Annotated in this window: 45 protein-coding genes and 1 tRNA gene; 20 read left to right on the top strand and 26 right to left on the bottom strand. The window is 72.6% G+C overall.

Annotated features, from left to right (window positions below):
• The 15 genes from F9B16_RS50710 to F9B16_RS07045 form a co-directional block, all read left to right on the top strand.
• Positions 1-239: hypothetical protein (locus tag F9B16_RS50710; protein WP_192808650.1), on the top strand; the 239-nt coding region annotated here is incomplete at its 5' end.
• An 88-nt stretch (positions 240-327) separates the two neighbouring features.
• A complete protein-coding gene (locus tag F9B16_RS07110) occupies positions 328-600 on the top strand; it encodes a hypothetical protein (protein ID WP_151539167.1) in 273 nt (90 codons plus the stop codon).
• On the top strand, positions 597-1,037 hold the full coding sequence (locus F9B16_RS07105) for an RRQRL motif-containing zinc-binding protein (protein ID WP_151539166.1): 441 nt from the start codon (positions 597-599) through the stop codon (positions 1,035-1,037). The genes F9B16_RS07110 and F9B16_RS07105 overlap by 4 nt, the downstream gene beginning before the upstream one ends.
• Positions 1,034-1,915 carry a helix-turn-helix domain-containing protein gene (locus tag F9B16_RS07100; RefSeq protein WP_151539165.1) on the top strand — a complete coding sequence of 294 codons (882 nt, stop codon included), beginning with the start codon at positions 1,034-1,036 and terminating at the stop codon, positions 1,913-1,915. The genes F9B16_RS07105 and F9B16_RS07100 overlap by 4 nt, the downstream gene beginning before the upstream one ends.
• A 1-nt stretch (position 1,916) precedes the next feature.
• Positions 1,917-2,147 (top strand): hypothetical protein, encoded by a 231-nt coding sequence (locus F9B16_RS07095; RefSeq protein ID WP_151539164.1) that lies wholly within the window; start codon positions 1,917-1,919, stop codon positions 2,145-2,147.
• Positions 2,144-3,283 carry a hypothetical protein gene (locus F9B16_RS07090; RefSeq protein WP_151539163.1) on the top strand — a complete coding sequence of 380 codons (1,140 nt, stop codon included), beginning with the start codon at positions 2,144-2,146 and terminating at the stop codon, positions 3,281-3,283. The genes F9B16_RS07095 and F9B16_RS07090 overlap by 4 nt, the downstream gene beginning before the upstream one ends.
• Complete coding sequence (locus F9B16_RS07085) at positions 3,280-5,505, top strand: cell division protein FtsK (RefSeq protein ID WP_151539162.1); 2,226 nt, start codon at positions 3,280-3,282, stop codon at positions 5,503-5,505. Before F9B16_RS07090 ends, F9B16_RS07085 begins: the two co-directional genes overlap by 4 nt.
• Positions 5,506-5,653: 148 nt before the next feature.
• On the top strand, positions 5,654-6,265 hold the full coding sequence (locus F9B16_RS07080; RefSeq protein WP_151539161.1) for a hypothetical protein: 612 nt from the start codon (positions 5,654-5,656) through the stop codon (positions 6,263-6,265).
• 11 nt (positions 6,266-6,276) lie between these two features.
• The gene (locus F9B16_RS50705; RefSeq protein ID WP_192808649.1) at positions 6,277-6,579 is read left to right on the top strand and encodes a hypothetical protein; all 303 of its coding nucleotides are present in this window, start codon (positions 6,277-6,279) and stop codon (positions 6,577-6,579) included.
• Positions 6,576-6,869, top strand: coding sequence for a hypothetical protein (locus F9B16_RS07070; protein WP_151539160.1), 294 nt, complete (start codon positions 6,576-6,578; stop codon positions 6,867-6,869). The genes F9B16_RS50705 and F9B16_RS07070 overlap by 4 nt, the downstream gene beginning before the upstream one ends.
• Positions 6,870-7,015: 146 nt before the next feature.
• Positions 7,016-7,369 (top strand): hypothetical protein, encoded by a 354-nt coding sequence (locus F9B16_RS07065; RefSeq protein WP_151539159.1) that lies wholly within the window; start codon positions 7,016-7,018, stop codon positions 7,367-7,369.
• Positions 7,366-8,301, top strand: coding sequence for a bifunctional DNA primase/polymerase (locus F9B16_RS07060; RefSeq protein ID WP_225991428.1), 936 nt, complete (start codon positions 7,366-7,368; stop codon positions 8,299-8,301). The genes F9B16_RS07065 and F9B16_RS07060 overlap by 4 nt, the downstream gene beginning before the upstream one ends.
• Positions 8,298-9,926 carry a hypothetical protein gene (locus F9B16_RS07055; protein ID WP_225991427.1) on the top strand — a complete coding sequence of 543 codons (1,629 nt, stop codon included), beginning with the start codon at positions 8,298-8,300 and terminating at the stop codon, positions 9,924-9,926. Before F9B16_RS07060 ends, F9B16_RS07055 begins: the two co-directional genes overlap by 4 nt.
• A gap of 336 nt (positions 9,927-10,262) precedes the next feature.
• Positions 10,263-10,484 carry a helix-turn-helix domain-containing protein gene (locus tag F9B16_RS07050; protein ID WP_151539158.1) on the top strand — a complete coding sequence of 74 codons (222 nt, stop codon included), beginning with the start codon at positions 10,263-10,265 and terminating at the stop codon, positions 10,482-10,484.
• Positions 10,481-11,668, top strand: coding sequence for a tyrosine-type recombinase/integrase (locus F9B16_RS07045; RefSeq protein WP_151539157.1), 1,188 nt, complete (start codon positions 10,481-10,483; stop codon positions 11,666-11,668). Before F9B16_RS07050 ends, F9B16_RS07045 begins: the two co-directional genes overlap by 4 nt.
• A gap of 96 nt (positions 11,669-11,764) precedes the next feature.
• Here F9B16_RS07045 and F9B16_RS07040 read toward each other — a convergent pair.
• Positions 11,765-11,837, bottom strand: a tRNA-Asn gene (locus F9B16_RS07040).
• 140 nt (positions 11,838-11,977) lie between these two features.
• Between F9B16_RS07040 and F9B16_RS07035 the strand changes: the two genes are divergently transcribed.
• Positions 11,978-12,262, top strand: coding sequence for a YtxH domain-containing protein (locus F9B16_RS07035; RefSeq protein ID WP_151539156.1), 285 nt, complete (start codon positions 11,978-11,980; stop codon positions 12,260-12,262).
• On the opposite strand, the gene F9B16_RS07030 is transcribed toward F9B16_RS07035, so the two are convergent.
• The 10 genes from F9B16_RS07030 to F9B16_RS06990 form a co-directional block, all read right to left on the bottom strand.
• Positions 12,259-12,753 (bottom strand): hypothetical protein, encoded by a 495-nt coding sequence (locus F9B16_RS07030; RefSeq protein ID WP_151539155.1) that lies wholly within the window; start codon positions 12,751-12,753, stop codon positions 12,259-12,261. The genes F9B16_RS07035 and F9B16_RS07030 overlap by 4 nt on opposite strands.
• 17 nt (positions 12,754-12,770) lie before the next feature.
• Complete coding sequence (locus F9B16_RS07025; protein WP_151539154.1) at positions 12,771-14,090, bottom strand: MGH1-like glycoside hydrolase domain-containing protein; 1,320 nt, start codon at positions 14,088-14,090, stop codon at positions 12,771-12,773.
• A 113-nt stretch (positions 14,091-14,203) separates the two neighbouring features.
• Positions 14,204-15,013, bottom strand: a complete 810-nt coding sequence (locus F9B16_RS07020; protein WP_151539153.1) for an HAD family hydrolase — start codon at positions 15,011-15,013, stop codon at positions 14,204-14,206.
• Complete coding sequence (locus tag F9B16_RS50700) at positions 15,010-16,122, bottom strand: cysteine protease StiP family protein (RefSeq protein ID WP_192808648.1); 1,113 nt, start codon at positions 16,120-16,122, stop codon at positions 15,010-15,012. The genes F9B16_RS07020 and F9B16_RS50700 overlap by 4 nt, the downstream gene beginning before the upstream one ends.
• Positions 16,119-17,504, bottom strand: coding sequence for a phosphoribosyltransferase family protein (locus tag F9B16_RS50695; RefSeq protein ID WP_192808647.1), 1,386 nt, complete (start codon positions 17,502-17,504; stop codon positions 16,119-16,121). The genes F9B16_RS50700 and F9B16_RS50695 overlap by 4 nt, the downstream gene beginning before the upstream one ends.
• On the bottom strand, positions 17,501-18,715 hold the full coding sequence (locus tag F9B16_RS07010) for an HpcH/HpaI aldolase/citrate lyase family protein (protein ID WP_151539152.1): 1,215 nt from the start codon (positions 18,713-18,715) through the stop codon (positions 17,501-17,503). The genes F9B16_RS50695 and F9B16_RS07010 overlap by 4 nt, the downstream gene beginning before the upstream one ends.
• 90 nt (positions 18,716-18,805) lie before the next feature.
• Positions 18,806-19,384 carry a TerD family protein gene (locus F9B16_RS07005; protein ID WP_151539151.1) on the bottom strand — a complete coding sequence of 193 codons (579 nt, stop codon included), beginning with the start codon at positions 19,382-19,384 and terminating at the stop codon, positions 18,806-18,808.
• A 166-nt stretch (positions 19,385-19,550) separates the two neighbouring features.
• A complete protein-coding gene (locus F9B16_RS07000; RefSeq protein ID WP_151539150.1) occupies positions 19,551-20,675 on the bottom strand; it encodes a DUF475 domain-containing protein in 1,125 nt (374 codons plus the stop codon).
• A gap of 63 nt (positions 20,676-20,738) precedes the next feature.
• Complete coding sequence (locus F9B16_RS06995) at positions 20,739-21,317, bottom strand: TerD family protein (protein ID WP_151539149.1); 579 nt, start codon at positions 21,315-21,317, stop codon at positions 20,739-20,741.
• Positions 21,318-21,351: 34 nt separating this feature from the next.
• Positions 21,352-21,927 (bottom strand): TerD family protein, encoded by a 576-nt coding sequence (locus tag F9B16_RS06990; RefSeq protein ID WP_151539148.1) that lies wholly within the window; start codon positions 21,925-21,927, stop codon positions 21,352-21,354.
• 157 nt (positions 21,928-22,084) lie between these two features.
• On the opposite strand from F9B16_RS06990, the gene F9B16_RS06985 reads away from it, so the two are divergent.
• Positions 22,085-23,335, top strand: coding sequence for a coiled-coil domain-containing protein (locus F9B16_RS06985; RefSeq protein ID WP_151539147.1), 1,251 nt, complete (start codon positions 22,085-22,087; stop codon positions 23,333-23,335).
• Between the two features lie 75 nt (positions 23,336-23,410).
• Here the strand turns inward: F9B16_RS06985 and efeB are convergent, their stop codons facing one another.
• The 5 genes from efeB to dnaG form a co-directional block, all read right to left on the bottom strand.
• A complete protein-coding gene (gene efeB / locus F9B16_RS06980) occupies positions 23,411-24,685 on the bottom strand; it encodes an iron uptake transporter deferrochelatase/peroxidase subunit (RefSeq protein WP_151539146.1) in 1,275 nt (424 codons plus the stop codon).
• Positions 24,682-25,809: an iron uptake system protein EfeO gene (gene efeO, locus F9B16_RS06975; RefSeq protein ID WP_151539145.1), complete on the bottom strand. Its 1,128-nt coding sequence runs from the start codon at positions 25,807-25,809 to the stop codon at positions 24,682-24,684. Before efeO ends, efeB begins: the two co-directional genes overlap by 4 nt.
• Positions 25,810-25,916: 107 nt before the next feature.
• Positions 25,917-26,378 carry a YbjQ family protein gene (locus tag F9B16_RS06970; protein ID WP_151539144.1) on the bottom strand — a complete coding sequence of 154 codons (462 nt, stop codon included), beginning with the start codon at positions 26,376-26,378 and terminating at the stop codon, positions 25,917-25,919.
• A gap of 184 nt (positions 26,379-26,562) precedes the next feature.
• Positions 26,563-27,708: an RNA polymerase sigma factor RpoD gene (gene rpoD, locus F9B16_RS06965; protein ID WP_225991430.1), complete on the bottom strand. Its 1,146-nt coding sequence runs from the start codon at positions 27,706-27,708 to the stop codon at positions 26,563-26,565.
• A gap of 71 nt (positions 27,709-27,779) precedes the next feature.
• Positions 27,780-29,735: a DNA primase gene (dnaG, locus tag F9B16_RS06960; protein WP_151539142.1), complete on the bottom strand. Its 1,956-nt coding sequence runs from the start codon at positions 29,733-29,735 to the stop codon at positions 27,780-27,782.
• Between the two features lie 240 nt (positions 29,736-29,975).
• On the opposite strand from dnaG, the gene F9B16_RS06955 reads away from it, so the two are divergent.
• Positions 29,976-31,250 carry an ABC transporter ATP-binding protein gene (locus tag F9B16_RS06955; protein WP_151539141.1) on the top strand — a complete coding sequence of 425 codons (1,275 nt, stop codon included), beginning with the start codon at positions 29,976-29,978 and terminating at the stop codon, positions 31,248-31,250.
• A gap of 33 nt (positions 31,251-31,283) precedes the next feature.
• Here F9B16_RS06955 and F9B16_RS06950 read toward each other — a convergent pair whose 3' ends face one another.
• From F9B16_RS06950 to pdxR, 7 genes are all read right to left on the bottom strand, one after another.
• Entirely contained in the window at positions 31,284-32,804 is a 1,521-nt protein-coding gene (locus F9B16_RS06950; protein ID WP_225991426.1) for a sulfatase-like hydrolase/transferase, read from the bottom strand.
• Positions 32,801-33,796: an aliphatic sulfonate ABC transporter substrate-binding protein gene (locus tag F9B16_RS06945; protein ID WP_151539173.1), complete on the bottom strand. Its 996-nt coding sequence runs from the start codon at positions 33,794-33,796 to the stop codon at positions 32,801-32,803. The genes F9B16_RS06950 and F9B16_RS06945 overlap by 4 nt, the downstream gene beginning before the upstream one ends.
• Before the next feature lie 2 nt (positions 33,797-33,798).
• Positions 33,799-34,626, bottom strand: a complete 828-nt coding sequence (locus F9B16_RS06940; RefSeq protein WP_192808646.1) for an ABC transporter ATP-binding protein — start codon at positions 34,624-34,626, stop codon at positions 33,799-33,801.
• Positions 34,623-35,432, bottom strand: coding sequence for an ABC transporter permease (locus F9B16_RS06935; RefSeq protein WP_151539140.1), 810 nt, complete (start codon positions 35,430-35,432; stop codon positions 34,623-34,625). The genes F9B16_RS06940 and F9B16_RS06935 overlap by 4 nt, the downstream gene beginning before the upstream one ends.
• Positions 35,420-36,391: a glycoside hydrolase family protein gene (locus F9B16_RS06930; protein ID WP_151539139.1), complete on the bottom strand. Its 972-nt coding sequence runs from the start codon at positions 36,389-36,391 to the stop codon at positions 35,420-35,422. Before F9B16_RS06930 ends, F9B16_RS06935 begins: the two co-directional genes overlap by 13 nt.
• On the bottom strand, positions 36,388-37,560 hold the full coding sequence (locus tag F9B16_RS06925; RefSeq protein WP_151539138.1) for an ROK family transcriptional regulator: 1,173 nt from the start codon (positions 37,558-37,560) through the stop codon (positions 36,388-36,390). Before F9B16_RS06925 ends, F9B16_RS06930 begins: the two co-directional genes overlap by 4 nt.
• Positions 37,561-37,699: 139 nt before the next feature.
• Positions 37,700-39,109 carry a MocR-like pyridoxine biosynthesis transcription factor PdxR gene (pdxR, locus tag F9B16_RS06920; RefSeq protein ID WP_151539137.1) on the bottom strand — a complete coding sequence of 470 codons (1,410 nt, stop codon included), beginning with the start codon at positions 39,107-39,109 and terminating at the stop codon, positions 37,700-37,702.
• 82 nt (positions 39,110-39,191) lie between these two features.
• Here pdxR and F9B16_RS06915 point away from each other — a divergent pair, with 82 nt between their 5' ends.
• Positions 39,192-39,806, top strand: coding sequence for a TIGR03086 family metal-binding protein (locus tag F9B16_RS06915; RefSeq protein ID WP_151539136.1), 615 nt, complete (start codon positions 39,192-39,194; stop codon positions 39,804-39,806).
• Positions 39,794-40,204 (top strand): hypothetical protein, encoded by a 411-nt coding sequence (locus F9B16_RS06910; RefSeq protein ID WP_151539135.1) that lies wholly within the window; start codon positions 39,794-39,796, stop codon positions 40,202-40,204. Before F9B16_RS06915 ends, F9B16_RS06910 begins: the two co-directional genes overlap by 13 nt.
• Here the strand turns inward: F9B16_RS06910 and F9B16_RS06905 are convergent.
• The 3 genes from F9B16_RS06905 to F9B16_RS06890 all read right to left on the bottom strand — a co-directional run bounded on the left by F9B16_RS06905 (position 40,168) and on the right by F9B16_RS06890 (position 43,448).
• Positions 40,168-40,545 (bottom strand): MerR family transcriptional regulator, encoded by a 378-nt coding sequence (locus F9B16_RS06905; protein WP_151539134.1) that lies wholly within the window; start codon positions 40,543-40,545, stop codon positions 40,168-40,170. The genes F9B16_RS06910 and F9B16_RS06905 overlap by 37 nt on opposite strands.
• A gap of 34 nt (positions 40,546-40,579) precedes the next feature.
• On the bottom strand, positions 40,580-41,452 hold the full coding sequence (locus F9B16_RS06900; RefSeq protein WP_151539133.1) for an alpha/beta hydrolase: 873 nt from the start codon (positions 41,450-41,452) through the stop codon (positions 40,580-40,582).
• 733 nt (positions 41,453-42,185) lie between these two features.
• Positions 42,186-43,448 carry an HNH endonuclease signature motif containing protein gene (locus tag F9B16_RS06890; protein WP_192808645.1) on the bottom strand — a complete coding sequence of 421 codons (1,263 nt, stop codon included), beginning with the start codon at positions 43,446-43,448 and terminating at the stop codon, positions 42,186-42,188.
• Between the last annotated feature and the right edge of the window lie 227 nt (positions 43,449-43,675).

The raw sequence follows: 43,675 nt of genomic DNA, 5'->3' as shown, positions 1-43,675 counted from the left end.
TCATCGCCGCGACGCGCGAGATCACCGTCTCGCACGGCCCGTTCCCCACCGACCCGGCCGCCGCGGTGGCCAGGGCGGTGGAGGCCCTGCAGTGGTGCAACCGCGCCGCCTCGATGTTCGCGGCCGCGCTCGCCGACGCGCACAACGCGCTGTCCCCCCTCGGCGTCCGCATCCCCGCCGACCCCGACGACGCCCCCGGCACCGCCGACGACTCCGACTCCGGGGAGGGGTGGGCATGAGCGCGCGCGAGTGGATCCGGTTCGCCGCGTGGTGGCTGCTGATCGGCAACTTCCTGGCCGTCGCGCTGACCGAACTGGGGGCCATCCGATGACCGCCCTGCTGTTGGTCCTGGCCGTGCTCGCCGCCCTGGCCGGGCTGGGGTGGCTGTGCCTGTCCCCGGTCCGCCTGGGTGCCGCCGGCGCGGTGCTGGTGGCCGCCCACCCGGCGGCGACGATCGCGGTCACCGCCGCGGTGACCGCCGTGCTGACGGTGGCCGCTGCCCGGATGGCCTACCGGTCGCTGCGCGAGGGCGGCTGGTGCCTGGTCACCGTCCAGCGCGCCGCGTTCGCGGTCAGCCGCGCGGGAGGTGTGACGCCATGAGCCGCCGCCGCAGCTCGGCCCGGTTCTTCGACCCGACCGGCGCCCGGTTCGGCATCCCGACCTGGCCGTGGCGGATGGCGCCGCCGCACCTGCGCACCCGCCGCCAACTCGCCGCCGAGAACCTCCGCCCCGGCGGTCAGGACGTCGCCGGACAAGTGCTGTGGAACTCGCGCCGCGGCGGTGGCGGGGTCCGCGCCGCCTACCTGTACGACGTCCGCCTGGCGCTGCCCAAGCGGCCCCCGACCGAGCGTCAGCGCGCCGCGCTCGGCAAGGCGCTGGCCGCCCGCCGACGCTGCCCCGAGTGCGGACGCGACGCCGGATACGTCCTGCCCCGCCACCTCGGCACCTGCGTGGACTGCGCCGACGCCCCCACCACCGACTTCCCCAGCGACATCCCCACCGACCTGCCGACCGGCACGGAGGTGACCGCAGCATGACCACCCTCGCCCCGCCCCCGATCCCCGCCCAGACCTCGACCACGGACCTCGGCGCACCGGCCACCAACCCGCACGCCGCCCAGGGCCGTCCCACCCAACCGATCACGGGCCCCAACGGCACCCAGCACCCCGACGCCCCGCACCGGCCGGTGGCCGACGTTCACACGTTGCGGCACGGCTACAACCTGGCCGACCTGGACCGGCTCGCCAAGTTCGCCACCCGGCGGGTGTTCGGCGTGACGATCGACCCGCGGGACCGCTTCGAGGTGGCATGGTCGGCGATCGCCGAGCACCTGTACACCGCCGCCGACCGGCCCGACCCGTCCGACCTGATCACCACCGGGCAGAAGGCCATCGCCCGGCACCACCGCACCGAACTGCACCACCACGGCGTCCAGCAGCGCACCTACGCGCCGGCGCCCCGGCACGCCATCTACTGGGACACGGTGATCCGGCCGACCCCCAGCCCCGAGCACACCGCGGTGGACCGGATAGCGCTGTGGCAGATCTGGCCGCATCTGGCGCCCGGCGAGCGCGCCGCCGTCCAGGCCCTGGCCGTACACGGCACCCATCAGGCCGCCGCGGACGCGCTGGGGATCAGCTACCAGGGGTTCGCCGCGCGGCTGTCGTGCGCCCGCCGCCGGTTCCTGGCCCTGTGGCACGAGGGCGAGAGCCCGTCGCGGCTGTGGCGCACCGAACTGCGCGCCAGCAAAGGCACCGCCCGTACCCCGGCCGGTGTCACCCGCGCACGGCTCGCCGCGTTCGCCGAACTGGCCGACGCCGGACTGACCCACCGGCAGATCGCGGCCCGCATGGGACTCAGCCTCCGGACCATCGCCCGCCTCGCCGCCCAGCACCGCGCCGAAAGGGGGCTCTGACATGCCCGCCCCCGCCCCGGCCGGTGCTCGGCCACGCATCGGTGCGGGCAAGCGCTGCCCGTCCTGCACGGCGCCGCTGGACGGCGGCCCGGTCCGGTTCCGCTGCGAGCCGTGCGGCCGGTCGGTGATGGCCGCCGACCTCGACACCGAATACCACCCCCACCCCGTGCCCGGCCCGGTGCCCAACCCGGCCCGCGCCGCCGACGACCACGAAGGGAGGGACCGGCGATGACCCCCACCTACGACCCGCTGCGCGCCTACGAGCGGCAGCACACCGTCAACGGCCACCACGCCACCGCCGACAGCCCCGACGCCGACGCGACCGGCGGACAGGACCGGTACGGGCGGCCGGTGCAGGTGTTCAACCTGCGGTACCTGCCGGGCTTCCTGGCCCGCCGCCGCGCCAACGGCGCCGAGCGCGACCCCCGCGCCGAGCACACCGACCGCGCCGGCGGCTGGCTGCTGGCCGTGGCCAGCGTCCTGCTGCTCATCCTCGCCGCCGCGCAGGGCTATGTGTCCTACCGGGCGCAGTACTCCTTCGTCCACGCGCAGAAGCACGAGCACGCCGCCTCGATGCTGGAGGCGCTCGGGCTGGACGCCGCCGCGGTCATCTTCGCGCTGCTGGCCCTGGCACAGGCCCGGCTCGGCCGCCCGGCGGTCGCCGAACGTGCGCTCAACCTGGCGTGCGTCCTGGGATCGCTGTTCATGAACGCGCTGTCCGCCGACCCCGGCTCGGCCAAGTCGGTGGCCGCGTGGGTGCTGCCCGCCGCGCTGTACGCCGCTGCGTCCGACCGGCTCATTGCCGTGGTCCGACAGCGCGCGCTCGCTGGCCGCGACGGCGCCGAGGACGGCTCCCCGCTGGCCGCCGCTCGCGGGCTGGCGCTGTGGGCGCTGCGGTTCGGCATGGCGCCCTGGAGCACCGTGCGCGAGTTCCGCACCTGGGTCCTGGACGAAGCCCCCGTGGCGCCCGGCCGCCGCGCCCTCTCGCCCCGCCCGGAGTTGCCCGCCCTGCCCGCGCCGCGCGACACCGGACGCGACAGCACGGGCGACGCCGGACGCGACGGCGAGGGCGACGCCACCGGCGACAGCAACAACGACCGAACGGGCGACAGCACCCCCGACGCTGACCCCGACGCCGACCGCGACACCGCGGGCGACGCTGTGCGCGACAGGACGCCGCGACGCGCGCGGCCCCGACGTCGCACCGGCGGCGCGACGACCGCCGACAAGGCCCGCGCACTGCTGGCCGCCGACCCGACCATGAGCGGCGCCGAACTCGGCCGCCGTCTCAAGGTCACCCCGCGCACCGGCCAGCGTCTCTACGCCCAGATCACCGCCGACCCCGCGAAGGGAGATGACGCGCGATGAGCAACCCGACCACCAACCCCACCGGCGCCACGGACGCCGCGGACGCCGAGGTGATCCCGCTTCGCCCGGCGCCGTTCGGTTCGCCGGACGACGACATCACCGCCCACCCGACCGCCACTCCGAGCACCGACCCGGCCGACGCGCCCGTACTCACCGGCGGCGAGGGGGCCGACGTTGACACCTCGTTCGAGGTGCAGTTCGACCCCGAGCCGGACGCCGAGCCCGAGCCGGTGGACGACGGGATCGGGTACCTGCTGGACGACCCCGAGGGCGACGCCTACCCGGTCATCCCGGAGAACCTGCGCAGCCTCGGCGGAGTCGGCGAGGCGATCGGCCGGCACGCCCGCCGCCTGGCTCACCGCGCCGCGTTCCACGGCGTCCGCGCGCCCCGCTACGCCCTGCTCGCCGCGGTATGGGGGACGGTCGGGCTGTGCCGTCTGATCAACCGCCAGCTCAAATGGTGGTGGGTCTCCGAACAGGACTACCTGCGGTCGCTTGCCATCGCCCAGGGCGACCGGCGCGACTGGCTGACCCTGCACCGCGAGGTCAAGGAGACCCGGCGCGTCCGCGGGATCATCCTCGCCGGGCAGGCCGCTGGCGTGCTCCTCGGCGTGCTTCTGCTGGTCAAGCTGGCGCCGTGGTGGGGCTGGGTCGCGGTCGCCGCCGTGGTCGTGCCCTGGCTGGCGCACTTCGGCCGGCCGGAGGATCACCCGATCATCGTTCCGGCGATGACGGTGCCGCGGTTCCGGCTGCTGAACCACGACGTGGTGCTGCGCGGCTACTACTCCGCCGGGCTCGGCCACCCCGACAAGCCCGGCCAGCAGGTCACCTTCGAGACCACCATGTCCCGCACGAAGGAAGGGCAGGGGTCGCAGGTCAAGGTCGTGCTGCCGCACGGCACCGGGTTCGACGCCGTGGTCAAGGCCAAAGACGACCTGGCCTCTGGCCTGGACGTCGCGCCCTCGCAGGTGTACCTCACCCACGACCCGACCAGCCACCGCCGCCACACCCTGACCGTGATGGACCGCGACCCCCTGGCCGTCCCGGCGGGCAAGACGCCGCTGCTGGACTGCAAGCCCCGCAACATCTGGAAGCCGGCGCCGTTCGGGCTGGACGAGCACGGCCGCAAGGTCACCCTGGCGCTGCTGTGGAACTCGATCCTGATCGGTGCCCAGCCCCGCAAGGGCAAGACCTTCGCCGCCCGGCTGCTGGCCCTGTACGGCGTCCTGGACCCGTCGGTGCGCCTGAGCGTGGTGGACGGCAAGAACTCGCCGGACTGGAACAAGTTCGCCATGGTCGCCTACCACTTCATCCGCGGCACCACGCCCGACCGCAACGGCGACCCCGTGACCCAGCTCATCGACGCCCTCGCCGAGATCAAGCGGCACATCATCGCCACCAACGACTTCCTGTCGACCCTGTCGGCGGAGGAGTGCCCCGAGGGCAAGCTGACCGAGGAGCTGTGCCGCAAGTACCCCAAGCGGCTGTTCATCTGGATGCTGGTCATGGAGGAGTTCCAGAACTACTTCGAGCTGCAGAGCCAGGATGACAACAAGGAGATCGCCGGGCTGCTGTCGTTCATCATCGCGGTCGGTCCGTCCTCCGGCGTGATCCTGCTGTCCAGTTCGCAGAAGCCGTCCGGGATCGGTGCCGGGGACGTGCAGCGGCTGTTCAACCGGTACCGCGACCTGCACGCCGTGCGGTTCGCGCTGCGGTGCGGCAACCGCAACGTCTCCGACGCCATCCTGGGCGGCGACGCCTACTCCGAAGGTTTCGACGCCTCCACGCTGCCGGTCGGCAAACCGTATCTCGGCGTGGGCTACCTGTACGGCGCCGCCGACGAAACCCCGACCGTGCGCACCCACCTGGCCGACCACGGCGACGCCGAGAAGATCCTGACCGCTGGCCGCGCGCTGCGCGAACGCGCCGGGACCCTCGCCGGGTACGCCGCCGGGCAGGACACCGGCACCCCCGACCGCGACGTCCTCGCCGACGTCCTCGCCGTGTTCGGCGGCGACCCGGCGCTGCACTGGACCGAGCTGGCCGAGCGGCTCGCCGACCAGATCGGCGACCGGTGGGCCGACACCACCGCCGACGCCATCTCCGCCCAGTGCCGCGATCTCGGCGTGCCGAGCGTGGACGTCAAGCGCAACGGCGTCAACCGCAAGGGCTGCCGCAAGAACGCCGTGCAGGCCGCCGCCGACACCGGCGCGGCCGGTTGACCGAGCCCGCTACCCGGTAGCGGCGCCGCTACCTGCCCGACCTGCACAAACCCGACAGGCCGCTACCCGCCGCTACCCGCACACCCCTGCTGACCTGCGCGGTAGCGGGTAGCGGCACCCGGCCTCACCCCGGCGATGTGGAGACCCCATGGCCATCAAGATCCAGGTACTCAAGTGCGGACGGTGCGGCAAGCCCCGCGGGCTGACGCACACCTGCATCACCCGCATGGACAGCCGCCGCAAGCCCGGCAAGACCCGGCTCAAGCCGCGCGTGAGCGTCAGCACGACGTGCCGCACGTGCGGCAAGCCCCGCGGGATCAACCACACCTGCCGGATCACCACCGACTTCAAGAAGCGCAAGGCCGCCGCCGCCCGACGCGAGGCCGCCGAGCGCAAGCGCCGCCAGGCCGCCCGGCGCAAGGCCGCCGCCGCGGCCCGCCGTCAGGCCACCGGCGGCAAGCCCGCCGCTAGCACCGGCAAGCCCGCCGCGAAGGCCGCGGGAGGCAAGGCCGCGGCGGGCAAGGCGCGGCCGGCCAAGCCGAGTCACGACTACCGGACGTGCCAGGACGGCGAGTGCCGCCGGTACGCCTGCATCGCCTGGAAGGAGGCCTACGCCGAGGGCCGCGCCACCGGCCTGGAAGAGGGCTACCAGCAGGGCTACGAGAACGGCTACCGACAGGGCCACTCCGATGGCCACGCCCAGGGCTACGCCGCCGGATTCCCCGCCGGACAAGCCGCCTGCCCGCTCCCGCACCAGTAGGGAACCGAGTCGTGATCAACATGATTCTGCTGGCCATGGCCGCCTTCGTGATCTGGGCGGTCAGCGTCTACACCTACCCGTTTAGGCCCTGCCGCCGCTGCGGCGGCACCGGCCGCAAGCCCGGCAGCACCCGCCGCCGGTTCGGCCCCTGCAACCGCTGCGGCGGCACCGGCCGCACCCAACGCCTCGGCTCGCGCACCGCGCACCGCACCGTGCTGTCGGTCCGGTCGGAGATGGCCAAGGAACGCCAGCGCAAACGCGACCGCAAGGCCGCCGACAACGCCACCGACCCCCGCCGCCTGGAAGACCGATGACCACCCACCCAAAGCCGCCGCGCGTCCGCGTGGTCAAGGTCCGCCTGTCCGGCCAGGACGACGACGCCGCCGCGATCGCCGAGCTGCTCGCCCGACTCCTGCCCACGCTGTCCGAAGGCCGCTGCCAGGTCGGGGAGATCTCCGGCGCCTACCCCAACCGCCGCGGCGCCGGCGCCCGCCGCTACCTCGACCTGTACCTACTCGACCCCACCACCGACCACCACGACCCGGGCCGCGACGGCGACCCCCCGTCCGGCTCGCAGCGCAACGCGCCGGGACAGCTCACCTGACCGGCCGCCGCGCTCGGCTCCTGATCGGGTTCGGGACGCAAAGCGGCCCTCGGCGCACAGCCACCAAAGCACGCCGCCGAGGGCCACCCCTCCCAACCGATCACGGCCCCCAACGGAGACCGCCACACAAGGAAGGCACCACCATCATGCCCCACGACGCGCCGATCCTTCCGCCCGCCGAGCACTGGCCCGTGCTGGCTGGCCCCGACTGCCCCGGCTGCGGCGGCACCGACTGGGTGAACTACTCCGGGTCCGTCACCAGCCTCGAAGACGGCCTGGTCCTGCTGTTCGAGTGCGGCGAGTGCTGCACCGAATGGGCGATCCCCGCCCACCACTGGCCGGTGTTGTGCGGCCCCGACTGCCCCACCTGCGGATCGCTGAACACCTGCTGGGCCACCTACGCCCCCGAGCACCCCGGCGACCTGTGGACCTGCGACAACGGCCACGAATTCGTGCTCGACCCCGAGGGGATCATCATCCTGCCCGAGGACGCCGAATGAACGCCGGTGTCCCCATGACCAACCCCGCGCCGCCGCACCCCCATGTGCTGGCCCGGTATGCGCTGGCCGCTGCCGCGCATGGTTGGCACGTGTTCCCCGTCGCGATCGGCGACAAGGAGCCGCCCCGCGGGACCCGATGGAAGCAGACCGCCACCACCGACCCCGCCGCCATCCGCCAGATGTGGGCGCGGCGCCCCTACAACATCGGGATCGCCTGCGGACCGTCCCGGCTGGTGGTGATCGACCTGGACGTGCCCAAGCCCGGCGAGCACCCGCCGCCCCGGTGGGCACTGCCCGGCGTCAACGACGGCGCCGACGTGTTCGCCCAGGTGTGCGCCGACGCCGGTCAACCGATGCCGCTGGAGACCTTCCAGGTCCGCACCCGCCGCGGCGGGTTCCACCTGTACTTCACCGCCCCGGACGGGTACCGGCTCGGCAACACCTCTGACGATCGCGGGAACGGGCTGGGCTGGAAGGTCGACACCCGCAGCGACGGCGGATACGTCGTCGGCCCCGGCTCCTTTGTCGACCTGCCCGACGGCACCGGCACCTATCAGCCGATCCACACCGTCGCGCCGGCGCCGCTGCCGGGCTGGCTGGCCGAACGGCTCCGCCCGGCGCCGCTGCCGCCGCAAGAACCGGTGACCGTGCGGCTGGCCACCGGCAACCGCGGCGCCTACCTGGACAAGGCCGTCAACGCCAGCCTGGAAGCCCTCGCCGCCGCCGAGCACGGGCGCCGCAACGCCACCCTGTACGGCGCCGCCGTCGCCCTCGGCCAGCTCGTGGCCGGCGGCGCCCTGGACCCCGACGAGACCGAGCAACTGCTGACCGCTGCCGCCGTGCGCGCCGGGCTGGGCGAGATGCCCGCCCGCCGGACCATCCGGTCCGGGTTCCGCGCCGGCACCCAACGCCCACGGAGGGTGCCCGCATGACCCACAATTCCAGCCCCGCCGCCCCCGACTCCGCCGACCCCGAGCCACGCGCCCGCAAGACCCGCACGCCGCGCCTGCACATCGGGTCCGGCCCCGAAAGCATCCGCGTCCTCAAAGCCGCCCTCGCCGACAACCAACTCCCCGACACCTACGTCTCCGCCGGGTCCCTGGTGCACATGGAGACCGTGTCGGGCGGGCAGACGTCCCCGGCCGCCGACGAAGACTCGCCCCTGCCGGTCACCGCCAGCCCGATCACCCCCGCCACCCTGGCCGGGCTGCTGGCCCACCACGCCTACGTGTACCGGCTGCGGTCCCGCAAGAACAGCGACGGCGAGGATGAGACCTACGAGGAAGAAGTCACCCCGCCCCAATACATCCTCGCCGCCGTGCTGGCCGCCAAGACCTGGCCCGGTCTGGTCCCGCTGCGCGGGGTGATCGGCGCGCCGGTGCTGCGCCGCGACGGCACCCTGTTGCAGCGCCCCGGCTACGACCCCGCCACCGGCCTGTACCTGGCCGCCAAAGTCGACCTGCCGCCCGTCCCGGACGAGCCCACCGCCGAACAGGTCGCCGAAGCCCGCGACTTCCTGCTGAACCGGTTCCTGCGCGACTTCCCGTGGAAGAGCCCCGCCGACCGCGCCAACTACGTGGCGCTGCTGGTCACCCCGATCTTGCGGCACTTCACCCGGTCCCTGACGCCGTTCGCGTTGATCGACGCGACCATGCCCGCCTCCGGCAAGTCCATCCTGACCGGCGGCCCCGGCATGCTCTATGGGCAGCGCGTCATCCCGTGGGCCTACACCGAAGAGGAACTGCGCAAGTCCATCACCGCGGTGCTGGCCGAACAGGTCGGGGTGGTGGTGTGGGACAACCTCGCCGAGGGCACCGTCATCGACTCGGCTACCCTCGCGCTGCTGGTCACCGCCGGGGTGTGGTCCGACCGCCAGTTGGGCGCCTCGCGGAACATCGCCACCGTCAACGACCGGCTGTGGATGGCCACCGGCAACAACCTGCAAGTCGGCGGCGACATGGCCTCGCGCACCGTCCGCGTTCACCTGGACCCGAACATGCCGCGGCCCGAGGAACGCGACCAAAGCCGGTTCGGCATCCCGCACCTGGACCAATGGATCACCTCCCCGGCCAACCAACTGACCGTGCTGTGGCACCTGCTGGTGCTGGTCCTGGACTGGACCCGCAACGGCGCCCCGCGCGCCGACACGATCTCCATGCGGCAGTTCACCCCGTGGGCGCAAGCCCTCGGCGGGTTCCTGGCCCACCACGGCATCGACGGGTTCCTGGCCAACGCCGCCGAGGTCCGCAGCATCGATGAGGACGAAACCCGCTGGCGCGCGTTCATGGCCTGCTGGCACAGCCTGCACGGCTCCGAGCCCATGACCGCCGCCGAGCTGCGCCGCTCCGGCGAACCCGACCACATCGGCATGGACGAACACGACCGGTGGGACGGGCAGTTCATCACCACCCACACCGGCCGCCTGCCCAACGCGCTCGCCCTCGGCCGCCTGCTCACCGGACAGGCCGGCCGGTGGCGCGGCGAATACGTCATCCGGACCGGCAAGCACGACCGCGGCGACCGCAACGTCTTCTGGGTGGAACACCATGAGCAGTGACCCGACCCGAAACCCGCTGAAACATCTCCGCAACTCCGCAACTCCGCAAACTGCGCCCCGACCTGCGGACATACGTGCGGAGATCACCACCACCGGTCATCGCCCATCTCCGCAACTCCGCAACCACTGCGGAGATAGACCCCCCATTGCGGAGATGGCCCGAGCACCACCACACCCATCTCCGCGCACAACACCGCAGGTCACGCACCCAACTGCGGAGTTGCGGAGTTGCGGAGATGTTTCAGCCCCTCCCAACACAGCGACGGCGCACAGCCACCACGCACACCGCCGACGCCGCATCCAACCGGTCACCAGCACCACCGAAGGGCAACCGACATGGCCGCGAAAACGCCCAGCCCGGCCGAGGGCTGGCCACTTAAGCCGCTGTACAAGATCTCCGACCTGCCCGGCATCCTGCCGTTCAGCCGGAGCCGCATCTACGAGCTGGTGCGCGCCGGCCGCATCAGGACCGTCAAGGAGCACAGCGTTCGCCTCGTGCCCGCGAGCGCGATCGTCGAGTACATCGAACTGCTGGAAAAGGAGGCGAACGCCGCGTGAGCGGCAAGAAGCGGCGTGCCCACGGCGAGGGCGGTCTGAGCTGGAATGCCGCCCGCAAACGATGGATAGCGTCCAAGACCGTTGGCTACCAGCCGAACGGGCGCCGCATCATCGTCCGCGGCAGCGGCAAGACGCAGACAGATGCGCTGAAAAGGCTCAAGAAGAACCTCGAGAAGCGGAAGGCGAGGAACGCGCCGAAGGCGGCGGCTGACGTGACGATCGCGGAAGCGGTCGCCGGGTTCCTCCGGTACGGGCTCATGGGCCGCGACGAATCGACGGTCACGAACGCGCACAGCCTCGCCAAGCACCACATCGTTCCCCAGCTTGGGCATCTGACCGTTCGGGAACTGACGGCCGACGACTGCGAACAATGGTTGGAGGGCCGCGCCGAGGTGCTCGCCACGAAGTCGCTTCGTGAGGTCCGGTCGGTGCTCAGGCGCTCCATTGCTCGCGTGATGCGGCGGGATGAGCGTGTGACCCGCAACGTGGTGGACCTCTGCCAGGTGCCGAGCGGGAAGCGCTCCGGCCGGCCATCCAAAGCGCTCAACTTTGCCCAGGCCATGCAGGTGCTCGCCGCCGCCGAGCGCGCGCGGTCGGACATGCGGCAGTACGTCGTCCTGGCGCTGCTGACCGGCGCCCGCACAGAGGAGTTGCGGAAGCTGACGTGGTCGCACGTGGTGGCCTACGACGGCGCCCGCGGGCAGTGGCGGCCGGTGCACGAGACCGGATGGGAGCACGGCGAGTTCGCCGTCTACGTGTGGCGCTCTGTGCGCGCACGGGGCGACACGAAGACCAAGAAGTCCCGGCGCACGCTCAAGCTCCCTCAGCGGTGCGTGGTGGCACTCAGGGACCTCTGGGAGGGCTTCCCCAAGCCGCCCGACCCGGAAGCCCTGATCTTCCCCGGGGAGGGCGGTCAGGTGCGCGGCGCCATGACCGTGCTCCGAGCGTTCCGCCGCGAGGTCATCGCGCCGGCCGGTCTGGACCCCGACGCCTGGACGCCGCGCGAGCTACGGCACAGCTTCGTGTCCCTGCTGTCGGACAACGGGATGCCGCTGGACAAGATCGCGCTGTTGGTCGGGCACAGCGGGACGCAGGTCACGGAGAAGGTCTACCGCCAGCAGATCAGGCCCGTGATCCAGGACGGCGCGCAGGCGATGGATCTGATCTTCCCGAACCCGAACTAGGCCGCTTGGTACTCAGTTAGGTACTCACAGCAGTAGTCAGGCCCGTCCCCAGCACGGGAAACGGGCCTGACCTGCGACTTTAGGCGTGTTGATCTGCTCCCGCGATTGGACTCGAACCAATAACCTGCCGGTTAACAGCCGGCTGCTCTGCCGATTGAGCTACGCGGGATCGTGCGTCCGGCGGGGCCTCGGCCCCTGCCAGCGCGTCTAGGTTAGCGCATATGCGGGGCTGTTCGCGCACGCGTTGAGGGTGGCGGCGGCGTTCGCGGGTATAGGGGGTGGATCGAACGGCCCCACAGGGAGTTGATCATGAAAGCGCGCGTGATGTTCATGGCAGGCGCCGCGATCGGCTACGTCCTCGGGACGAAGGCCGGGCGGGAGCGCTACGAGCAGATCAAGAAGCTCTCGCGGCAGGTGTCGGAGAACCCGAACGTGCAGGAGGCCGCGGGCATGCTGCGCGCCAAGGGCGGCGAGTTCGCCGGGGCGGCGCGCGGGAAGGCCGGCGAGATGGCGTCCACCGCGAAGGAGAAGGTGCCGCAGCAGGTGCCGGGGCGGCACAAGGCCGACGACGAACCGACGGTCCACCCCGGCTAGAGGCCCGTCTGGCGCCTCAGGTCCTCGAGGACCTGTTCGGCCTGGGCGCGCAGGCCCGGGTCCTCGGGGTCGAGGCCCGCGTCGAAGACGAACGTCCAGCGCACGTCGCCGCCGGTGGCGGGGCGCCGTCCCGCTATGCGCACCTTGCCGCCGCCGGGGAGCCGCGCGTGGTGGGTGACGGCGATGGTGGCGGTGACGCGTTCCCGGACGGTCTCCGGGACGGAGCCGGGCTCGGTGAGGCGAACGTGGTGCTCCGCGCCGCCGGAGGTCTCGGTGACGTGCAGCCAGCCGTCCTTCCAGGTGGCCTGGTCGACGCGCTCCCACGGGACGCGCAGGAAGCCGCCCGACGGCGTCGGGAGGTGCAGGGCGGTGGTGGTGGCGACCACGTGGGAGCCGCCGCGGGTGGGCGCGGACGCGAGGACGCGTTCGCCGCGCTCGATCGTGAGCGCGTCGCGGACCGCGGAGGGCAGGTGGCCCCGTAGTAGGCGCATGCCCCAACGGTAGGCGATCAGGCGGCCTGGGGGGCGCGGCGGGCCCCGAGCAGGTCGAGGACGAGGGCGGCGGACCAGGAGTAGTCGTGGCTGCCGCGTCCGGTCCCGTCGAAGGGGTCGAAGAACTCGCGGAACCCGGACTGGCGGACGAGCCGCATCGTGGAGCCGTACAGCAGGTCGGCGACGACGGGGAGGCCGTGCGCGAGGGCGCCGTACCAGATCAGCCAGTTCGTGCTGACCCAGGTGGGGCCGCGCCAGTAGCCGCCGCGGTCGAAGGCGGGCGCCTGGATGTCGCAGGTGGGGACGGGGTATCCGGCGGCGCCGGCGAACCGGGCGGACAGCAGCAGGTCGACGAGGTTGCGGACGTGCGCGGCGGGCAGCTCGGGGTCGAGGAGCGGGCCGAAGGACCCGGCGGTGATCACCGGCAGGAGCCGGTCGTCGCGCAGGTCGCGGGCGCGGAAGCAGCCGGTGTCGGCGTCCCAGAGGCGGTCGAGGAGGGCGGCGTGGACGCGCTGCGCGGCCTCCAGGTGCGGGGCGGGGTCGGCGCCGACGATGCGGGCGACCTCGGCGAGGGCGTGCGCGGAGGCGAGGAAGGTGGCGTTGACGAGCGGGTCCTCGACCGCGAACGGGTGGGAGTCGCGCAGGTAGCCGGGCCGGTAGCCGGCGTCGCGCATGAGGGCGACGAGCCGGACGTAGCGGTCGTAGTCCTCGCCGGTGGGCAGGGTGCGGGACCGCTGCGCGGGGGCGTAGGCGGTGGGCGGGAGCTGGAGGGCGCCGAGGGGGCGGTCCCAGGCGGGGCTGTTGTCGAGGCCGGACTCCCAGGGGTGGCAGATGGCGATGAGGCCGCTGGAGCCGAGGTCGCGGGCGGTGGCGAGGTAGCGGTGCTGGGCGGCGAGCAGCGGGTAGAGGCGGGCGAGGAAGCCGCGGCTGCTCTCCCCGTCGGGGGCGCACTCGTGCAGGCGGAGGGCGACGAGGGCGTGGACGGGCGGCTGGGTGAGGCCGGAGGTCTGGACGCCGCGCGGCGCGGCGGGCTGCTCGGTGCTGCGCCACAGGTCCGGGCCGGGGAAGAAGGCGTGGCGGGCGAGGCTGGTGTTGAACACGATGTGCGGGAGCATGCCGTCGGCCCATTGGCCGCGGAAGAGCGACAGCAGTTCGGTCTCGGCGCGGTCGGGGCGGTGCCGGGCCAGGCCGAGGCTGATGAAGGCGGAGTCCCAGCTCCACTGGTGGGGGTAGAGGCCGGGCGACGCGGCGGTCGCGGTCCCGGTCCAGTTCGCGTCCAGGACGCGGGCCGCGGCCTTCCACAGGGCGGTCTCGTCGCCGGTGAGACGGGAGCTCATGCGCGCAGGGGTACCTCCTCGCGGCCGGAGCCGGGGTCCTAGTGTGATTGTGACCCGCGACGGCGGCCCCGGCGAGTCCCCGGGCGGCGTCGTTTGTCGACGGCCGGGTCCGGTCAGCGGTGATTTTCCACCCGGTGCAGCAGCCAGTTCGTGATCTCCTGGCCGGCGGCGATGCCGCGGGACGCGGTGACGGCGGTGGCCGGAGAGGTCCAGCCGGCGTCGTGGAGTTCGCCGTGCGCGGGGCGGATCGCCAGGCGGGCGGCTTCGAGGAGTTCGGCGTCGAGCAGCGAGTCGCCGGCGGCGAGCATCGCGGACGCGCCGGTGCGGCGGGCGACCTCGGCGGCGGCGTCGGCCTTGGTGAGGCAGGCGGGCAGGCAGTAGACCTTGCGGCCCTGCAGGGACGTCCGCCAGCCGCGTTCGGCGCACCAGCCGGCGAGGTCGTCGACCCAGCCGGGCGGGAGGGCGGCGCGGTCGACGACCGTGTAGGCGAACAGGTCGGACGCTGTGCGCCTTTTCAGGATGAACTCCCCGCCGGTCCGGACGAGGCGGTCCTGGATCTCGGCGAGCGGCGCGCATCCGTCCGCGATGCGCGCGCGCACGGACGCCGACCAGGACGGGTCGTCCTCGCCGTCCACGAGGAGGTGGCCGCCGTTCGCGCAGATCGCGTAGGCGGGCGGTTTCTCCAGCAGGTGGACGCGCCGGTACTGCTCCGGTGTCCGTGTCGTCGTGGGGACGAACACGGCGGACGCGGCGAGGGTGTCCAGTGTGCGCGCGGCGGTCTCCGTCATGTAGGAGAGTGGGGCGCCTTGGTAGAACTCGACGCAGACGAGGCGCGGCATGGCCTCGTCCGGGCCGTCCAACGCGAACGCGGCCTGCGAGTAGATGAGCGTACGGTCCAGGTCCGAGCACACCAGCACGGTCACTGGACGGCCCCCTTGCCGAAGCGCGGGTGGATGAGCCCCATGCACGCGTAGGGGAACCGGTCCGGGTCGACGTCCTCGACGGGCACGCCGCGTTCGCTTGCCAGAAGCCTGATGTGCGTCAGTTCGGGGCCCGCGTCCGCGCGCGCGAGGACCTTCCACGGGACGCGGCGCAGCAACACTCGCGTCGTCTCCCCGATGCCCGGCTTGACCAGGTTGAGGTCGTCGATGCCGTGCTCCTCCGCGACGCCCCGGACCGCCTCCCACCCCGACCAGTCGGGCGCGCGGTCGGACGCCCGCAAGTCCGGGACGTCCTTCGCGACCCGCTCCGCCACGTCCGCGAAGCGCGCGCAGACGGTGTCGAGGAACAGCGCGGACACGTCGTCGTCGGCCAGGTCGGCGTAGAACTTCGCGCCGTGGAAGTCGCCGGGGCCGATCAGCTCGGCGTTCAGGACGGTGCGGCTGATCAGGCCGGACACGGTCGAGTTCAGGCACGCGGACGGGATCAGGAAGTCGTCGCGGGTGCCGTACAGCGGGGCGCAGCGCCCGGGGTCGGCGAGGACGGCCAGGTCGGCGGGGAACCCGGTCCCGTCGAGCGCCGCGGTCAGCTCGCGGGTGATGGCGCCCTTGCCCGTCCAGCCGTCCACGAACATCACCGCGGACGGGTCGTGCCGGGCGGCCAGGTAGTCCAGCGCGACCGTGTCGATGCCCCGCCCACGGACGATGCTGATCGCGTAGTGCGGCAGGTCCAGCCCGTGCGCGAAGCGGGCCCAGCGCCGCACCAGGATCCCGACTGGTGTGCCCGCGCGCGCGAGCGACACCACGACGGCGTCCGGGCCGCGCTCTCCGAGGATCAACTCGGCGACCAGCCCGGTCGCGTAGGCGAGCCGTTCGGCGGACGCCTCCAGCGCCTCCTGGAACAGCCGCCGGTACTCGGGCCCCGGCTGGTACTCCACGGGCAGCGATTCGGCGTAGTGGGCACGGCCCGCCTGGATCGCGGCCTCGCGCTCCTCGGTGGGCGCCTCCAGCCGCGCGTCCGAAAGGTCTTTCAGCAGCCACGCGACGTCCTCCGCCGCGTAGCTGCCGAAATCGGGGCCGTACAGCGGCCTCACCGGTCACCCCCATGGGACGGGACGGTCACGACCACCACGGGCGCGAGCGCGCGCAGGCGCGCCAGCAGCCCGTCGGTGAGCCCCTGCGTGTCCCCGACGTCGTCCACCACGAACACGATGCGATCGAACGGCGGGCGGCCTGCGGCGGGCGCGACGTTGTAGGCGTACCGCTCCCCCGGGCCGTCCGCCGGGTCGTCGTGCGCGGGGAACGCGAGCCGGGTGCGGATCGCGTAGCCCGGGTCGTCCACGGCCAGGACGGGCGAGCGGGTGGTCGTCGAGTACCGGACGGCCAGGCCCGGGGACGCGTCGGCGAGCGCCTCCGCCAGCCGCAGCGGCGCGTACATCAGCTCCTCGAACCCGAGCACGAGCACGCGGGACGCGCCGTCCCCGAGTTCCGCGGCGACGGCGTCCGCCATGCGCGGCAGGTCCTTCTCCAGGGCGGTGCGGTGCTCGGGCAGGAACCCGTGGCGCCCGCCGTCGGGCACGCCGCGCGGCCAGTCGAGCCGGACGCGCGCGACGCCGAACGCCCCGTCCTCGACGGCGGGTGCGGAGGCCGCGGAAAGGTCGGAGACGATCCGCGTGCCCTTCTCCAGGACGCCCGTAGGCAGCTCCACACGTCCGCCGGCGAGGGAGACGGCGTCGATGCGCGTGCCGAGCCGCGCGGCCAGTTCGTCCACGCGCGCGCGGTCGGACTCCCCCCGCAGGTCGACCAGCGCCGCCAGAACGTAATGCCTACGCGGACGCAGCGCGTGCAGCGCTTCGATCGTGTTCAGGACCGTCTGCCCTGTGGAGAGCTCGTCGTCCACCAGCACGACCGGGACGTCCCGGTCGAGCGCCGCAGGGTCGGACGGCAGCAGCAGGTGGCTCGTCGCGTGGCTGTGCTCCTCCTCGAACCCGCCGTACGTGGCGAATCCCCGCACCGGACGGCGCGTCGAGTGCAGGTAGTAAGCGCCGCCCAGAGCGTCCGCCACCGAGTGCCCTAGAGCGGTAGCGGTCTCCGCATACCCGAGGACGATGGCGTCCACGGCGGGGCGCGGTTCCCGCAGCGCGTCGCGCAACGCGGCCGCAGCGCCTGGCACGCCCGCCAAGGCGTCCTTGAACGGACCCGACGGCACGGACGTCACCTCGTCGCGCAGGCGCGCGCGCACGAGCTCGCCCAGCAGCAGCCCCGACCCGTACACGAGCCGGGGATCGGTCGGGACGTGCTTGCCCAGCACCGCCGAGACGAGCAGATGGGCACGACGCGGATTGCGACGGACGGCGAGCCCCACCATCGACGCCAGCCCGGCCCCCACCGGACGTTCGCCGTCGACCAGCCGCACGCCGAGCCGGGACGTCACCCACTCCCCCGGCCACACCGCCTCCACGGACCGCACCGTCATCGGCTGTCCGCCGCTTCCAGAAGCTCGACGAACGTCACGTCCCGCGCCGCGACCCCGAACACGCGCGCGCGCAGCATCAGCCGTTCCGCCCAGGCGCGATGCGGCTTCGCCTCGTTCATCTTGTTCGCGTACGAGCTGGCCATCGCGCCGCCGCCCGCGTACCCGAGGATGTCGGCGGCGTCGCAGTACTCCTCATGCGTGACGACCGACAGGGCATGCACGGCCGCCACATGGGTCGGGTGGATCACGGTCTTGCCGGTCAGGCCGTTGGCCTTGTCCAGGTGCACCTCGCGGATCAGCCCGTCCAGGTCGGAGGTGATGAGCCGCTGCCGCAGCGGCGCGGCCCGCTGCGCCTCGAACGGCGACTGCCGCAACTGCGGCTTGAACATCCGCTCGCCCGCCGAGAAGTACTCCCAGACCGGGCCCGTCACGACGAAGCCGCTGCCGTCCGCGCGGCCGAGCACGTTGACGATGTCGGTGATCGCCGCGGCGACCGGCCGGATGTCGTAGATGGTCAGGTCGGGCGGGCGGCGCAGCCCGTACGCCGCCGACATGTCGGTCGCGCCGATCCGCACCGCGAGGACCCGGTCGCGGTGCTTGGCGAGCAGCCGCGCCACCTCGTGCAGCATCTCGGTCCGGCTCTCGCTGTGCACCGTCTCCGGGCTCTCCAGCACCGGCATCGCCAGCAGCGGCAGCCCGGTGCGGGCCGCCGCGTCCTCCAGCGCGTCGAGGAACGCTCCACCGGACGCCGCCGTGAACTTCGGCAGCACGAACCCGCTGACCAGCCCGGCCGCGGGCCCCAGCCGGGCGGCGATGGCGCCGATCTGCCGGGGCTCGCGGACCCGGACGAACAGCAGCGGCACGCCGCCGATGGACCGCTCCCCCGCGGCGCGCCGGCCGCCGTCCGGTTCGCCCGGCTCGTCCGCGCCGCGGGCGTGCAGGTCGCGCAGCTGGGCGACCAGGTTGTCCTCCGCCTCCGGCACCTCGTCGTCGCCGATCGCGTCCTCCAGGCACACGACCATGCTCATGACGCCGCGCCGCGCCGCCTTCTCGATGTCGGCCGCGAGCGCGGGACGCGTCGCCGGGCAGTACAGGGTCGCGCCGAGCGCCACCGCCAGCACCGCCGGGTCGTCGTGCCGGCGGAACGGGCGGGGGTGCCGGTAGAACAGGTGCTTCCGGTAGGCGGTGTCAATATGGTCGAAGTGCCGCATACGCGTCCCACATCGCGCCGAGCATCGCCTTGCCGATCACAGCCGCCTCGCCGACCACAGCCGCCTCGCAGACCACAGCCGCCCGCCGGGTCACAGATGAGCCGACACGGCCGGCAGCAGGTGCTGGAAGGTGCGGCCCGACGCCGTCGCGCCGATCGCGGTCATCGACCAGCCGTCGCCGTCCCGCGACACCTTCGCCATGATCTGCGCGTTGTGCTGCCCGGCGCCGCTGAGGTCGTAGCGGGCGATCTCCTGCCCGGTGGCCTCGTCCACCAGCCGGCAGAACGCGTTCTCGATCTGCGAGAAGTCCTGCCCGGTGAAGGAGTTCACGGTGAACACCAGCTGGACGACGTTGGCCGGGACGCTCTGCAGGTCGACGTTGATGACCTCGTCGTCGCCCTCGCCCGCGCCGGTCAGGTTGTCGCCGGTGTGCTGGACGGACCCGTCCTTGCTGCGCAGCTGCCGGAACCACACCGAGTCGGCGAGGTTGCCGCCGGCGTCGAACAGCAGGCAGGACGCGTCCAGGTCGATCGACTGGGCCTTGCCCTTGCCGAACAGCCCCTTCTTCGCGACGGCGTCCCAGCCGAGGCCCATCCTGACCCGGGTGAGGGTGCCGCCGCCGGGCTTGGCCAGCGAGACCTTCTGCCCCTTCTGCAGCGAAATCGTCATCGTCGGCTCCTTCGGTGCTGATGATCGGTCGTCGCGGGGTGCGGACGGTGCGGATACGGAAGGTACGAAGCGGGGTGGGGTGTCGGGTGCGGACGGTACGCGGGGCGGACGGCGCACCGCGCGAAGGTGCACCGCCCCATCGGGACCCGGCCGGGGTACGGCCGGGTCAGACCTTGCTGGAGTGCAGGGGCTTGTCGTCGCCCGCCGCGGCGGGCGGGCCGCCGTCGGCCCGGTTCCGCACCACGGAGCTGATGAACGCGGCGATGATCAGGCCCGCGCCGACCCCGCCGGTGAGCCACTCGGGGACGTGCCGGCCGATGCTGACCAGCATGCAGACGGCGAGCGCGCCGATCGCCCAGTGGGCGCCGTGCTCCAGGTAGACGTACTCGTGCAGGGTGCCCTTGCGGACGAGGAACACCGTCAGCGACCGGATGTACATGGCGCCGATGCCGAGGCCCAGCGCGATGATGATCGGGTCGGTGCTGATCGCGAACGCGCCGATCACGCCGTCGAAGCTGAACGAGGCGTCCAGCACCTCCAGGTAGAGGAACAGGAAGAACCCGGCCTTGCCGGTGGCGAGGGCCAGCGAGCTCGGCCCGGACCTCGCCGGGGCCCGCTCCGCGGCGGGCTCGGCGGCGCCGTCGCCGTCCTCGTCGTCCTCGTCCTCGGTCGCCTCGGAGAACAGCTCGCCGAGCCCGTTCACCAGGATGTAGGTGACCATGCCCAGCACGCCGGCGATCATGACCTGGCCGGGGTCGTCGGCGAACAGCCCGGCGGTGAACGCCAGCGCGCCGCCCGCGACGACGACCGACAGCTGGTCGAGCTTGCCGATCCGCGCCAGCGGCGCCTCCAGCCACGGCAGCCACTTGTCGGCCCGCTCCTCGAACACGAAGTCCAGGAACAGCATCAGCAGGAACATCCCGCCGAACGCCGCGATCATCGGATACGCGTCGTTCATCAGGTGGTGGTACTTGTGCGGGTCGTTCAGCGCCAGGTCGAACGCCTCGAAGGGGTTCAGCTTGGCGGTGATGCCGACGATCAGCAGCGGGAAGACCAGCCGCATGCCGAACACCGCGATGGCGATGCCGACGGTCAGGAAGATCTTCTGCCAGAACGGGCTCATCCGGTCCAGCACCTTGGCGTTGACCACGGCGTTGTCGAACGACAGCGAGATTTCCAGCACGGCGAGGACCGCGACCAGGGCGAGCCCGGTCCCCCCGTCGTACAGGGCGGCGACCAGAAGGCCGAGGACGGTGATGCCGAAGGCCCAACCGAAGGTGCGAAGAATCATGCGCGTATTTCTCTGAGAGGGACGGCCGGACCGGCCGGCCGTCCTGCGGGGCGGCGGCGGCCGTCAGCCGACGTTGACGCCGAAGTCCATGGCGATGCCGGCGAGGCCCGAGGCGTAGCCCTGGCCGACCGCCCGGAACTTCCACTCGGCGCCGTGCCGGTACAGCTCACCGAAGACCATGGCGGTCTCGGTGGAGGCGTCCTCGGTCAGGTCGAAGCGGGCGAGCTCGCTGCCGTCGGTCCGGTTGACGATCCGGATGAAGGCGTTGCGGACCTGCCCGAAGTTCTGCTGCCGGTTGTCGGCGTCGTAGATCGACACCGGGAAGACGATCCGGTCGCAGTCCTGCGGCACGCCGGTCAGGTCGACGTTGATCGACTCGTCGTCGCCCTCCCCCTCGCCGGTCAGGTTGTCGCCGGTGTGCTCGACGGAGCCGTCCGGGCTCTTCAGGTTGTTGAAGAACACGAAGTGCTGGTCGGAGATCACCTTGCCGGACGGGCCGAGCATCAGCGCGGAGGCGTCCAGGTCGAAGTCGGCGCCGGTGGTGGCGCGCACGTCCCAGCCGAGGCCCACGGTGACGGCGGACAGATTGGGCGCGGCCTTCGTCAGCGAGACGTTGCCGCCCTTGGCGAGTGAGACTCCCATGTTCGGGCCACTCCCTTCCCGGGGTAGAGGTCGTTCAGATGTTGACGCCGAAGTCCATCGCGATGCCCGCCAGCCCGGAGGCGTAGCCCTGGCCGACCGCGCGGAACTTCCAGTCGGACCCGTTGCGGTACAGCTCGCCGAAGACCATCGCGGTCTCCATGGACGCGTCCTCGGTGAGGTCGTAGCGGGCCATCTCGGACCGGTCGCCCTGGTTGAGCACCCGGATGTAGGCGTTGCGGACCTGCCCGAAGTTCTGGCCGCGGCTGTCGGCGTCGTAGATCGACACGGCGAACGCGACCCGCTCGGCCTCCGCGGGCATCGCGCCGAAGTTCACGTTGATCTGCTCGTCGTCGCCCTCGCCCGCGCCGGTGGTGTTGTCGCCGGTGTGCTCGACGCCGCCGTCGGGGGTCCGCAGGTTGTTGAAGAAGACGAAGTGCTGGTCGGTGAGGATCTTGCCGGAGGCGTCCAGCACCAGCGCGGAGGCGTCGAGGTCGAAGTCGGTGCCCGTCGTGGTGCGCAGGTCCCAGCCGAGCCCCACCGTCACCGCCGACAGGCCGGGGGCCTGCTTGGTGAGCGAGACGTTGCCGCCCTTGCTGAGGCTGACTCCCACGGCGTTCCTCCAAGATCGCATGACGTACCGGACGCCGGGCAGGCGTCTCGCTATATCGACGCAGCAGCGATGCTATCCGTTCCATCCGTTGTGGACGCATTACGCGAGAAGCCCGGGACTGCGCGAGACTGGGCGTTGAGGACGAAGGGAGGCGGCGTTGCGGGGACCGGGCGACCAGCGGCGGCGCGGCAGGGGCGGTCAGGCCGCCGACGCGGCGATCCAGGCGCGCGAGGCGGCCGCCACCGCCTTCTACGACATGGACCAGGCGCAGAAGTTCCTCGACGGGCGCGTCACCGTCTTCGAGGATCTGGACGCGGCCGCCGCCGCGCCGGTCCGGCGGGAGTTCGCGGGGCTCTCGGAGGCCGCGGACGCGGCCTCCGTGGCCTACATCTCCGTGCTGGACGCGCACGACCTCGACGACCGGGACCGGTCGCCCGCCGAGTTCGACGCGGCGCGCCGCGCGTTCCTGGCGTCCACGGAGCGGCTGCAGCAGATCACCCGGAACCTGAACGGGTTCGCCGAGCGGCTCGCGCCGCGGATGGCGCAGCTGGAGGCGGCCCTTGACCAGCTCCCGCCGCGGCTCACCGCCGCCCGGGAGGCCGTCGCGGCCGCCGATTCCGCCGTGCGGGCGGCGCGGGCGGCCGGGATGGACGCCGCCGACCCGGAGGCGGAGCTGGCGCGCGCGAAGGAGGCCCTGGCGCTGCTGAGCTCGCAGGGGCTCGGCGGGCTCGGGCTGGACGGGGCGATGCGCAAGGCCGACGAGGTGCGCGTGATCGCCGAGAGCGCCCGGCTGGCCGCCGAGGAACTGCCGAAGATGGCGGAGAAGGTGCGCAACGCGCTCGCCTCGGTCCGGACCCGCGTGGACGTCGTGGCGAACCGCGCCGGGCCCGTCCGGGAGGCGATGAAGGTGCTGCTGCGGGCCTACTCGCAGGCCTGCTGGCAGGATCTGCGGGGCGCGCCGGAGGCCGTCGAGGCGGGCGTTGAGCGCGCGCGCGAGCGGCTGAACGAGGCCGCGGCGTTCGCCGGCCGCGCCGAGTGGAAGCAGGCGCAGCAGGCGCTGACGGCGGCGCGCACCGAGCTGAACGGCGCCGACCGGCGCGCCGGGCAGGTCACCGGGCGGGTGACGGAGCTGGAGGCGGTCGCCGCCGACCCCGAGAAGCCCGTCGAGAGCGCCCGGTTCGCGGTGCGGGACGCGCAGCGGCTCGCCATGGCGCAGCCTGGTGGCGCCGCCCCGCACCATGCGCGCGCGCTGGACGCCTTGGTGGAACGGCTGGAGCACGCGCCGAAGCGGCTCACCGGCGCGCACCCGGACTACTGGGCCTACCTCCAGGAACTGGAGTCCATCAAGACCGCCGCGGGCGACGTGGTCACCCGCATCCGCTCCGAACGCGCCGGAGGCGGCTCCTGAGAGCCGCCCACGGCGACCCCTAGGGCACACCAAGGCGCACCCTAGGGCGAAGCCCTCGACGCACTGGGTGAGCCCCTACGCGAACAGGGTCTCGCCCCAGTAGCCGCCCTCCTTCACGCCGGGCGGGCACGCGAAGATCCCCGATCCGACGTGCTGGACGTACTCGTTCATCGCGTCCGACGCCAGCGACTCCTGGATCTTGATGAAGCCGGTGCGCGGGTCGCGCTGGAACGCGATGAAGAACAGGCCCGCCTCCAGCCGCCCCAGCCCGTCCGAGCCGTCGGTGAAGGAGTAGCCGCGCCGCAGGATCCGCGCGCCGCCGTTGGAGTCGGGATGCGCCAGCCGGACGTGCGCGTCCGGCTTCATCCGCGCCAGGACGGGCTTGTCGCGCTCCTTCTTCTCCCCGACCGGCGCGCCCTCGGACTTGCTCCGCCCGAAGACGTCCTCCTGCTCGCGCAGGGAGGTCCGGTCCCAGATCTCGATGTGCATCCGGATCCGGCGCGCCACCAGGTAGGAGCCGCCCGCCATCCAGTCCGAGCCGTCGGCCCCGGCCGCCCAGACGTGCTTGTCGAGCAGCGCCGTGTCGTTCGCGCCGATGTTGTCCGTGCCGTCCTTGAACCCGAACAGGTTCCGCGGCGTCTGCGCGTCCGGCGTCGTCGAGGACGTCTTGCCGAACCCGAGCTGCGACCAGCGGACGCCGACGACGCCCATCCCGATCCGCGCGAGGTTGCGGATGGCGTGCACCGCCACCTGCGGGTCGTCCGCGCAGGCCTGCACGCAGATGTCGCCGCCGCTGCGGTCCGGGTCGAGGTTCTCGCCGGAGAAGTGCGGCAGGTCCACCAGCGCCGCCGGGCGCCTCGCCTTGATCCCGAACCGGTCCTTGCCGTCCTTCTCGAACAGCGTCGGGCCGAACCCGATCGTCAGCGTCAGCCGGGACGCGGGCAGGCCGAGGGCCTCGCCGGTGTCGTCCGGCGGCGCGACGGCGACCTCCGGGATCGCGCCGTCGCCGATCGCCCGCCCGGCGGTCATGTCGGCCGCGGCCTTCGTCCAGTCCTTGAGCATCTGGACGAGCTTGCCGCGGTCGTCGGTGGTGACGTCGAACGCGGCGAAGTGCAGCCGGTCCTGGACGGGGGTCGCGATGCCCGCCTGGTGGGGGCCGTGGAACGGGACCGGGGCGGCCGTGTCGGTGCCGCCGGTGTCGGCGGACGCGACCCGGTCCAGGCCGGCCCCGGCCGCGGCGCCTACCAGCAGGCTGGCGCCGGAGAACCCGAGCATCCGGCGGCGGGACATCCCGGCGCGCGGCGCGTCCGGGGAGCGGGAACCGGTGTCCGACGGGCGGGACTGCGTCATTTCGCCACGACCTCCGCGAGCTTGGACAGCGGCTCGCCCAGCGCGTTCACCGCGTCGGCGAGCTTCTTGCGGTCGTCCTTGCCGACCTTGTCGTAGGAGACGTAGCCGTCGCCCTCCTCGTGCTTCTTCAGCAGCGCGTAGACGGCGGCGAAGTTCTCGTCCAGGTCCTTGGCGAGCTGCGCGTCCTTCTCCTGGACGACCGGCTTGAGCAGGTCGTACGCCTTCTTCGCGCCGTCCACGTTGGCCTTGAAGTCGACGAGGTCGGTGTGGCTGAACGTCTCCTCCTCACCGGTGACCTTGCCGGTGGCGACCTCGTCCAGCAGGCCCTTCGCGCCCGCGGCCATGTCGTTGACGGGGTCGAGGGTGAGGCCCGGCAGGCGGCCCTTCAGCGTCTCGAGGTCGGCGAGGAGCTGGTCGCCGTACTTCTCCTTGCCCTTGACGGAGCCGTCCTTGAACAGCGCCTTCTCCAGCAGGTGCCAGCCGGACCAGTCGTTCTTCTCGTCCGGCTTGAGGTCGGCCTCGCGGGTGTCGACCTTGCCGTCGATGTCGCTGAACTTCTCCGCGACGGACTCGATCGACTCCCAGCCGACGCGGGACGGCGCGTACAGCTTCTTCGCCTTCTCGACGTCGCCGGCCTTGACCGCCGCCACGAACGGCTTGGTCTGGGCGATCGTGTCGTCGAGCTGGGCGATCACGTAGGCCTTGTAGTCGGTGGCGGCCCTGGTGAGGCGCGGGTCGGCGCCGCCGCTCCGGCCGGTGACCGTGACCTCCTGCGACGGGCCCTTGCCGGTCTGCCCGGCGCTGCACAGCAGCTTGTACTTGCCCTCCGGCAGGTTCACCACGAAGTTCACGCTGGTGCCGGGGCCGATGTTCTCGCGCTCGGCGAGGATGCTGCCGTCCGGCCTGAGCACCTCGAACTCGTTGACCTCCGAGCCCTTGTTGGACACCTTGAACGAGTTCTTCCCGGCGGGCAGCTCGGTCTTGCCGACCTCGCACTTGTCCTTGGACGCCGTCACGGGGACGGCGCCGGCCGCGTCCGCCTTCCCGTCACCGCCGCACGCCGAGAGGAGGGACATCGACACGGCGGCCACGCCGCTGAGGGCGAGCACGGAGGCAGGACGCATGGGGGACTCCAGGATGCAATGGTTAGGCTCACCTAAATTAGCCAAGGCTGCCCTCACCCCGTCAAGTCGCCCCCGCGACAGTGAGGCATCCCACGCGTCCCGCGGGTTCAGCGCGGGCGGTCGTTGATCCCCATCGTCAGGTTCCGCGCGACCATCGGCGGGCCCGACTGCGGCTCACCGTACGGCGGCAGATGCCCCTGCTGGGAGTGCTGCAGATGCTGCGACGCCTGCGGATGCGGCGCCTGCTGCGCCGGCTCGGCCCACACGGCCGTCCCGTAGGCGCACACCTCGTGGCCCCCGCCGGGCAGCGCCGCGGTGTCGAACCGCATCCCGACCACCGTGTTCGCGCCCTTGCGGCGCGCCTCCTCGCCGAGCCGGTCCACCGCCTCGCGGCGCGCGGCGGCGAGCCCGAGGGCCGGCCGGTCGCCCGTCACGCGGAACGTCGCGCTGCTCCCCGAATGCCCGGGCTGCACCCCGGCCTGATCGGTCTGGACGGCCGTCCCCAGGACCTCGCCGAGCACGCTGCGGATCTCGTACCCGGCAACGCCATCAGTCGTCACGATCAGCATGGGCATTACGGTAATCCACCGTCCGCCCGAAATGCGACGTCAAGCGCCGGATCCGCGGAACCCGGCGACCACGGCGGGCGATCGGCGCGTACGGCGAGCGACCGCCCTCCGGGCCGCTCGGGCCCGGAGGGCGGTCGCCCCCTGTCGTTCTCCCCCGCCCGGTCCCGGTCCGGGCGGGCCGCTCCTACTCGAGGTACTCGCGCAGCATCTGCGCGCGGGACGGGTGCCGCAGCTTGGCCAGGGTCTTGGACTCGATCTGCCGGATCCGCTCCCTGGTCACGCCGAACTCCCGGCCGACCTCCTCCAGCGTGCGCGGATGCCCGTCGGTCAGGCCGAAGCGCAGCTGGATGATGCGCTGCTCCCGCTCCGACAGCGTGCCGAGGATGTCCTCGAGCTGGTCCTGCAGCAGGATGAACGCGGCGGCCTCGATCGGCACCACCGCGTCCGCGTCCTCGATGAAGTCGCCGAGGTCGGAGTCCTCCTCACCGATCGGCGACTGCAGCGAGACCGGCTCCTGCGCGATCCGCTGGATCTCCACGACCCGGACGGGCGGCAGCCCCATCTCCAGGCCGATCTCCTCGGGGGTGGGTTCGCGGCCGAGGTCCTGGTGCATCTGCCGCTGCACGCGGACCAGTTTGTTGATCGTCTCCACCATGTGCACCGGGATCCGGATGGTCCTCGCCTGGTCGGCGATCGCGCGAGTGATCGCCTGCCGGATCCACCAGGTGGCGTACGTGGAGAACTTGAACCCCTTCGTGTAGTCGAACTTCTCGACCGCACGGATGAGTCCGAGATTCCCTTCCTGGATCAGGTCGAGGAACAGCATTCCCCGGCCCACGTACCGTTTCGCGATCGAGACCACCAGCCGCAGGTTGGCCTCGATCAGCCGTTGCTTCGCCCGGACTCCGTCGCGGGAGAGCAGTTCGAGGTCGATCCGCTCGGCGCGGGAGAGGACGGCCGTGTGCGCCATCTTCTCCTCCGCGAACAGCCCCGCCTCGATCGATTTCGCCAGTTCTACTTCATCTTCTGCCGTGAGAAGCGGTACGCGACCGATCTCTCTCAGATAGATCCGGACCAGGTCGCTCGTCGGCGCCCGCTTGCCGAGGTCTCCCTCATCCGCTCGCGCGACGTCCTCGGTCTCCTGCTGAGATTCGAGGACCTCTACCCCCTGCTCTGCGAGCATCCGGACGACCCGTTCGAGGGAGTCGTCCGGCAAGTCCGAGCGATCGAGCGCGGCAGCGACGTCTTCGACGGTCACACCGCCGCGCTCTCTGCCGCGTGCGACGAGGTCCGCCACCTGATCAACCGATGGCGCCTCGCTTGGCAGCACCGAAGGGCCCACGGGGACAGTCTGCGACAGATGCGGCCTAGATCACAGGACCCATTTCGCGGTAATACCGGCTACTGGGATCCAAGCCCTCGCTCCCGCAACACCCGTCTCTGCTGCTCAAGCGCGACAAGATCGCCGAAGAGCCGGTTGTACTGCTCGGGGTCCTCGACCGGATTCAGCCGCTGGAGTTTAGATTTCACGTCCGCGATCATGCGGGTGAGCTGGCGTTCCTGTATTCGGGCCAGCAGTTCCACGGCATAGCGGTCGTCCGATTCCTGTGCGGACCGTACCGGCTCGACTCCGAGCATGGTGATCAGATCCCTGACCTGCTCGTTCGGCGCCCTCTCCAGCAGCGTCATCGCCCACTCCGAGGCGTTGCCCGCCGCGGTAACGCCGCCCGCCTGCGCGATCACCGCGCGCACCGCGGCGTGCGGCGGCGCGATGAACGCACCCTCCGGGACCTCGTCGAACACCGGCCCGAGCATCGCCGGACGCTGCACCGCCAGCTTCAGCAGCTCGCGCTCCCGCTGCACCTCCGGGTCGTTCGGGTCGTAGGCCGGCCGCTGCGGCACCGCCCCGTTCCCGCCGTTCCCGCCGTTGCCGTTCGCGCCGTTCCCGGGGGCGCCGTTGCCGTTGCCGTTCGGCATCGCGCCGTTGCGGCCGTTGCCGCGCCCGTTGCGCGCCTGCGCGTGCCGCCGGTTCGCCAGCTCCCGGACGCGGCGCAGCACGAACTGCTCGTCCATGATCCCGAGCCAGCGGTCGAGGCTCACCGCGTACATCTGCCGCAGCGCCCGGTCCTTGATGGCCGCGACGACGGGCGCCGCCGCGTCGAGGGCGGCCAGCCGGCCCTCCGCGGTGTCGAGGTCGTGCTGCTGGATCGCGCTGCGCACCGCGAACTCGAACAGCGGCAGCCGCGACGCGACCAGGTCGCGCACCGCCGCGTCGCCGTGCCGGATCCGCAGGTCGCACGGGTCCAGGCCGTCCGGCTGGACGGCCACGAACGTCTGCGTGACGAACTTCTGCTCGTCGGCGAACGCGCGCAGCGCCGCCTTCTGGCCCGCCGAGTCGCCGTCGAAGGTGAAGATCACCTCGCCGCGGAACTCGTCCTGGTCCATCAGCAGCCGGCGCAGGATCTTGATGTGGTCGTCGCCGAACGCCGTCCCGCACGTGGCGATCGCCGTCTGCACCCCGGACAGGTGGCAGGCCATCACGTCGGTGTAGCCCTCGACCACCACGGCCTGCCGCCGCCGCGCGATCTCCTTCTTCGCCAGGTCCGCCCCGTACAGCACCGAGCTCTTGTGGAACAGCGGCGACTCGGGGGTGTTCAGGTACTTCGGTCCGTCGTCGTCCTCGTAGAGGCGGCGCGCCCCGAACCCGATGACGTCGCCGGACAGGTCGCGGATCGGCCACATCAGCCGGCCGCGGAACCGGTCCATCGGGCCGCGGCGCCCCTCCTTGGCCAGCCCGCCGGCGACGATGTCGCGGTCGGCGAACCCGCGCCCGCGCAGGTGCCGGACGAGGCCCTCCCACTCGCGCGGCGCGAACCCGACGCCGAAGTGCGCCGCGTCCGCGGCCTCGAACCCGCGCTCGGACAGGAACGTGCGGCCGATCGCGCCCTCGGCAGAGGCGAGGTGCTCGACGTAGAACTCGGCCGCCGCCTTGTGCGCCTCCAGCAGGCGCGCGCGCTGCCCGGTGTCCTGCCGGGGGCCGCGCCCGCCGCCGTCCTCGTAGCGGAGCTGGATGCCGACCTGCGCGGCGAGCCGCTCGACCGCCTCGGAGAACGACAGGTGCTCGATCTCCTGGACGAACTTGATGACGTCGCCGCCCGCCTCGCAGCCGAAGCAGAAGTACAGCCCCCGCGACGGGGTCACGTTGAACGACGGCGACTTCTCGTCGTGGAAGGGGCACAGGCCCTTGAGGTTGCCGCCGCCCGCGCTCCGCAGCTGCAGGTACTCGCCGATGACGTCGGCGATGGACGACCGCTCGCGTACGAGCGCGATGTCCTCATTGCGAATACGGCCTGCCACAGCGAAGGAGTCTACGGCGCCACGCCGACATCCAAGCCATCCCACCGCAACCCGCTCTCCCCCGGGCCGGGCCCCGGCTGTCCGCCGGGCCCGGCACCGCGCGACCACCGTGACGGGCGCGTCGCACGTGGCCGGACCCGGCCTTGTTAACGGCTGGTAACCCTGCGCCAGCTATGGACAAACGGATTGTGACGCGATGAGATGACCCACCGAGTTCTTGCCCACCCCCAGGCGGCCTTGATGACGGATGTTGTGCTGGACGGCGTCGAGAAGGTGTATCCCGGCGGGCAGGTCGCCGTCCGCAAGGTCCGGCTGCGGATCAACGACGGCGAGCTGTTCGTGCTCCTCGGGCCGTCCGGGTGCGGGAAGTCCACCATCCTGCGGATGATCGCCGGGCTGGAGGAGATCACCTCCGGCGACCTGTGGCTGAACGGGTCGGTGGCCAACGACCTGCCGCCGCGCGACCGGAACGTGGCGATGGTGTTCCAGGAGGGCGCGCTCTACCCGCACCGCACCGTCAAGGGCAACATGATGTTCCCGCTGGAGGTGTCGGGCGACGACCGCGCGGAGGCGTCGGCGAAGGTCGTCGAGCTGGCGCGCGCGCTCGGCCTCAACACGATGATCGACCGGCTGCCGGGCACGCTGTCCGGCGGGCAGCGGCAGCGCGCCGCGATCGGCCGGGCGCTGATCCGCGAGCCGTCGCTGTTCCTGATGGACGAGCCGCTGTCCAGCCTGGACGCCGGGCTGCGCACCGAGCTGCGCGTGGAGATCGCCGCGCTGGTCCGCTCGAGCCGCACCACCACCGTCTACGTCACGCACGACCAGATCGAGGCCATGACGATGGCCGACCGGATGGCGGTGCTGCGCGACGGCGTCCTGGAGGACGTCGGCACGCCCGAGCAGATCTACGAGGACCCGGCGACGGTGTTCGTCGCGGCGTTCCTCAGCTCCCCGCCGATCAACCTGCTGCAGGCGACGCTGTGGGCCGTCGAGGGCGAAGGGCTGCTGCTCGACCTCGGCCCGCAGCGGCTGACGATCCCGTGGGACGACCCGCGCGCCTCGTCGCTGATCAGCCATCACGGGCAGATGGTGATCGCCGGGATCCGGCCGGACACGCTGGTCCCGATCGCGCCGGGCTCGCCCGCCCGGCACGGGACGGTGCTGTCCGGGCAGGTCCATGCGCTGGAGTTCCACGGCCACGAGTGGCTCGCGTACGCGCAGGCCGGCATCCCGACGGTGGACGCGAGCGAGTTCGGGCGGCCGGTCCCCGCGGCGGTGCCCGAGGTCCGGCGGCCGGGCCTGCGCGACCGGCTGCGGGAGATGCTCGGCCGCCCGTCCGGCGAGCCCGGCCGGGCGGAGGAGCACGAGGGCCACCACCGCCGCTCCGACCTGATCTTCCGCGCGAACCCGGGGCAGCGCCCGAACCGCGGCGACCACGTCGCGCTGACGGTGAACCTCGACCGGATGCTGCTGTTCGGCGCGGACGGCCGCCGCATCACGCCCGTCCAGCGCTGACGCCCGTCCCCCGGTCAGGACGGGCCGCGGTCCTCAGGTCTCCTTTCCGTACACGCCGGCGCCGCGTTCGAACGCCGAGAGCGTCGGGTCGTGGTCGAGCGGCCCGGTGTCGGACATCACGCTCATCCAGTGGTGGAAGTTGTCGCCGCGCTCCACCAGCAGCTCGTAGAGCCGGCGGGTGAGGCGGCGCCGGACGTCCGCGAGCTCGGGGTGGTCGACGCGGTTGAGCAGCTCGTGCGGGTCGGCGTCCAGGTCGTACAGCTCGTCGCGGGACTCCGGGTTGACCACGAGCTTGTACCGGCCGTCGTGGATCATCCGCTGCGGGTAGGGGAAGTGGTGGCCGTGGAACTCGGCGACCCACTCCCGCCGCCATGCGACGTCGCGCCCCTCGACCAGCGGCAGGACGCTGCGCCCGTCGACCGCCGGGGACGTGTCCTGCCCGGCGAGGTCGAGGATGGTGGCGGTCAGATCCATGAGCCCGACGAACTCGCCGCTGACGCGTCCTTCCGGTGCGCCCGGGACCCGGACGATGCCGGGCGTGCGGTAGATGTCCTCGTACATGGCCGGGCCCTTGTCGTGCAGCCGGTGCGCCCCGGTGAACTCGCCGTGGTCGGCGGTGAAAAGGACGGCCGTCGAGCCGTCGAGGCCGAGGTCGGCGAGGGCGGCCAGGATGCGGCCGATCTCGTGGTCGATCATCGCCACGTAGCCCCGGTAGACGGCGATCAGCTCGCGGGACACCTCCTCCGGCAGCGTGTCGTAGGTCCACAGCTCGCTGTACCGGCGCTGCACGGCGGGCTTGCCCTCGAACGTCTCGGCCACCGACGCGGGGAGCTCGACGTCCGCCGGGTCGTAGCGGTCGTAGTACTCGTCCGGGAGCAGGTACGGCAGGTGCGGTCCGAAGAAGTGGGTCGCGAGGAAGAACGGGCGGCGGCCCGTCCTGTAGTCCTCGGCGTACCGCTCCAGGTGCTCGATCGCGCGGGTGGCGAGGTAGTGCTCGAACGTCGCCTCCAGCGGCTGGCTCAGCCGCGCCGCGAGCAGGTTGCCCGGCCTGCGGTTCGGCAGCGTCCCCCGGATCGGGTTCGTGATCGCGAACGGCGGGAGCCCGCGTTCCTCCAGGTAGGCGAGGTAGTCGGGGTGGTCCACCGGGTTGTGCCAGCCGGGCAGGTGCGGGCCGTCGAAGCCGTAGTGGCCCGCGCTCCGCTCGGCGCCGACATGCCATTTGCCGATGAGGCCGAGGTTGTATCCGGCCTTGGCGAGCGGTTCGGCGAAGGTGAACTGGCCGTCGGCCAGCTCGTCCAGGTAGCCGACGTTGCGCTCCCGGTTGGCGAGCAGCCGGTGCCGGAACGGCGCGTACCCGGTGAGCAGGCTGGCCCGGGCGGGCGCGCAGATCGCGGTCGGCGTGTAGGACCGGTCGAAGCGCGTTCCCGCCGCCGCCAGGGCGTCCAGGTGCGGGGTGCTCACCGAGCCGTCCGCCGCGTAGCAGCCGAGCGTGTCGACCCGGTGCTGGTCGGTCATCAGGAACAGGATGTTGCGGGGCGCGTCCGCTCCGGTCACTTGCCGGCCGCCTTCGCGTACAGGTCGCCCGCGTAGTAGGTGTCGGCCTTCGGCACGGACTTCAGCTTCCCGGACTCGGCGAACAGCGCGGCCAGCCCGTCCAGCCACTTGGCGACGGTCCCGTCCTGCGTCTTCGCGACGAGGTCGGCGGTCGTCGGGTACTCGCCGTTCGCGGCGTCTGCCTTGACCTTGTCGACCGGCAGCTTCATGAACGCGGCGGTCAGCTTGACCGTCTCGTCCAGGTGCGCGGCGCGGTAGTCGGCGGCCTCCTGGAGCACCCGGTCGAGCTTGGTGACCAGCTCGGGCTTGCGGCTCGGCAGGTCGGGGGCGCTGACGAACGCGTTGGGGAAGCTCATCGCCGGGTAGAAGTCGCGGTCGCCGGCGAGGTCGACCAGGTCCGGCTTGCGCTGCTTGATCGTGTCGATCAGGGGGTACCAGATGCCGGCCGCGTCGATCTGGCCGGAGGCGAACGCGGACACGATCGTCGTCGGGTCCATCGCGACCTTCTTCACGTCCTTGGCGGTCAGCCCGGCCCGCTTCAGCGCGAGCGACAGGATCATGTCGCCGGACGTGCCCTCCGGCACCCCGACCTTCTTGCCCTTCAGATCGGCGACCGTGCGGATCCCGCGGCCCGGCTGGGCGATCACGTGGTCGGCGAACCCTAGCCCGTTGATCGCGATGATCTTCGCCTTGCCGGACGCGGGCAGCCAGAACGCCCCGGGGCCGATGTAGCCGGCGTCCAGGTCCCCGGCGCCGAGCGCCTGGATCTGCAGCGGGCCGTTGGTGAACACCTTCGTCTCGGGCTTGAGGCCCTGCTTCTTCCACAGCCCCTGCTTCGCGGCGATCGCGAGCAGGCTGGAGCCGTTGAAGTCGGCGATGTAGCCGAACCGGACCTTCTCCGACCCGCCGGACCCGGCCTTCGCGTCGCCGCCGCAGCCGGCCGTCGACAGGGCCAGCACGGCCGCGGCGAGTCCCGCCAGCGCGGTGCGCATCCTCACGTGGTGTTCCCTTCCTGGTGGTAGACCGCATGCCAGATGCGGTTGCGGATCTCCGCGAACTCCGGGGACAGCCGCACCTCCTCGGTGCGGGGCCGCGGCAGGCCGACGTCCACGACCTCCTGGACGCGGCCCGGCGAGGCCATGACGACGACCCGGCCGCCGAGGTAGACGGCCTCGTCCACGTCGTGGGTGATGAACAGGACCGTGCGGCGCTCCCGGCCCCAGATGTCGAGGAGCCGGTCCTGCATGCGGACGCGGGTCAGCGCGTCGAGGGCGCCGAACGGCTCGTCCATCAGCAGGATCCGCGGCTCGGCGGCGTAGGCGCGGGCGAGCGCGCAGCGCTGCCGCATGCCGCCCGACAGCGTCCGCGGATGGGCGTCGGCGAAGTCGCCGAGCCCGACGAGGCCGATGAAGTGCTCGGCCCGCGCCCGGCGCTCCCGCCGCGGGACCCCGGCGACCTTCAGCCCGAACTCGACGTTCCCCCGCACGGTCAGCCAGGGGAACAGCGCGTACTGCTGGAAGATCACGCCGCGTTCCGGGCCCGGTCCGGTGACCGGGCGGCCGTCCACCAGCACCTCGCCGGAGGTCGGCGGGACGAGCCCGGCGGCAACGCCGAGCAGCGTGCTCTTGCCGCAGCCGGACGGGCCGACGACGGTGACGAACTCCTCGTCGGCGATGCCGAGGTCCACCCCGCCGAGCGCGGTGACGGCGGTCCCGCCGCCGGCGGCCGGGTAGACCTTCCCCACCGCGCGGAACTCGATCTTGGCGGCGTCCGGCGGGGCCGCCTTCCCCGTTCGGGCGCCGTCCGGGCGCGTCCCGTTCACCGGCGGTCCTGCCAGCCGCCGAGCCGCCGCTCGGCGAGCAGCAGCAGCCGGTCCATGAGCAGGCCGAGCACGCCGATCGTGATCAGCCCGACGAAGATCGTGGGGAGGTCGTAGTAGACCTGGGCCTGCTGCATCCGGAAGCCGAGGCCCTGCTGCGCGGCGATCAGCTCGGCCGCCACCAGGGTGGCCCACGCCGAGCCGAGCCCGATCCGCATCCCGACGACGATGAACGGCGTCGAGGCCGGGACGACGACGCGGGTGAAGATGACCCGGTCCCCGGCGCCGAGCACCCGTGCCGCGTTGACCAGCGTTGGGTCCACCCCAATCACGCCCTGAAAAGTAGAGATTACGCACGACAGGAACGCGCCCAGCGCGATCACCAGGATCTTCGGCGTCTCGCCGATGCCGAGCACGACGATGGCCAGCGGGATGATCGCCAGCGGCGGGATCGTCCGGAAGAACTGCACCCACGGCTCCAGCAGCCCGCGCGCGACGCCGTACCAGCCCATCAGGAAGCCGGCGGGGACCGCCAGGGCCGTCCCCAGCGCGAACCCGAGCAGCACCCGGCGCAGGCTGGCCAGCGCGTCGCCCTCCAGCGTCCCGTCGCCGAGCACCTCGGCCGCGCGGTGCGCCACCCGGACCGGGCCGGGCAGCCCCTGGACGCCGAGGCCCGCGAGGAGCGCCCAGAGCCCGATGCCGAGCAGCAGCGCGACGAGGTTGAGGCCGAGTCCGCGCGCGCGGGACGGCACCCTCCGGCGTCGGGCCTCGCGCACCGGCTGCGCCGCCGGCGCGGTCACGGTGCCCATCGGCCCACCTCCTCGGACGAGAGCTCCAGGGTGCGCAGCTCGTGGGCGCCGTCCGCCCGGGTCATCTCGTAGTAGAGGCGCACCCGCCCGCCGTCCTGCGGGACCGCGTCCACGTACCGCACCGATCCCGTGCCGGACGCGGACGCGACCGCCGGCCCGTCCGGCGTCAGCCGCTTCCACCCGAGCAGGTCGGACGACCAGGCGAGCCCGGTCTTCTCCTCGTAGTTGCGGGTGTGGTCGGCCTCGCCGTCGTAGAAGCCGAGGTATCCGCCGCCGGTCTCCACGACGCTGTTGAGGCGGGCGGCCCAGCGGTCCCAGCCGGTTCCCGGCGCGAAGACGGTCCCACGCCACTTCCACGTCGTCCCGTCGTCGGCGCTCTCGGCGAGCGCCGACACCGAGTCCGACAGGCCCGTGTTGTGGATGTCGGCGGTGGCGTGGGCGCGCTCGCGGTCCTCGTCCGAGAGCGCGGCCCGCGCGGCGCTGACCAGCATCACCAGGCGTCCGTCCGCGGTGCGCACGACCCGCGGGTCCTTGACGCCCTCCGTGCCGGTCGCCGCCGCGGTGAACACCGGGCGCCGCGCCGCCACGTCGAACCCGTCGGGCGCCGCCGCCTCGGCCACGTCGATCCGCCACCGGCCGTCGGCCGGGTCCACATAGCTCAGGTACAGCTGGTACACGCCGTCCAGCCGCCGGTACAGGCTGAAGCGCTCCATCGAGGGCGTGCCCAGCTCGCCCTTCTCCACGGCCCAGACGTCCTCGAACGCCAGCCCGTCGTCGCTCACCGCGATCGCGCAGCGCCAGCCGCGCTCCGTGCCGGCGGCGCCGCGCGGCCGCCGGCGCCGGTACGTCAGCAGGTGGCGGCCCTCGTCGCGCAGGACGCCGGGACAGCCCACCCAGTAACCGGGCTCGGCCCGCTCGGGCTCGAACACCGTGACGCCCGCCTCGGGGTCGAAACTCATACGGGGGTCCCTCCTGCCATCAGAAACGGATAGCCCGCCAGGAGCGGGGAGTCATGGGCCACCAGGGCGATCGCGCCGAGCGCGCCCGCCCCGGGGCCGAGTGCCGCCGGGCTCAGCCGCAGGTCGCCGCGGACCATCGGCAGGGCGTGCCGCCGCAGCGCCTCCTCCGCCGGGCCGAGGAGCGCTCCACCGGCGGCCGCCAGCTCGCCGCCCACCACGATCCGCTCGGGGGCCACGGTGTTGCAGACCCCGGCGAGGACGAGGCCGAGCGCCCGCCCGGCCCGCTCGAACGCCGCCCGCGCCGCGGCGTCCCCCGCCTCCAGCGCGGCGAGCGCGCCGGGCAGGTCGTCGCCGCCGCTCGCGTCCAGGACGGCGGGGATCGACGCGTAGGTCTCCAGGCAGCCGCGGCCGCCGCACCCGCACGGCGGCCCCGCCGCGTCCACCGGCACGTGCCCGATCTCCCCGGCCGTGCCGTCGGCGCCGCGCAGCAGCCGCCCGTCCGCCACGATGCCGCCGCCGACGCCGTCCGAGAGCCGCACGTAGACCAGGTCGGACGAGCCCGCCCCGGCACCCCGCGCGGCCTCCGCCAGCGCCGCCAGCCGGGTGTTGTTGTCGGCGGCGACCGGAACCCCGAAGTGCTCGCCGACCGCCTCCGCGACCTCCCGCGCCGCGCCGCCCGGACGCCCGTCGCGGCCCCGCGGCACGGGCCCGGTCACGCCGACGCCGACGCCCGTCAGGGGCCCGAGGTCGACCCGGAACGACTCGACCAGGGCGCAGGCGACGCGGACCCGCCGCGCCCAAGGCGTCGACCGGGCGTACGAGCGCGTCCCGGTGGCGGCCACCCGCTGCGCGGCGTCCGCGACGGCCACGTGCACGCGGCGGTGCCCGAAGTCCATCCCGAGCGTCCGGCCGGCGGCGGGGTTCAGCGTGATGAGCTCGGCCGGACGCCCCGGGGCGCGCCGCCCGGTGGCCGCCGCCGTGGTGGTGACCACGGCGCCGCGCTCCTGGAGCGCGCCGACGATGTCCGACAGCGTCGACCGGGACAGCCCCGACAGCCGGGCGATCTCGGCGCGGCTCAGCGGGCCCCGGGCGCGCAGCAGCGCGAGGATCCGCTCCTCGTGCCCGCGCCGGACCAGTCCGAGGACCCCGGGCTCCGCACCGGACGCCATGCCGCTCCCCGTTCTGTCGAGACTCCGGACAAAATCTCCGCTGGTGAGAGAGGAGGCTAACAGCCTCTAAATCGATTTTCCATACAGATTTAGTGGACTATTGGGTGAAGCGGGTCACAGCTTCCCCGGTACGGTCCGCCTAGCCGAGGACGCGCCGCAGCCGGCGCAGTCCCTCGCCGATCTCCGGCAGCGTGACGGCGCCGTAGCCGAACACCAGTCCCGGCGCCGGCGGCCCGTCCACGGCGAACTCCGACAGCGCGAACAGCCCGATCCCCTCCGCCAGCGCCTTGCGGACGACCGCCGCGTCATCCGTCCCGTCCGGCAGCGCCGCGCTGAGATGCAGGCCCGCCGCCGACGGCACCACCTCCAGCCGTCCCGCGAACAGCGTCCCGAGCAGCTCCGCGACCCGCTCGTGCCGGGCCTGGTACTCCCGCCGCGACCTGCGGATATGCCGCGCCAGCAGGCCCTCGTCGATGAACCGGGCCAGCGCCGCCTGCGCCGGCAGGTCCGCGTGCCAGGACGAGACGTACCGCGCCAGCCGGAACGCACGGTGCAGCGACGGCGGCGCGACGAGGAACCCCAGCCGCACCACCGGACGCATGATCTTGGAGAAGGTGCCCATGTAGAGCACGCGGCCCCCGTCGTCCAGGCTCTGCAGCGGCTCGATCGGACGTCCCCCGTACCGGTACTCGGTGTCGTAGTCGTCCTCGACGATCACCACGTCCCGGCGCCGCGCCCACTCCAGCAGCGCGCGGCGGCGCGGCAGCGACATCGGCATCCCCAGCGGGAACTGGTGCGACGGGGTCACGTAGACGGCCCGCGCCTCGTCCGGCAGCGCGTCCACCCGCAGGCCCTCCGCGTCCACCGGCACGCCCCGCACCCGCATGCCCGCCGCCCGCAACAGCATCCGGACCGGCGGGTATCCGGGATCCTCGACCGCCACCACGTCCCCCGGCTCCAGCAGCACCCGGACGACCAGGTCGAGCGCCTGCTGGATCCCCGACGTCACCACCACGTCCGCGGCGGCCGCCCGCACCGACCGCGAGACCCCCGCGTGCCGGGCGATCGCCTCCCGCAGCTCCACCAGCCCCGCCGGGTCCCCGGCCGCCGCCGGGTCGCCGAGCGCGGACGGGCGCAGCCGCCCCGCCATGATCCGCCGCCACGACTCGTACGGGAACAGCCGCACGTCCGGCAGGCCCGCCCGGAAGTCCCAGGTGATCCCGGGCATCCGCGCCGGCCACACCTTCACCTCGTCCCAGACCTGCCGGGGCCGCAGCGGCGACGCCACCGGACGCTCCCGCTCCTGGAAACCGGCGTCCCGGACGAACGTCCCCGCCCCCACCCGGCTCTCCAGGAACCCCTCCGCCGCGAGCCGGTCGTACGCCACCGCCACCGTGTTCCGCGAGATCGCCAGCCGCCGCGCCAGCTCCCGCGTCGGCGGCGCCGCCTCCCCCGCGCGCAGCCGCCCGTCCAGGATCGCGGCCCGCAGCTGCCGGTAGATCTGGCCCGCCAGATCCCTGCGCCCGACGAGGCTCACATGCAGGTCCACGCGTCCGACCCTAGACCGGCTCAGTCGTTTTCCACGATTTTGGCCCTGTACCTGAGCCACTCGCCGTTCCTACGGTGGCCGCATGGACCTGCTGACCGAACTGCTCACCACCGACTTCCGGCCCCTGGACCGCAAGGCCGCCGACCTCTACCTCTCGGCCGTCGCCCAGGTGAAGCCGGACGCGCTCACCCTGCCGACACCGTGCCCCGACTGGACCCTGCACGGCCTCCTCCGCCACCAGGTCAGCCAGGACCAGGGCTTCGCGGCCGCCACCCGCGGCGACGGCGCACCCCTGGCCAACTGGCACGGCGGCGACCTCGGCGACGACCCCTACGCCGCCGCGGCGGCCTCCCTCGACCTCGTCACCGAGGCGTTCGCCGCGACGCCCCTCGACGCCGGGCTCGTCCTCCCCGAGATCCGCGACGGCGGCCCGTTCCCCGCCGCGCTCGCGTTCGGCTTCCACTTCGTCGACCTCGTCGTGCACGCCTGGGACGTCGCCGCGACGATCGGCGCCCCCTGGGAGCCCGGCGACGAGCTGGTCACCGCGTCCCTCAAGGTCGCCGCGATCGTCCCCACCGGCGCCGACGACCGTGGCCCGGGGACGTCCTTCGCGCCCGTCGTCCCGTCCGCGGACGACGCGTCCCCGCAGGACCGCCTCCTCGCCCTCCTCGGACGCTCCGCCTCGTGGAACCGCTGAGGAGCTGGCGGCCCGGCCCCGCCGGCGGTGGCGGGCCGGTGCTGGTGAGCGTCACCGACTTCACCTGCGCCTACCCGTACGACCTCCCGAAGGTCTACCGGGCCGGCCTGGAACTGCGCCGGGCCTGGCCCAGCCTCGAAGGCGCCGTCGGCCTCTGGCTGTGGACGAAGCCGCTGCGGCTGCGCAGCGGCTCCGTCTCCATCTGGGAGACCCGCGAGGACCTGCACCGCTTCGTCGCCTGGCCCCCGCACGTCGCCATCATGCGCCGCTTCCGGGACCGCGGGACCATCCGCGCCCACACCTGGACCGCGGACCGCTTCGACCCCGCCGAGACCTGGGCCCGCGCCGCCCGCCTGCTCGCTCAGGCCGGAGAGCCCTCGCAGACCGCACCCGCATAGAAACCGATCTTGAACTTGATGTGCTCCTGCTGCTCGCGCAGCCGGGCGATCTGCTCCTCCACGCGGCGGTCGTGCTCCTGCAGCAGCTCCAGCCGCTCCCGCACGGTCTCGGCGCCGCCGCGCGCGAGCTCGGAGTACCGCAGCATCTCCGCGATCGGCATCCCCGTCTCGCGCAGGCACCGCAGCATCCCGAGCCACTGCAGGTCGCCGTCACTGAAAACGCGCCGCCCGGACGCGTTCCGCGCGATCCCTTCGAGCAGCCCGATCTTCTCGTAGTAACGCAACGTGTCGATGCTGAAACCGCTTCGCTCGGCGGTCTCGGCCGGGGAATAGGAGCTCACGCTCTCCAGGATCCCACCTGGAGCCCACTCCAGGTCAATCCCCGCCCGCCTGGTCCAGGAACCCCGCCACGGCCTCGACGAACCACCCAGGATCGTCCAGCCACGGAAAATGCCCCGCCCCCGGCTGCACGACCGCCGTCCCCGCCGGGAACGCCGCCGCGATCTCGACGGCGACCCGGGGCAGCGGCCCACCGTCCAGTTCCCCGGCCAGGACGAGAACCCGCGCATCCAGCCCCGCGACGGCCCGCCGCGCCGCCAGCGGATCGAACGCCTCCGGGGACGCGTACAACTCCGCCGCCCGCTCGTTCGTCTCCGCGAGTTCTCCCCTCGCATGCGCCAGCGCCGCCGCGTCCCAGCGCCCATAGAAGAACGGCACCACCGCCTCCCAATCGGCCTCGGACGCGCTGCCCGCCAACACCGCCTCGAACGCGGCACGCCCCGCCTCGAACCACGGCTCGCCCTTCCGCAGCTCCATCGCCTCCCGGCGATGCTCCACCGTGAAGTCGACCCCCAACGCCCGCGCCCGCCCCGCGACCAGCGTCAACGACCGCACCCGCTCCGGATGGCGCGCCGCATACAGGATCGCCAGGTCGCCGCCCGCCGAATGCGCAAGCAGATCAACCCGCTCCAAACCCAGATGCTCCCGCAGCGCCTCCACGTCATCGACCTGGCGATCACACCGATACGTCGCCGGATCGACCGGTCTCCCCGATCCGCCGGTACCACGCAGATCAAGCATGACGAGCCGGCGTCTTCCCGACAGCCCGCCGAGAGCCCCGAGATAGGAGGAAGCCCGCATCGGCCCACCCGGAACGCACAACAACGGCTCTCCGCTCGCGCCGTCGTCCTGGCGACCGATCACGCGGTAGGCGAGGCGCGTACCGTCCCGTGCACTCAAAACCGGCATCCCACCATCCTCGCAGCGGACCTGCCTCGCAGAGTTCAGGTTTGGTCATCGCCATCACGTCGCCCTCCGACCGCGCCAAGAGACACCAGGACGCCGGAACAGAGACCAACGCGACCGAGACAACAGCACAGGCAGCAAAGCAAGGCGAAAGGCCAGGCGGAAAGGCCAGGGGGCGATACGAGGCGGCGATACGAGGCGGCCTGGGGAGGCGGCCTGGGGAGGTAGCCCGGGGAGGCGGCCTGGGGAGGTAGCCCGGGGAGGCGGCGAAGGGACTGCGGTCACGGCGTATGGAGGGTCTTCAAGGGTGTTCGGGGAATCGCAAGAGGGGTGTTCGGGTGGTGGGGTGGCGCTTGCGTACGGGGCCGCCCCTCCAAAGTCAAGGGCGCCTTCGGCGTCGCTTCGCGATGGACTTCGTCCACCCTTGACTTTGGAGCCTCTGCGGCCCCTGGGCAGGTGATGGGGGCAGGCTCCGCCTGCCCCGCCCCCGGGTCGCGCCACCCCACCACCCCCCTCCGTCAGGCACGAAGACACCCAACAAGTCAACGGCCGTGCCGCGTTCCAGCCGATCATTCGGCGGCGGCGGCGGCTGCGCAGGCGAGGGCGGGGGCGGCTGCGGTGGCGACTGTGGGGGCGGCTGCGGGTGGCGGCCGCGATGGAGTGGGTGCGGGCATGCCGGAGCCGCCCGGGATCCGAAGAGGCCCGGGCGGACTCGGCGGTCATGCCGGTGGGATGGTTATGCGGCCCAGTCGAAGGCGCTATCGGGTGGGCCGATCGAGCCGGGCGGCCCCGTATCGGTTGCGGCTCGGGCGTCGGCCGGTGGCAAGAGCCGGTAGACGTAGCGCCCGTCCGAATCTTTGGTGATCTGGATCTGGCCGGGGCGGGTGTGCTTGAACCGGTTGTGCCATCCGCAGGTGAGGGCGAGTTGGTCGATGTCAGTGGGGCTGTTACCGAGTGCCCAGCCGTTGACGTGGTCCACCTCGCACAACGTGCCGGGGATCTCGCATTCCCGTACCGCACATGAGGGGTAGAGCGTCTCCAGCACCTGCCGTTGGGCTGCGCTGGCGAACCGTTCCCGGTGGCCCAGGTACAGCGGGGTGTTGCCCCGCCCCAGGAGCAGCGGCGACACCCCGGCAGCCAGGGCGATGCGGCGGGCGTGCGGGGCCGGGATTGGAGTGCCGTCGGTGAGGCGGGCCGGGGCGTTGCCGCCGGTCAGAGTCTCCAGGTCGCAGATGACGGTGACCTTGGTGGCCTTGTGTCCGCCCGACAGCACGCTGGACAGTGCCGCTGCTGTCCGCTCGGCGACGTCGCGGCGGTCTTCCGGGCCGGCCGGCTTGGCCAGCGGAGCCAGGGTGCCGTCCCAGATCGCGGCGTCCTCAGGGTTCAGCCAGCCTTTGACGTACCGGCCGCCGTCCAAGGAACGCGTGGTGGTCAGCCAGGACTTGGCGTAGCCGCGCTTGGTGTCCTCATCCGGCGCATCCTCGGTGCCGTCTCGCTCAGCGATGACGTCACGGATCCGGTGGCCGAACGTGGCGACCTTCCCGGCGGAGAAGCCTTGGTCTACGAATCCGAGGAGTGTTGCTTCGGCCTCGGCGCAGTCGGTGTCGTCCAGCCGGGCCACGGCGTCGGTGATGGTGGTGGCGTAGCCGAAGGACAGCTCCCCGGCCGCCAGCCGCTCAGCCACTTGCGGGAGGCGGTGCCGCTGCCGCGCCAGCGTGAGGCGCTCTTTGGCGCGGCTCTCGCGCATGCCCAGGCGTGACCGCAGCCAGGCCCGGGTGGAGGGGAATCCCCACCGCTGCTGTTCCCCGGTGGCGTCGACTCGACCGATGAATCCAGCCAGCGCGCTTTCCTGCATATCGGACGCGGCCGCAAGCGTTTCAGTGAGTTCCAGACAGGCGGCCGCCGATTCCGGGGCTTCGCGCTGGGCGAGTTCAGTGGCGATGGCGGAGAGCGCGTTCACCAATTCCATGGTGGACGCGGCCCCGAGCTCGACCGTCACTGATTGCATAGGTAAATAGTACCCTGTGTGACTGACATTCGAGGCCGTTCGAGGCCGTTCGGGGCACATTCTTCTCGGTATTTGTTGGGCGGGAAAGGCTGCCAGGCCTGGCGACTTCTCGCCGATCTTGGTGTTGCACGCTGGGGAGTTTCGTGCCTGACGGAGGGGGTGGTGGGGTGGCGCGACCCGGGGGCGGGGGGGGGGGGGGGGGGGCCCCCCCCCACACA

This window comes from Actinomadura montaniterrae, assembly GCF_008923365.1.
GTDB classification, from domain to species: Bacteria; Actinomycetota; Actinomycetes; order Streptosporangiales; family Streptosporangiaceae; genus Spirillospora; species Spirillospora montaniterrae.
The sequence above is the reverse complement of the archived record's forward strand: the minus strand, read 5'-3'. Positions and strand labels throughout refer to the sequence as shown.

What these genes read in the sequence shown, in the direction of transcription:
- F9B16_RS50695 (WP_192808647.1), bottom strand. Translation starts at nt 17,504, where the DNA reads ATGACGGTGCGGTCCGTGGAGGCGGTGTGGCCGGGGGAGTGGGTGACG.
- F9B16_RS07095 (WP_151539164.1), top strand. Translation starts at nt 1,917, where the DNA reads ATGCCCGCCCCCGCCCCGGCCGGTGCTCGGCCACGCATCGGTGCGGGC.
- F9B16_RS07110 (WP_151539167.1), top strand. Translation starts at nt 328, where the DNA reads ATGACCGCCCTGCTGTTGGTCCTGGCCGTGCTCGCCGCCCTGGCCGGG.
- F9B16_RS06955 (WP_151539141.1), top strand. Translation starts at nt 29,976, where the DNA reads ATGACGGATGTTGTGCTGGACGGCGTCGAGAAGGTGTATCCCGGCGGG.
- F9B16_RS06915 (WP_151539136.1), top strand. Translation starts at nt 39,192, where the DNA reads ATGGACCTGCTGACCGAACTGCTCACCACCGACTTCCGGCCCCTGGAC.
- F9B16_RS07025 (WP_151539154.1), bottom strand. Translation starts at nt 14,090, where the DNA reads ATGAGCTCCCGTCTCACCGGCGACGAGACCGCCCTGTGGAAGGCCGCG.
- F9B16_RS06970 (WP_151539144.1), bottom strand. Translation starts at nt 26,378, where the DNA reads ATGCTGATCGTGACGACTGATGGCGTTGCCGGGTACGAGATCCGCAGC.
- F9B16_RS07085 (WP_151539162.1), top strand. Translation starts at nt 3,280, where the DNA reads ATGAGCAACCCGACCACCAACCCCACCGGCGCCACGGACGCCGCGGAC.
- F9B16_RS06900 (WP_151539133.1), bottom strand. Translation starts at nt 41,452, where the DNA reads ATGCCGGTTTTGAGTGCACGGGACGGTACGCGCCTCGCCTACCGCGTG.
- F9B16_RS07065 (WP_151539159.1), top strand. Translation starts at nt 7,016, where the DNA reads ATGCCCCACGACGCGCCGATCCTTCCGCCCGCCGAGCACTGGCCCGTG.
- F9B16_RS06935 (WP_151539140.1), bottom strand. Translation starts at nt 35,432, where the DNA reads ATGGGCACCGTGACCGCGCCGGCGGCGCAGCCGGTGCGCGAGGCCCGA.
- F9B16_RS07005 (WP_151539151.1), bottom strand. Translation starts at nt 19,384, where the DNA reads ATGACGATTTCGCTGCAGAAGGGGCAGAAGGTCTCGCTGGCCAAGCCC.
- F9B16_RS06925 (WP_151539138.1), bottom strand. Translation starts at nt 37,560, where the DNA reads ATGGCGTCCGGTGCGGAGCCCGGGGTCCTCGGACTGGTCCGGCGCGGG.
- F9B16_RS06995 (WP_151539149.1), bottom strand. Translation starts at nt 21,317, where the DNA reads ATGGGAGTCTCACTCGCCAAGGGCGGCAACGTCTCGCTGACGAAGGCC.
- F9B16_RS07090 (WP_151539163.1), top strand. Translation starts at nt 2,144, where the DNA reads ATGACCCCCACCTACGACCCGCTGCGCGCCTACGAGCGGCAGCACACC.
- F9B16_RS07100 (WP_151539165.1), top strand. Translation starts at nt 1,034, where the DNA reads ATGACCACCCTCGCCCCGCCCCCGATCCCCGCCCAGACCTCGACCACG.
- F9B16_RS07030 (WP_151539155.1), bottom strand. Translation starts at nt 12,753, where the DNA reads ATGCGCCTACTACGGGGCCACCTGCCCTCCGCGGTCCGCGACGCGCTC.
- F9B16_RS07070 (WP_151539160.1), top strand. Translation starts at nt 6,576, where the DNA reads ATGACCACCCACCCAAAGCCGCCGCGCGTCCGCGTGGTCAAGGTCCGC.
- F9B16_RS06945 (WP_151539173.1), bottom strand. Translation starts at nt 33,796, where the DNA reads ATGCGCACCGCGCTGGCGGGACTCGCCGCGGCCGTGCTGGCCCTGTCG.
- F9B16_RS07000 (WP_151539150.1), bottom strand. Translation starts at nt 20,675, where the DNA reads ATGATTCTTCGCACCTTCGGTTGGGCCTTCGGCATCACCGTCCTCGGC.
- F9B16_RS07035 (WP_151539156.1), top strand. Translation starts at nt 11,978, where the DNA reads ATGAAAGCGCGCGTGATGTTCATGGCAGGCGCCGCGATCGGCTACGTC.
- F9B16_RS06930 (WP_151539139.1), bottom strand. Translation starts at nt 36,391, where the DNA reads ATGAGTTTCGACCCCGAGGCGGGCGTCACGGTGTTCGAGCCCGAGCGG.
- efeB (WP_151539146.1), bottom strand. Translation starts at nt 24,685, where the DNA reads ATGACGCAGTCCCGCCCGTCGGACACCGGTTCCCGCTCCCCGGACGCG.
- efeO (WP_151539145.1), bottom strand. Translation starts at nt 25,809, where the DNA reads ATGCGTCCTGCCTCCGTGCTCGCCCTCAGCGGCGTGGCCGCCGTGTCG.
- F9B16_RS07060 (WP_225991428.1), top strand. Translation starts at nt 7,366, where the DNA reads ATGAACGCCGGTGTCCCCATGACCAACCCCGCGCCGCCGCACCCCCAT.
- F9B16_RS07050 (WP_151539158.1), top strand. Translation starts at nt 10,263, where the DNA reads ATGGCCGCGAAAACGCCCAGCCCGGCCGAGGGCTGGCCACTTAAGCCG.
- F9B16_RS07080 (WP_151539161.1), top strand. Translation starts at nt 5,654, where the DNA reads ATGGCCATCAAGATCCAGGTACTCAAGTGCGGACGGTGCGGCAAGCCC.
- F9B16_RS07055 (WP_225991427.1), top strand. Translation starts at nt 8,298, where the DNA reads ATGACCCACAATTCCAGCCCCGCCGCCCCCGACTCCGCCGACCCCGAG.
- F9B16_RS07010 (WP_151539152.1), bottom strand. Translation starts at nt 18,715, where the DNA reads ATGCGGCACTTCGACCATATTGACACCGCCTACCGGAAGCACCTGTTC.
- F9B16_RS07105 (WP_151539166.1), top strand. Translation starts at nt 597, where the DNA reads ATGAGCCGCCGCCGCAGCTCGGCCCGGTTCTTCGACCCGACCGGCGCC.